This is a genomic window from Vibrio sp. PNB23_22_6 (assembly GCF_052877535.1).
On record NZ_JBNFXP010000003.1, the window covers coordinates 230006 to 287676 of the forward strand.

General features: G+C 44.9%; 53 protein-coding genes and 1 riboswitch (2 of these 54 running past the window's edge). Of the genes, 30 read left to right on the forward strand and 23 right to left on the reverse strand.

Features of this window, described 5'->3' with window-relative positions:
• The 4 genes in view from rsmS to dinG are tightly spaced (at most 14 nt apart) and all read right to left on the reverse strand, a layout consistent with a single transcriptional unit that may run on beyond the window.
• Positions 1-83: the 5' portion of a pleiotropic regulatory protein RsmS gene (gene rsmS, locus ACVA54_RS04185; protein ID WP_099078598.1), read on the reverse strand. Its footprint begins 85 nt before the window's first position; 83 of the gene's 168 nt are visible here — the first part of the coding sequence; the start codon lies at positions 81-83; its stop codon lies beyond the left edge, outside the window.
• Positions 83-628: a primosomal replication protein gene (locus ACVA54_RS04190; protein ID WP_446649419.1), complete on the reverse strand. Its 546-nt coding sequence runs from the start codon at positions 626-628 to the stop codon at positions 83-85. Before ACVA54_RS04190 ends, rsmS begins: the two co-directional genes overlap by 1 nt.
• On the reverse strand, positions 625-1410 hold the full coding sequence (locus tag ACVA54_RS04195) for a sulfite exporter TauE/SafE family protein (RefSeq protein WP_099078600.1): 786 nt from the start codon (positions 1408-1410) through the stop codon (positions 625-627). Before ACVA54_RS04195 ends, ACVA54_RS04190 begins: the two co-directional genes overlap by 4 nt.
• 14 nt (positions 1411-1424) lie before the next feature.
• On the reverse strand, positions 1425-3500 hold the full coding sequence (gene dinG, locus ACVA54_RS04200) for an ATP-dependent DNA helicase DinG (protein ID WP_446579796.1): 2076 nt from the start codon (positions 3498-3500) through the stop codon (positions 1425-1427).
• Positions 3501-4018: 518 nt separating this feature from the next.
• On the opposite strand from dinG, the gene ACVA54_RS04205 reads away from it, so the two are divergent.
• The gene (locus ACVA54_RS04205) at positions 4019-5023 is read left to right on the forward strand and encodes a porin (RefSeq protein ID WP_446579794.1); all 1005 of its coding nucleotides are present in this window, start codon (positions 4019-4021) and stop codon (positions 5021-5023) included.
• Positions 5024-5131: 108 nt separating this feature from the next.
• Here the strand turns inward: ACVA54_RS04205 and ACVA54_RS04210 are convergent, their stop codons facing one another.
• On the reverse strand, positions 5132-5842 hold the full coding sequence (locus ACVA54_RS04210) for a pseudouridine synthase (protein ID WP_119463401.1): 711 nt from the start codon (positions 5840-5842) through the stop codon (positions 5132-5134).
• A 359-nt stretch (positions 5843-6201) separates the two neighbouring features.
• On the opposite strand from ACVA54_RS04210, the gene ACVA54_RS04215 reads away from it, so the two are divergent.
• On the forward strand, positions 6202-8424 hold the full coding sequence (locus tag ACVA54_RS04215) for an NADP-dependent isocitrate dehydrogenase (RefSeq protein ID WP_446649420.1): 2223 nt from the start codon (positions 6202-6204) through the stop codon (positions 8422-8424).
• 316 nt (positions 8425-8740) lie between these two features.
• On the opposite strand, the gene cspD is transcribed toward ACVA54_RS04215, so the two are convergent.
• Entirely contained in the window at positions 8741-8959 is a 219-nt protein-coding gene (gene cspD, locus ACVA54_RS04220; protein ID WP_172438071.1) for a cold shock domain-containing protein CspD, read from the reverse strand.
• A 693-nt stretch (positions 8960-9652) separates the two neighbouring features.
• Here cspD and clpS point away from each other — a divergent pair.
• A complete protein-coding gene (gene clpS, locus ACVA54_RS04225; protein ID WP_099078606.1) occupies positions 9653-9973 on the forward strand; it encodes an ATP-dependent Clp protease adapter ClpS in 321 nt (106 codons plus the stop codon).
• 47 nt (positions 9974-10020) lie between these two features.
• Positions 10021-12291, forward strand: coding sequence for an ATP-dependent Clp protease ATP-binding subunit ClpA (clpA, locus tag ACVA54_RS04230; RefSeq protein ID WP_099078607.1), 2271 nt, complete (start codon positions 10021-10023; stop codon positions 12289-12291).
• 416 nt (positions 12292-12707) lie between these two features.
• On the opposite strand, the gene infA is transcribed toward clpA, so the two are convergent.
• From infA to aat, 3 genes are all read right to left on the reverse strand, one after another.
• Positions 12708-12926 (reverse strand): translation initiation factor IF-1, encoded by a 219-nt coding sequence (gene infA, locus ACVA54_RS04235; protein ID WP_001040192.1) that lies wholly within the window; start codon positions 12924-12926, stop codon positions 12708-12710.
• A gap of 80 nt (positions 12927-13006) precedes the next feature.
• Positions 13007-13708 carry an arginyltransferase gene (locus tag ACVA54_RS04240; RefSeq protein WP_446596188.1) on the reverse strand — a complete coding sequence of 234 codons (702 nt, stop codon included), beginning with the start codon at positions 13706-13708 and terminating at the stop codon, positions 13007-13009.
• The gene (gene aat, locus ACVA54_RS04245; RefSeq protein ID WP_446644117.1) at positions 13705-14415 is read right to left on the reverse strand and encodes a leucyl/phenylalanyl-tRNA--protein transferase; all 711 of its coding nucleotides are present in this window, start codon (positions 14413-14415) and stop codon (positions 13705-13707) included. Before aat ends, ACVA54_RS04240 begins: the two co-directional genes overlap by 4 nt.
• Positions 14416-14455: 40 nt before the next feature.
• Here aat and ACVA54_RS04250 point away from each other — a divergent pair, with 40 nt between their 5' ends.
• Complete coding sequence (locus ACVA54_RS04250) at positions 14456-14932, forward strand: glycine zipper 2TM domain-containing protein (protein WP_099078610.1); 477 nt, start codon at positions 14456-14458, stop codon at positions 14930-14932.
• Positions 14933-15092: 160 nt separating this feature from the next.
• The gene (gene aroA, locus ACVA54_RS04255; protein WP_099078611.1) at positions 15093-16373 is read left to right on the forward strand and encodes a 3-phosphoshikimate 1-carboxyvinyltransferase; all 1281 of its coding nucleotides are present in this window, start codon (positions 15093-15095) and stop codon (positions 16371-16373) included.
• A 65-nt stretch (positions 16374-16438) separates the two neighbouring features.
• Here the strand turns inward: aroA and ACVA54_RS04260 are convergent, their stop codons facing one another.
• Entirely contained in the window at positions 16439-16687 is a 249-nt protein-coding gene (locus ACVA54_RS04260; RefSeq protein ID WP_099078612.1) for a YciN family protein, read from the reverse strand.
• Between the two features lie 552 nt (positions 16688-17239).
• On the opposite strand from ACVA54_RS04260, the gene topA reads away from it, so the two are divergent.
• From topA to ACVA54_RS04280, 4 genes are all read left to right on the forward strand, one after another.
• On the forward strand, positions 17240-19870 hold the full coding sequence (gene topA / locus ACVA54_RS04265) for a type I DNA topoisomerase (RefSeq protein WP_446649421.1): 2631 nt from the start codon (positions 17240-17242) through the stop codon (positions 19868-19870).
• A gap of 520 nt (positions 19871-20390) precedes the next feature.
• Positions 20391-21608 carry a glucose-1-phosphate adenylyltransferase gene (glgC, locus tag ACVA54_RS04270; RefSeq protein WP_099078614.1) on the forward strand — a complete coding sequence of 406 codons (1218 nt, stop codon included), beginning with the start codon at positions 20391-20393 and terminating at the stop codon, positions 21606-21608.
• On the forward strand, positions 21598-23055 hold the full coding sequence (gene glgA, locus ACVA54_RS04275; protein WP_446649422.1) for a glycogen synthase GlgA: 1458 nt from the start codon (positions 21598-21600) through the stop codon (positions 23053-23055). The genes glgC and glgA overlap by 11 nt, the downstream gene beginning before the upstream one ends.
• 119 nt (positions 23056-23174) lie before the next feature.
• Positions 23175-23978 carry an alpha/beta fold hydrolase gene (locus ACVA54_RS04280; RefSeq protein ID WP_099078616.1) on the forward strand — a complete coding sequence of 268 codons (804 nt, stop codon included), beginning with the start codon at positions 23175-23177 and terminating at the stop codon, positions 23976-23978.
• A 34-nt stretch (positions 23979-24012) separates the two neighbouring features.
• Here the strand turns inward: ACVA54_RS04280 and ACVA54_RS04285 are convergent, their stop codons facing one another.
• The 5 genes from ACVA54_RS04285 to torD all read right to left on the reverse strand — a co-directional run bounded on the left by ACVA54_RS04285 (position 24013) and on the right by torD (position 28303).
• The gene (locus ACVA54_RS04285) at positions 24013-24330 is read right to left on the reverse strand and encodes a DUF2007 domain-containing protein (RefSeq protein ID WP_099078617.1); all 318 of its coding nucleotides are present in this window, start codon (positions 24328-24330) and stop codon (positions 24013-24015) included.
• The gene (locus tag ACVA54_RS04290) at positions 24330-25022 is read right to left on the reverse strand and encodes a TVP38/TMEM64 family protein (protein WP_099078618.1); all 693 of its coding nucleotides are present in this window, start codon (positions 25020-25022) and stop codon (positions 24330-24332) included. The genes ACVA54_RS04285 and ACVA54_RS04290 overlap by 1 nt, the downstream gene beginning before the upstream one ends.
• Positions 25023-25140: 118 nt before the next feature.
• A complete protein-coding gene (locus tag ACVA54_RS04295; RefSeq protein ID WP_099078619.1) occupies positions 25141-25731 on the reverse strand; it encodes a TfoX/Sxy family DNA transformation protein in 591 nt (196 codons plus the stop codon).
• Between the two features lie 116 nt (positions 25732-25847).
• Positions 25848-25937, reverse strand: a riboswitch (cyclic di-GMP riboswitch).
• A 279-nt stretch (positions 25938-26216) separates the two neighbouring features.
• A complete protein-coding gene (purR, locus tag ACVA54_RS04300; RefSeq protein WP_099078620.1) occupies positions 26217-27221 on the reverse strand; it encodes an HTH-type transcriptional repressor PurR in 1005 nt (334 codons plus the stop codon).
• 434 nt (positions 27222-27655) lie between these two features.
• On the reverse strand, positions 27656-28303 hold the full coding sequence (torD, locus tag ACVA54_RS04305) for a molecular chaperone TorD (protein ID WP_099078621.1): 648 nt from the start codon (positions 28301-28303) through the stop codon (positions 27656-27658).
• A 267-nt stretch (positions 28304-28570) separates the two neighbouring features.
• On the opposite strand from torD, the gene torR reads away from it, so the two are divergent.
• Positions 28571-29284, forward strand: coding sequence for a two-component system response regulator TorR (gene torR / locus ACVA54_RS04310; protein WP_099078622.1), 714 nt, complete (start codon positions 28571-28573; stop codon positions 29282-29284).
• Between the two features lie 70 nt (positions 29285-29354).
• On the opposite strand, the gene elyC is transcribed toward torR, so the two are convergent.
• Entirely contained in the window at positions 29355-30140 is a 786-nt protein-coding gene (elyC, locus tag ACVA54_RS04315; protein ID WP_099078623.1) for an envelope biogenesis factor ElyC, read from the reverse strand.
• A gap of 114 nt (positions 30141-30254) precedes the next feature.
• Between elyC and cmoM the strand changes: the two genes are divergently transcribed.
• From cmoM to mukB, 4 genes are read left to right on the forward strand one after another with little or no spacing between them, the layout of a single operon-like run.
• Positions 30255-31046: a tRNA uridine 5-oxyacetic acid(34) methyltransferase CmoM gene (cmoM, locus tag ACVA54_RS04320; RefSeq protein WP_099078674.1), complete on the forward strand. Its 792-nt coding sequence runs from the start codon at positions 30255-30257 to the stop codon at positions 31044-31046.
• Between the two features lie 2 nt (positions 31047-31048).
• On the forward strand, positions 31049-32386 hold the full coding sequence (gene mukF / locus ACVA54_RS04325; protein ID WP_446596191.1) for a chromosome partition protein MukF: 1338 nt from the start codon (positions 31049-31051) through the stop codon (positions 32384-32386).
• Complete coding sequence (gene mukE / locus ACVA54_RS04330; RefSeq protein WP_172438072.1) at positions 32367-33092, forward strand: chromosome partition protein MukE; 726 nt, start codon at positions 32367-32369, stop codon at positions 33090-33092. Before mukF ends, mukE begins: the two co-directional genes overlap by 20 nt.
• Before the next feature lie 2 nt (positions 33093-33094).
• Positions 33095-37558, forward strand: a complete 4464-nt coding sequence (mukB, locus tag ACVA54_RS04335; protein ID WP_446649423.1) for a chromosome partition protein MukB — start codon at positions 33095-33097, stop codon at positions 37556-37558.
• A gap of 121 nt (positions 37559-37679) precedes the next feature.
• On the opposite strand, the gene ACVA54_RS04340 is transcribed toward mukB, so the two are convergent.
• The 7 genes from ACVA54_RS04340 to ACVA54_RS04370 all read right to left on the reverse strand — a co-directional run bounded on the left by ACVA54_RS04340 (position 37680) and on the right by ACVA54_RS04370 (position 44232).
• Entirely contained in the window at positions 37680-37832 is a 153-nt protein-coding gene (locus tag ACVA54_RS04340) for a hypothetical protein (protein ID WP_099078626.1), read from the reverse strand.
• 196 nt (positions 37833-38028) lie between these two features.
• On the reverse strand, positions 38029-38997 hold the full coding sequence (locus tag ACVA54_RS04345) for an alpha-L-glutamate ligase-like protein (RefSeq protein ID WP_099078627.1): 969 nt from the start codon (positions 38995-38997) through the stop codon (positions 38029-38031).
• Positions 38998-39000: 3 nt separating this feature from the next.
• The gene (locus ACVA54_RS04350; protein WP_099078628.1) at positions 39001-40506 is read right to left on the reverse strand and encodes an inactive transglutaminase family protein; all 1506 of its coding nucleotides are present in this window, start codon (positions 40504-40506) and stop codon (positions 39001-39003) included.
• 11 nt (positions 40507-40517) lie between these two features.
• Complete coding sequence (locus ACVA54_RS04355) at positions 40518-41264, reverse strand: ATP-dependent zinc protease family protein (protein ID WP_119463396.1); 747 nt, start codon at positions 41262-41264, stop codon at positions 40518-40520.
• A gap of 220 nt (positions 41265-41484) precedes the next feature.
• Positions 41485-42456, reverse strand: a complete 972-nt coding sequence (gene cmoB, locus ACVA54_RS04360) for a tRNA 5-methoxyuridine(34)/uridine 5-oxyacetic acid(34) synthase CmoB (RefSeq protein WP_099078630.1) — start codon at positions 42454-42456, stop codon at positions 41485-41487.
• Positions 42457-42523: 67 nt separating this feature from the next.
• A complete protein-coding gene (cmoA, locus tag ACVA54_RS04365) occupies positions 42524-43261 on the reverse strand; it encodes a carboxy-S-adenosyl-L-methionine synthase CmoA (RefSeq protein WP_099078631.1) in 738 nt (245 codons plus the stop codon).
• 104 nt (positions 43262-43365) lie between these two features.
• Positions 43366-44232, reverse strand: coding sequence for a DUF72 domain-containing protein (locus tag ACVA54_RS04370; protein ID WP_446596194.1), 867 nt, complete (start codon positions 44230-44232; stop codon positions 43366-43368).
• Between the two features lie 273 nt (positions 44233-44505).
• Between ACVA54_RS04370 and aspS the strand changes: the two genes are divergently transcribed.
• The 15 genes from aspS to ybgF form a co-directional block, all read left to right on the forward strand.
• A complete protein-coding gene (gene aspS / locus ACVA54_RS04375) occupies positions 44506-46281 on the forward strand; it encodes an aspartate--tRNA ligase (protein ID WP_099078633.1) in 1776 nt (591 codons plus the stop codon).
• Between the two features lie 174 nt (positions 46282-46455).
• Entirely contained in the window at positions 46456-46977 is a 522-nt protein-coding gene (gene ruvC, locus ACVA54_RS04380) for a crossover junction endodeoxyribonuclease RuvC (protein ID WP_099078634.1), read from the forward strand.
• 142 nt (positions 46978-47119) lie between these two features.
• Positions 47120-47731, forward strand: coding sequence for a Holliday junction branch migration protein RuvA (ruvA, locus tag ACVA54_RS04385; protein ID WP_099078635.1), 612 nt, complete (start codon positions 47120-47122; stop codon positions 47729-47731).
• A gap of 21 nt (positions 47732-47752) precedes the next feature.
• Positions 47753-48757, forward strand: coding sequence for a Holliday junction branch migration DNA helicase RuvB (gene ruvB, locus ACVA54_RS04390; RefSeq protein WP_099078636.1), 1005 nt, complete (start codon positions 47753-47755; stop codon positions 48755-48757).
• A 460-nt stretch (positions 48758-49217) separates the two neighbouring features.
• A complete protein-coding gene (gene cydA, locus ACVA54_RS04395; RefSeq protein ID WP_099078637.1) occupies positions 49218-50804 on the forward strand; it encodes a cytochrome ubiquinol oxidase subunit I in 1587 nt (528 codons plus the stop codon).
• A 17-nt stretch (positions 50805-50821) separates the two neighbouring features.
• Positions 50822-51958 (forward strand): cytochrome d ubiquinol oxidase subunit II, encoded by a 1137-nt coding sequence (gene cydB, locus ACVA54_RS04400; RefSeq protein ID WP_099078638.1) that lies wholly within the window; start codon positions 50822-50824, stop codon positions 51956-51958.
• Between the two features lie 12 nt (positions 51959-51970).
• Positions 51971-52078, forward strand: coding sequence for a cytochrome bd-I oxidase subunit CydX (gene cydX, locus ACVA54_RS04405; RefSeq protein WP_099078639.1), 108 nt, complete (start codon positions 51971-51973; stop codon positions 52076-52078).
• Positions 52071-52373 carry a cyd operon protein YbgE gene (gene ybgE / locus ACVA54_RS04410; RefSeq protein WP_099078640.1) on the forward strand — a complete coding sequence of 101 codons (303 nt, stop codon included), beginning with the start codon at positions 52071-52073 and terminating at the stop codon, positions 52371-52373. The genes cydX and ybgE overlap by 8 nt, the downstream gene beginning before the upstream one ends.
• Before the next feature lie 171 nt (positions 52374-52544).
• A complete protein-coding gene (gene ybgC, locus ACVA54_RS04415; RefSeq protein ID WP_099078641.1) occupies positions 52545-52964 on the forward strand; it encodes a tol-pal system-associated acyl-CoA thioesterase in 420 nt (139 codons plus the stop codon).
• Positions 52954-53652 (forward strand): protein TolQ, encoded by a 699-nt coding sequence (tolQ, locus tag ACVA54_RS04420; RefSeq protein ID WP_099078642.1) that lies wholly within the window; start codon positions 52954-52956, stop codon positions 53650-53652. The genes ybgC and tolQ overlap by 11 nt, the downstream gene beginning before the upstream one ends.
• Positions 53653-53655: 3 nt before the next feature.
• Positions 53656-54099, forward strand: a complete 444-nt coding sequence (gene tolR / locus ACVA54_RS04425; RefSeq protein WP_099078643.1) for a protein TolR — start codon at positions 53656-53658, stop codon at positions 54097-54099.
• Between the two features lie 13 nt (positions 54100-54112).
• Positions 54113-55180, forward strand: a complete 1068-nt coding sequence (gene tolA / locus ACVA54_RS04430) for a cell envelope integrity protein TolA (protein ID WP_446617040.1) — start codon at positions 54113-54115, stop codon at positions 55178-55180.
• A gap of 13 nt (positions 55181-55193) precedes the next feature.
• Complete coding sequence (gene tolB, locus ACVA54_RS04435; protein ID WP_099078645.1) at positions 55194-56546, forward strand: Tol-Pal system beta propeller repeat protein TolB; 1353 nt, start codon at positions 55194-55196, stop codon at positions 56544-56546.
• A 33-nt stretch (positions 56547-56579) separates the two neighbouring features.
• Positions 56580-57101 (forward strand): peptidoglycan-associated lipoprotein Pal, encoded by a 522-nt coding sequence (gene pal / locus ACVA54_RS04440; RefSeq protein WP_099078646.1) that lies wholly within the window; start codon positions 56580-56582, stop codon positions 57099-57101.
• Between the two features lie 15 nt (positions 57102-57116).
• Positions 57117-57671: the 5' portion of a tol-pal system protein YbgF gene (gene ybgF, locus ACVA54_RS04445; RefSeq protein WP_099078647.1), read on the forward strand. Its footprint extends 201 nt past the window's final position; 555 of the gene's 756 nt are visible here — the first part of the coding sequence; it begins with the start codon at positions 57117-57119; the stop codon falls past the right edge of the window.

Sequence of the window (57671 nt, forward strand, 5' to 3'; positions counted from 1 at the left end):
GTTTCCAATAAATAGATAAGATCAACGGCCAGTTTGACTTCTTCAGGCGCACTATCAAGTGGTGATATTGGTTGGTCAGACATTACTGATGTTTTTCCCTATGAGTAATTTGATTTTCGAGTTTCAGCAGCGCTGCTTGACAGCGCTCTAATCGCTGTTCTGTGGCAATGAGGGCCTTCTGCGCCTCTGAACGCATAAAGCTTGGTGCTATTTCTACCGCACGTTCCTTTTCCAACACCATTTCTCTTAAGCGGCGAGCCCATTCTTGGTGTTGAGCGAGCTCTTGATAAAGCACATTGATAGGCTTGCGGAAGTGACTACTATGCTTAATTTCGTTCTTACGAATTTTAGTGGTGGATATTTCACGTTGGATAGCACTAATTTGCGCAACTAATCGCTCAGTAAGGTACTCGGCACGCAACGTTGTCAATTTGCCTTCGCTCTGCTCCCGGATGATCGCATCCAGTGTCGAGTTTGCTTCTTTTACGCAAGGCACGAGTAAGCGAGAGCGGCAGTGGAACAAGCGCTCGTCAAAAAGTGGAACATGATGTTCACCTCGCTGGCGGTCAAGCGTTGCGGCTTGTTTGGACATCTGTTCTAGTTTTTCTGAAAGTTGATTAATGTTCATGTCAGACCTACAAACCATGCGTCATATGCCAATTTTATAGCAAGTGCGCTAACCACAGTAACAAATACTGGGCGAATAAACTTAGAGCCGAATCGAATCGCAGAGTGCGCACCAACAAAGGCCCCTGCCATTAAACACACGCCCATGGTTAAGCCTAGCACCCAGTTAATATGACCTAAAACCGCAAAAGTGATAAGAGAAGTGAAGTTACTGGTGAAGTTCATCGCTTTAGCCAAGCCTGACGCAAGCAAAATATTCAACCGATATAACGCCATAGAACTGACTGTCCAGAATGCACCGGTGCCCGGCCCAGCAAGACCATCATAAAACCCAATGGTTAGACCTTGCATGTACTGCTTTTTGTTTAGCAATGGACACGGTTCTGGTGTAGGGCTTTGGTGTGTGGAGTTGGGGGCTTTGTGGAATACGGTATACATAGCGGCACCCAGTATAATGAGCGGTAATACTTTTTCTAACCACTCTGTGCTAATCGCATCCACAAAAAGTGTACCGAGTGTTGCACCAATTAATGTGGCAATAAATGCACGGCCCCAGCATTGTGGCTTAAAGAGGCGCTTTTTGTAATAAGTAAAAGCAGCAGTAGAAGAAGCAAATGAAGCGGCCAACTTATTTGTCCCTAAAGCAACATGTGGAGGAAGCCCCAAAGAAAGTAGGGCAGGCACAGTAAGCATCCCCCCTCCACCTGCCACAGCATCGATAAACCCTGCAACAAAAGCGACAAGCGCCAACACCAACAGCATGGTTGGCTCAATCATTTCCATAAATGGTTTTTCTTCTAATATTCTATTTTGCGTTTAAACGGTGGCAGCGAGTCAATGAGTGCTTGTCCGTAGCGTTTGGTTACTAAGCGTCTGTCAAGAATGGTCACTCTACCAGAATCACGCTCTTTACGCAGTAAACGACCAACACTCTGAATCAGCTTTTTACTTGCATCGGGGACGGTGATCTGCATAAATGGGTTACCGCCTTTTTTCTCGATATATTCAGAATGCGCCTGCTCTACCGGTGAAGTAGGCACACCGAAAGGAATTTTGGTGATGATCAAGTTCTCTAACAACTCCCCAGGTAAATCGAGCCCTTCAGAGAAGCTTCCAGTACCAAATAGGATGCTGGTCTTTTGTTTATCAATGAGCTTTTTATGTTTTTTTAGAATCTCTGCACGAGAACTCTCTCCCTGAACTTGTAGCGCCCACCCGCGTTTGATGAAGTCCGCATTTAATGCGTCTGCAACTTGGTTCATCTGCCAATATGAGGAGAATAATACTAAGTTTGCTTTGTTGTCTTCTAAATACTTAGGCAAAATCTCAATAAGATATTCAGTAAACTGAGGTGCTTGCGGTTCGTACTGCATTGCTGGGATAAGCAACTCTGCTTGGTTTTGGTAATCAAACGGAGAGGCCAGCGCCAAAAATTGTGTGCCAGACTCCGGTTTCGCATCCACCCCAACTTGGTGACAGAAATACTGAAAAGAGTTTAGTGCGCGCATTGTGGCAGAAACCAAAACGGCACCAATACAGCGACTCCAAATTTGTTGATCCAACTGCCACCCAATCTCAAGTGGAGACACACTCACTATATAATCGCCTTCACGATCGGGGTGTTTCTCTAACCAACGAGCCAAAGGTGCGCCTTTGTCGCGAGTGGGCTCAGCCATTAAGCGCCAAACTTGAGCGAGGTTCTCTAAACGCTGAATATAGAAGCCCAATTCAGCCAAAGCAGGCTCTGCTAATTTTGATGACAGTTCGCCATCTTTTACGCGTTCGGCAATTAAGTCGGCAATTTTGGCTACGCTTTGGTTCGCTTTCTTACTGAGTTGTTTCAACTCTTTGGATTGGTTTTCCAACCAGGTCGGCAGTTCACCATGCTCAAAGCGATAGATACCTTCTTCAAAATGTGCGGGGTCAAACTGCTTGGTTAATTGGCTTAACGCGGGGATCAGTTCCTGTACGGACTCTTGTAAATCATTTCGAAATCGACCCACGCGCTTTTCATCCGCCAGTGAAGAAAACTTACTGGTGGATTGATTCAGTTTCTCTAACCACGCTGCCGCGCCTTTTAAGCTAGCGGATGCAGACGCATGATCGCGAGCAACGTGAGGCAAGTGATGCGCCTCATCGAACACATAAATGGTGTTTTCCGGTTCAGGCAAGATCACGCCACCACCGAGATCCGCATCTGCCATTACAAGAGAATGGTTGGCGATGATCACGTCGTTTTTGTCTAGTTCCGCACGTGCTTTTTGGAAAGGGCACCCACGGTGAGTCGGCAAGCTATTATTGCAGCTGTGCTTATCACTCACGATCAGCTGCCAGAGTTGGTCATCAATGGATTTTGGCCAGGAATCACGGTCGCCATCCCACTTACCTTGCGCAAGGGACCGATACATGGTTTCCAACAGCTCGATGTCTTTCTTCTTCGGTTTAGTTTCAAACATGGCAAGTTGGCCACCATCGACGCCACATGCTGCAGCCAGTTTCTCAGCGCAGCAGTAACGTTGGCGACCTTTAGCGAGAATAAATGAGAACTCTCGATCAGTGATGCGACGAAATAGCGGCAAATCTTTGTTTACTAATTGTTCTTGCAACGCCACTGTCGCCGTTGAAATAACCACTTTTCGGTTGTTATAAACCGCAACAGGGATGGCGGCCATCAAGTATGACAGTGATTTGCCGATCCCGGTTCCGGCTTCAGCCACCAGAAGACGATTGGACTTATGGTATTGCCCGCATAGCGTTTTCGCTATTTCCGCAACTAAGTAGTTTTGAGCTCTTCTCGGGACAAAGTTGTCGAGTTGTGCTTGCAGATTCTGGTAGCTAGTTCGAATCGATTTCTGAATGTTACTGGTTAGCATACGGGCCTCAAATGCGTTGGAGCCGCATAGTAGCACACATCACTAGTTGTACAGTAGTTCGCGAAATGGAATGCTTTTGTAAGGAATAGAGATCTTGTTCACAAAAAAAAACTAAACCTAAACTAAAGAAGGATGCTCGCCCTCGTTTATTGACATAATAATCTGATATTTACATGTTTATAGGTGTATTTATCTATTTGCTGTCTGTTAAATAATCACAAATAGAGATTTTGAGCTGCTTGGTAATGGTTGTTTAGTTGGTTATGAGACAAGGTTGTTGTTTAGATATTCATCAAAAAATGACAATGCAAGTGTGTAAATATCTGTTTTTATTTAATTTTTACTTTTTTTGATGATAAGGTTTAGAAAGTTTGACAGACAGAATAATCTTTTGCACTCTAACGCCCAGATTTTGCAGACCAAGCATTGTTACGTTTCGATAATAAGCGGTTTCAAAAATATAAAAGAAGGGAATCGGACAAGGATATCCCAAACTAAGAAAAGGCAGTGGAATTATTATGAAAAAGACTCTATTAGCGCTTGCTGTAGCGAGCATCTCTACGTCTGCATTCGCAGTAGAAACAACATCTCAAAACAGCAAGCCTGTATTTGAGTTTGACCCAATGCAAAAAGAGCAGTTTGTGGTAGAAGGTGCGCTAGGTGTTGGTGGTTACTACGATACTGAAACAAAAGCGCTTTACGATGATTGGGCAACTGCTGTAACAGTTGCAGTAAACTACCGAAACAACCGTCTACTAGGTTACCTTGAAGTTGACCTAGAGATGAACTACAGCACTAAGTCAGAAGATATTACTGGTATTGAATCTGGTCCAGCAACAGACGTAGATAAAGCATGGATCGGTTTCGACACTGGCTACGGTGTTGCGTCTTTCGGTTGGGAAAACGACACGGCACTAGATAAAGTTGACGGCGCTGGTGACTTCACTTATGAATTCGGTGCATCTGCAGGCGACGCTTCTGACGCATACAACGTAGTTAAGTTCCAAGGTGCGACTTCTGGTTTCGCTTACGGTGTGTCTTACTTTGAAACTAGTGCATCTCACCGTGCTGCAGACAAAGGTGTGAATGGTTACATCGGTCTTGAGCAAGACATGTTCAATATCTACGCTGGTTACGAAACTCGTGATGAACATGACTACGATGTTTACACAGTAACTGGTAACGTTGACCTAGGCGCAGTGATGCTAGGTGCAAACTTCTGGATTGAAGAAGGTGGTGCTAACCTAGTATCAAATACAACTGATAAGAAAAACACTGGTTACTACCTATCTGCTGGCTACCCAGTAAATGACCTGATGACGTTGGCTGCTGGCTATGCAGCAAACACTGCTGAAGAAAACAACGAAGCAGACAAAGATCAGTCTTACATGAACATCGCGATGACTTACAAGCTAGGTCAAAATGCGGACATGGGTATCGACGTAAAACAAATCCTAGACACTGGTGATAAATCAGTTGATAAGGAAACTTACGTATTCGCAGCGGCTTTCTACTACTTCTAATAGTTAGTCACTCAAATATGAAAGAAGAGAGCGCATCCATGATGCGCTCTTTTTTTAGATAATTTTTGATGTATTCAACTCAGAGGAGCCGGTTTAATAGCGGTTCGTTTAGTGAGCTAAATGGATCTCTCTCCACTCACCAGGTTGTAGATCATCCAGCACAATCCCGCCCATGGAGTAGCGTACTAAGCGTAGGGTAGGGAAGCCGATATGAGCGGTCATGCGCCTCACTTGACGGTTTCGTCCCTCGATAATGGTAATGGCTAACCACGTGGTTGGGATGTTAGCGCGAAAACGTACGGGTGGATTTCTGTCCCAGATGTCCGGCGTTGACATAACCTCTACTTTGGCGGGCAGCGTCATACCATCTTTAAGCTCCACGCCTTTACGTAATTTCTCTAAGTCTTCTTCTTGAGGAGCTCCATCCACTTGCACCCAATAGGTCTTTGGTGATTTTGATGTCGGTTGCGTCAGTTTGGCTTGTAAGATGCCATCATTAGTGAGCACCATTAGCCCCTCACTGTCTCGATCGAGCCGACCAGCAGCGTAAACATCTTTCACTGGTATGTAATCGGCAAGCGTTTTACGGCCTTCACCATCGGTAAACTGGCTCAATGTGTCATAAGGTTTATTGAAAATGATCACTTTACGATCTTCTGGGGCAATTCTAGGTTTTGCTATTGATGACGAGCGGCTTAGGCGATTTTGTCTTTTTTGACCTTGTCCTGTGGCGTTGCTTGGCTTTGCCGAGCGTTTAAAATGCCCCGGTTTAGATGGGTGACTACGACGACCTTTTTCATGGCCCGTGCGAGATGACATGTTAACTACCTTGCAAAATTGTAAATGAACTGTGTTTGAAAGTTTTATGTTTTCCTGATATCCGCTATCATTTTCGCGCCTAAAACTAACAAAAGCGCACAGAATAATAGACTATTTCGTGTTATTTGTTTAATGATATAGCTAAGTCGCTTTCAGTGATGGATTTCTGTTAGAAATACAGCTGAAAGTGCGCTTGGCACAAAGTGCACTCATGGATATAGAGTCAAATATAAGAAAGAGTGCGAACCGCATTTTGCGTTGGTGAGGAGAAATGCACTACTAACGTTAAGCAATGCGTCAATTCAACAAACTCAGTGGCTGAGTTATCAGCTTAGTTGAGTGAAAAATAGGGAAATTTCATGCCTACAGAAAAACCTACCATTATCTACACAATCACTGATGAAGCCCCAGCGCTAGCAACCTATTCATTACTGCCAATCATTCAATCGTTTACCGCTTCGTCTGGCATCAACGTAGATACTCGTGATATTTCATTAGCGGGTCGTATTATTGCGAACTTCCCAGAGCATTTAAAACAAGAGCAACGTATTGGTGATGCACTAGCAGAGCTTGGTGAGATGGCTAAGACTCCTGAAGCAAATATTATCAAGCTTCCTAACATCTCTGCTTCTATTCCTCAGCTAAAAGCGGCGATTAAAGAACTCCAGGCAAAAGGTTACGATTTACCGAACTATCCAGAAGAGCCAAATACTTACGAAGAAGAAGCCATCAAAGCGACTTACGACAAAATTAAAGGCAGTGCGGTAAACCCAGTACTCCGTGAAGGTAACTCAGATCGTCGTGCGCCACTTTCCGTGAAGAATTACGCGAAGAAAAATCCACACTCAATGGGTGCATGGTCAGCAGATTCTCAATCTCACGTATCAAGCATGACTGACCAAGACTTCTTTGGCAGTGAAAAGTCGACAACCGTTTCTGGTGCGACTGACGTTAAAATTGAATTCGTCGCTGCAGACGGTTCAGTAAAACAACTAAAAGCTGCGTTCCCTCTACAAGATAAAGAAGTGATTGATTGTTCAGTGATGAACAAGGAAGCACTGGTTGCATTCTTTGAAAAAGAAATCGAAGAAGCGAAACAGCAAGACGTTCTGCTTTCTCTACACATGAAAGCGACCATGATGAAGGTTTCTGATCCAGTGATCTTCGGTCATGCTGTTAAGGTTTACTATAAAGATGTTTTTGCTAAGTACGGCAAACTATTTGAAGAACTCGGTGTGGATGTAAACAACGGTATCGGCGATGTTTACGCAAAAATTGAATCACTACCGACAGAGCAAAAATCTGAAATCGAAGCCGCTATTTTAGCGGTATACGAGACGCAGCCAGAGCTAGCGATGGTGGATTCAGATCGCGGGATTACCAACCTTCATGTACCAAGTGACATCATCGTTGACGCATCGATGCCAGCCATGCTTCGCTCATCTGGCCAAATGTGGGGGCCGGATGGTAAGCAGAAAGACACCAAAGCGATGATTCCGGATCGTAGCTACGCTGGTATTTACCAAGCGGTAATCGACTTCTGTAAAGAGCACGGTGCATTTGACCCAACAACAATGGGAAGCGTACCAAACGTTGGTCTAATGGCTCAAAAAGCAGAAGAGTACGGTTCACATGACAAGACATTCATTCTAGATGCCGCAGGCACCGTACGTGTGGTTGATGCTTCTGGTACCGTACTACTTGAGCAGGCGGTAGAAGAGGGTGACATCTTCCGTATGTGCCAGGTGAAAGATGCGCCAATTCAAGACTGGGTGAAACTAGCGGTAACGCGTGCACGCGCAACAGGTGCTCCGGCCGTATTCTGGCTCGATGAAAATCGTGCGCACGATGCGGAGCTTATCAAGAAAGTTCATGCATACCTACCTGAGCATGATACGGCGGGTTTAGAGATCAAAATCCTTGCACCAGTTGATGCATGTAAGTTCTCATTAGAGCGTATTAAAGAAGGTCTAGATACTATTTCGGTAACGGGTAACGTATTGCGTGACTATCTAACTGACTTGTTCCCAATCCTAGAGTTAGGTACATCTGCGAAGATGCTGTCTATCGTTCCGCTAATGAACGGCGGTGGTTTGTTTGAAACGGGCGCAGGTGGTTCTGCACCTAAACACGTCCAACAAGTTGAGAAAGAAAATCACCTTCGTTGGGATTCTTTAGGTGAGTTTTTAGCGTTAGCGGCTTCGTTAGAACACCTAAGCGCTGTGACGGGGAATGTAAAGGCGCAGGTTCTCGCTGATGCACTGGATAAAGCAACGGGTGAATTCTTGGATAATAACAAATCGCCTTCACGCAAGGTAGGTGAGTTAGATAACCGTGGTAGTCACTATTACCTTGCTTCTTATTGGGCTAAAGCACTTGCAGAGCAATCTGTTGATTCAGAACTTGCTGCTGAGTTTGCACCAGTTGCAAAAGCGCTTGAAGAGCAAGAAGACGCAATCATTTCTGAGTTGAACTCTGCTCAAGGGGTGAAAGGTGAACTAGGTGGTTACTACTCACTCGATGATGAAGTGACAGCGGCACTAATGCGCCCAAGTGCAACTCTGAACGCTATCATCAAATAATCTAAGTTTACGCCACTTCGGTGGCGTGTTTTAGTGCTGATAAACTATAAACCCGCTCTTTAGCGGGTTTATTTTCCTCTTCATAAAGTCAGTGCTATAACTAGCCTAAATTAATGAGAGCGAAGGGTTTGTCTGATTGAGCGCTCTAATACCAATCTAGATCAATAACAGGTCACTTTATTGCGCCGGAAAAATAGCTTAGAGCAAGACATAGATTGCAGTAACTCGTTATTCTAATTACTTACAAAATCTATACCGAAACTATCAGCGATTTTAACTAGCAAGAATGATCAATTACTTATTTAGATTGATATAGTTATTTGGCTTGGCTCTCTATTGGCACAACGCTACTCGCGTGTGAACCTTTTGGGCCTTTTTCAATCTCGTATGAGACTTGTTGGCCTGCTTTCAGTGTACGATAACCGTCCATTTGGATAGTCGAGTAGTGGGCAAAGATATCTCCTTCCTCTTCATCTGAACAGATAAACCCAAATCCTTTGGCATTGTTAAACCACTTTACTGTACCTGTAGCCATGCTTTTACATCCCTCATGCATTTTACTGATGTTTTTACTACTCCAAGCCATACCTTTAGCTTGGTATCATTATTAGTTCTCACTAATACACGTCGAGTTGAGCGTTCCATCTAAGACTTTGTCCCAAAGAAAGGCAGTCTTAAATGACGATTTATGCATCAACACTTTCCACTTTAGTCAATGAATCTCAGCAGTCAATAGTGAAATGCAACAATCAAAGTCATATTTTAAAACAAATCTCACTTAAGATTAACAACTTTGCAAGCGGTTTGTCGGTCAGAGGCGTGGGGTTAGTTAAAAAGACTGTATGATTTGAATATGCTGAAGGCGCATACTGATCAAGCTGCACAACTTAGTGGAATCTACTAAATGAATAAAAAGTGAAATTTCGGTGATAGAAAGCATAAATTTAATTGATAACTGTGATCTCTTACTTTGCATTAACGTAGTGATAGGGTAAATGCATTGCATGCAACAATACCATTATTAGGGGATGCCTCTGACGGTTTGAAGACCAAAATCTTTATTTGCACCAGTGTAAGAGGTGCATTAGTCTCTATATGAGGGCGCAACTTTTTATCTATCAAAGTCCATTTAGGTGCCTTATCTCACTACACCACTCGGCATGCTTATGGTAGATTGTTTTTATAGGTCGAAAACATCAACCCTTTGATAAGATATCTTTGAATTGCCATGAGTAAAAATTTTGAATGGGTGACTCCAGACTCTGATCTTCTGGAGCGAGAAAGTACAAAAGTTCAGCCGCCGAAGCTATACAACGTTGTACTCAATAATGATGACTACACACCTATGGATTTCGTCATAGAGGTACTTGAGCGATTCTTTTCTCATGATCTTGATAAAGCAACGCAAATCATGCTTAAGGTTCACTATGAAGGAAAGGCAATTTGTGGGACATACAGCGCAGAAATTGCTGAAACTAAAGTAGCGCAAGTGACGATGTACTCAAGGGAAAATGAACATCCGCTACTATGTACGATGGAGCAAGCGTAACAAGAAGACTTGCTCGAGCAACCAAGTTGTTCTTTCGGGAGGTACTTATGCTAAATAAAGAACTAGAGTCAAGCCTTAACGGTGCATTCGCTCGTGCACGAGATAAACGTCACGAGTTCATGACTGTCGAACACCTCCTACTCGCATTGTTGGAAAATGATGCAGCCAAGGAAGCCTTATTAGCCTGCAAAGCGGACCTTGATGCTTTGCGTAACGAACTCGATATTTTCATTGATCAAACAACGCCGTTGATCCCGCAAAGTGATGAGACACGAGAAACCCAACCTACCTTGAGTTTTCAGCGTGTGCTTCAGCGTGCGGTATTCCATGTTCAGTCTTCTGGGCGCAATGAAGTGACTGGTGCAAACGTCTTAGTCGCGATATTTAGCGAACAAGAGTCTCATGCCGCCTACCTGCTTAAGAAGAATGACATTTCGCGCTTGGATATCGTGAATTTTATCTCCCATGGTATTACGAAAGCTTCTGGCTCAAGTGAAGATCCATCTTCATCGGACTCGTTCGGTTCTGACAGCCCGGAAGAGACGAATTCAGATGAGCGCTTAGAGAGCTTTGCTACCAACCTTAACCAAGTGGCGAAAGCCGGTAATATTGACCCTCTGATAGGCCGAGATAAAGAGCTTGAGCGTACCATTCAAGTACTTTGCCGTCGCCGTAAGAATAACCCGTTGCTCGTCGGTGAAGCGGGTGTGGGTAAAACGGCCATTGCGGAAGGTCTGGCTTGGCGAATCGTAGAAGGCCAAGTACCAGAAGTCATTCAAGATAGTGTGATTTACTCACTTGATATTGGTTCGTTATTGGCGGGCACCAAATATCGTGGTGACTTCGAGAAACGTTTCAAGACCATTTTGAAACAGTTAGAAAAAGAAGAGGATGCGATCCTATTCATCGATGAAATTCACACCATCATTGGTGCAGGTGCTGCTTCTGGTGGTCAGGTCGATGCCGCTAACCTAATTAAGCCACTACTAAGTAGCGGTAAGTTACGTTGCATCGGCTCAACAACATACCAAGAGTACAGCAACATTTTTGAAAAAGAGCGCGCATTGTCTCGCCGTTTCCAAAAAATTGACGTTGTTGAGCCTTCATTGGATGACACTACAAAGATTCTGATGGGTTTAAAGCCGAAGTACGAAGCCCACCATGAAGTGCGTTACACCAATAAAGCGCTACGTGCTGCGGTTGAACTGTCGGCGAAGTACATCAACGAGCGTCATTTACCAGATAAAGCGATTGATGTCATTGATGAGGCTGGAGCTCGCAGTCGTCTGGCTCCAGCGAGTCGTCGTAAGAAAACGGTTGGCGTAGCAGACATCGAAGCGATGGTTGCTAGGATGGCTCGTATCCCAGAGAAATCAGTGTCATCGTCGGATAAAGATATCTTGAGAAACTTAGATGACAAGATGAAGATGTTGGTGTTTGGCCAAGACAATGCTATCGATGCACTGTCAGAAGCCATCAAGCTGTCACGTGCAGGTCTGGGTGTTGATAATAAACCTGTCGGATCATTCTTATTTGCCGGCCCTACGGGGGTAGGTAAAACAGAAGTCACGGTTCAGTTGTCCAAACTACTTGGAATTGAGCTTCTTCGTTTTGACATGTCTGAGTATGGTGAGCGTCATTCTGTGAGTCGCTTGATTGGTGCGCCGCCAGGTTACGTTGGTTACGATCAAGGTGGTTTACTTACTGATGCGGTTCTCAAACACCCTCATTCGGTTGTTCTACTTGATGAGATTGAAAAAGCGCATCCAGATATTTTCAACTTACTACTGCAAGTGATGGATAATGGTACGCTAACGGACAATAATGGCCGTAAAGCGGATTTCCGTAACGTCATCCTTGTCATGACCACTAATGCGGGTGTCGCTGAAACAGAGAAGAAATCAATTGGTTTGATTCAGCAAGATAATAGTCACGATGCCATGGCGGAAATCAAAAAAGTATTTACGCCAGAGTTTCGTAATCGTCTCGACAATATCATTTGGTTTAATAGCCTAGATGAAAGCGTTATTCATCAAGTGGTTGATAAGTTCATTGTCGAGCTTCAGGTTCAACTTGATGCTCGAGGTGTGTCGATGGAAGTATCACAAGATGCACGCCATTGGTTAGCTCATAAAGGATACGATAAGGCAATGGGCGCTCGTCCTATGGGCCGCGTTATTCAAGAGCAGCTTAAGAAGCCACTTGCGAATGAACTGTTGTTCGGCTCGTTGGTTGATGGCGGCACTGTGAAAGTGACGTTGGTGAAAGATAAACTTGAGTTTGAGTACTTAAGTGAGAAAGAAGCGGCGCTTCACTGAAGCAACTGCTTTAAATAGCTGAAAAAGCGTGCGCTTAGTCGCACGCTTTTTTTGTTTATTTAATCTTCCTGCTGAACCCTTTAGTCGTCATTTATTCTTACTCCATAGGGAGTTTGCGAAAGTTCGATTCTTTCTTGGAGAGCGAATGCATGATCTTTTTATTGGCGCACTGAGTGTGCTTTTACTTGGATGTAAGCAAAATGCTCTCGAGTTAGTAAGGTAGGATGAAAAGTTCGAACCTATTATGAGTCTTATTGAACAGGGAAGAGCTTAGTTTGTTGATCTGGCAAGATAGCCGCTTCGAGTAAGACACGTGTTAGTGTTGATCCAACAAGCATCATGATTATTGTAGTGAATCAAAGACAATAAAAAACGGAGCGTAGGCTCCGTTTTTTATTGCATCCGAAAATCTAAGATTAACGAGCGCGGAAGACGATGCGACCTTTAGATAGGTCGTATGGAGTCATCTCTACAGTTACTTTATCACCAGTAAGAATACGGATGTAGTTCTTACGCATCTTACCAGAGATGTGTGCAGTCACAACGTGACCGTTTTCAAGTTCAACGCGGAACATAGTGTTTGGTAGAGTGTCAAGCACAGTGCCTTGCATCTCAATTACGTCTTCTTTAGCCATTTAATCCTCTTTAGAAATTAGGCAATATTAGCGCGCCTATTCTGCCGCTAAATAGTAATTATGTAAAGTTGGAGCGTATTCTACCCTTGCCAACGCTGATTTACTAGCCTTTGGTGACGCTGAAAGCGTGTTTTATAGTTCATCGCTGGACATTCATCGATCTGATATCCCAAATATAGCCAGTGTTTACTTGTCTGCAAGCAATATTTGATTTGGTAAAGTACTGCTAACGTACCGAGAGAGAGCGAAGAGTCGGGATCGAAAAACGTATAAAACGCACTAGCACACTTATTCATAATGTCAGTGACAGCGACAGCGAGCAATCGGTTTGATTCATCGTATATATGAAGAAAGCCTGTCTCTAGCCAACTCGTTTTCGCAAAGCGTGTGAACTCATCTTCTCGTGGTGGATACATAGTGCCCTTTTGGTGTCGTTTAGTAATGTATCGGCTGTATAGCTTAAACCAGTTATCATCGAGATCTGGTTTCATTTCCCAACGTAAAAGTGAGGCATTATTTAACAAACGTCTCTGGCTTTTAGATGCGACAAAGTCAGCGATAGAAACTCTTATCGGTTGGCATGCGTTACAGTGTTCACAATGTGGTTTATAGATCGTATTCCCACTGCGGCGAAAGCCATTTGCCATCAATATTTGATAGTTTTGCTCGGTATGTAAATTGGAATCAAGAGCCACGGCAACGCGTTCTTGTCGTTCGGGTAAGTAACTACAAGAATGGTTTTGAGTTAATCCAATACGAATGTGCTGAAGATCCGTGCTCATGATACAGAGTCCTGCAAAGTCTGTGGTGTAAAAGTTCCCAAAGCGGTCTTTTTATTCCTTAAAGATAGTAGCTTATCTATGAAATCGTCACGTTCGATTTCATACGCTCCAAGCGATTTGAGGTGTGGGTTCATTACTTGGCAGTCAATCATTTGTCCTTGATGTGATGCCAAATGATCGCATAAGTACCACAACGCTATTTTGGAAGCGTTGCTTTTTAAGCTAAACATCGACTCACCGCAAAAAAGTTGGCCAACACTGATGCCATAGAGACCACCGACCAACTCATTGTCCTGCCATACTTCAACTGAGTGGCAGTGACCATTATTAGCCAGCGCTGTGTAAGCGGCTTGCATACTCTCATTGAGCCACGTTTCTTCGGGGGATCGTGTCGAAGAGCACCGTTGAATTATCTGCTTAGTTGCGTGGTTTAATGTTACTTTATACTGATGTTTACGTTGAAATTTAATCAAGCTTTTAGAAGGTTTAAATGTCATCGGGTCGAAAACGGCACGCGGTGATGGACTCCACCATAAAATGGGTTCTCCAGGGCCGTACCAAGGAAATATGCCTTGATGGTACCCCGCTAATATTCGTTCGGGGTTGAGATCACCACCGAATGCTAATAAACCATTTGGTTCACTTAATGCTTCATACGGTGAAGGGAAGTTGTACGTATCATCAAGTTCAGTTAAATAGATTGCCATAAGAAGAGCTTACCAACATTAGAGCCTTTAGGAGCTTATTATGAATGAAGCAAGACCTAGCGTAAAACAATGGGCATGGTTCATACTGTTTTTGCCCTTTTTCGCCAATGCGGCTTATGAAAGAAATGTAGCAAAGCCAGTCAATGAAGTGGTTTATGGTAAAGTTAAATCAGTGCGTTTCATTACCCAACAAGAAGTGATGCAATCAAAAAATAATGGTTGGAAGACGTTGCTAGGTGCCACCATTGGCGGCCTTGTGGGGAATCAGTTTGGTGGTGGTACGGGTAAAGAAGTGGCTACGGCAGTCGGCGCCATTGCAGGGGCCACCGTTGTACAGAATCGAAGTAATGATCTATACACGGTGGAATATAAACTGGTTGAACTATTGATTAAAGTCGAAGGCAACAAGCTCATTAATGTGATTCAAGACGTCGACAAAAACATGCTATTTAACCGGGGTGATGATGTTCGTATATTGTACTTTGATGATGGCGTTAGGGTCGACATCGCTTATTAGGCCAACGTTTGCATGATAAGAGTAAGGGTGACTAATTATTCAAAAATTAGCATGGATTTGCTCTGGTTTTGTGGTGGTTTTTTCGTTAGTCTGAATCCACGAAGAATTGTTTAGCTCTCAAAAAACGCGAAGTGAGAGTACAAAGGATTATCAACTTTTAATGGAAAGCCTAACGTTACAACCCATCAATAAAATTCAAGGGGAAGTGAATCTTCCTGGATCAAAAAGTGTTTCCAATCGAGCCCTATTGCTTGCCGCACTGGCAAAGGGCACGACTCGTTTGACCAACCTTCTCGATAGTGATGATATTCGCCATATGTTGAATGCTCTGACTAAGCTTGGTGTTCAATATCAATTGTCTGAAGACAAAACAGAGTGTGTTGTAGAAGGTCTTGGTCGTCCATTTTCTGTCGCTGAGCCAGCAGAGTTATTTCTTGGTAACGCAGGTACAGCAATGCGTCCATTGGCTGCTGCGCTTTGCCTAGGCGAAGGTGAATATGTACTGACAGGCGAGCCTCGCATGAAGGAGCGCCCGATCGGTCACCTTGTAACAGCGTTGCAGAAAGCGGGGGCCAGCATCGAGTATTTAGAAAACGAACATTACCCACCGCTAAAAATCATAGGTACTGGCCTTAAGTCTGGTTCGGTGTCGATTGATGGCTCTATCTCAAGCCAATTCTTAACCGCATTTTTGATGTCTGCTCCATTAGCCGATGGTGAAATCCGCATCGAAATCGAAGGTGACCTGGTATCCAAACCGTATATTGATATTACGCTGCACATTATGAAGCAGTTTGGCGTTGAGGTTATCAACAACGATTACCAAGAATTTGTGATTCCTTCTGGTCAACATTATATTGCCCCTGGTGATTTCTTAGTTGAAGGTGACGCCTCGTCTGCGTCTTACTTCTTGGCTGCCGCTGCAATCAAGGGCGGAGAAGTGAAAGTCACTGGTATTGGTAAAAACAGTATTCAGGGAGACATTCAATTTGCTGACGCACTAGAAAAAATGGGCGCAGAGATTGAGTGGGGCGATGATTATGTGATTGCTCGCGTTGGTCAGCTTAAAGGTATCGATATGGACTATAACCATATCCCTGATGCAGCGATGACGATAGCGACAACAGCGCTCTTTGCTGAAGGTACAACTGCGATTCGCAACGTGTATAACTGGCGCGTTAAAGAGACTGACCGCCTTGCTGCGATGGCAACAGAACTGCGTAAAGTGGGTGCGGAAGTAGAAGAGGGGCAGGACTATATTATTGTGAAGCCGGTACCTCAACTGACGCATGCTGCGATTGATACTTACGATGATCACCGTATGGCGATGTGTTTTTCGCTGGTGGCGCTTAGCGATACGCCCGTAACGATTAACGACCCTAAGTGCACATCAAAGACCTTCCCGGATTATTTCGACAAGTTTAAAGCATTAAGCTGTTAATTAGGTCTGAATTTACAAAAAAAGCCAGAGTTTAACTCTGGCTTTTTTCTTGGATTTTTATGTGTTTATTTATCTAGCGTGAATTCTTTTGAAAGGTGGTGCGCCAGGTATTTAAACATATTGAATACCGCCGTTGTTTTCGAGGTTGGCAGGCCTTTCTCGTCGAGGAAATACTCACCTTTAAATACCAAAACATCGTCTTTTTCTTCCACGCTTGTGGCACGCATTCCTTCGATGTAGTCGTCGTGTTCTTGGATGATTTGGTTAGCGATTAAAAGAAGTTCGAATTCTTCAATTCGTTTTTTGTCAGACATAACGTTCTCGTCGTTCAATGAAACTCAAGTGAGAGAATTATATACCCAAGTAACTTCAAGGTGCTAGGCTCAGTGGCAGTGCGCAGAATCCTCTATCTTGAAGTCACTTGTGTATACCCATAATTATCATGGGATGGCATGGTGAAATCTGTTATAAGGGGGCCCGTTATGAGCTAATCGTCATCGATGAAAGAATCGAACAAAGATTTATAAATTCATTCGTGGTCATTCTGCTCAGATAATCTTAGGCTAGGTTCTGGAGAGCGTATGAATTTATTTTGTGATGAGAGACTAAAATTATTGCATTCGACTGGCGGCGTTAAACTTTGCCTGCTTAGTATATGCTGCTCAAGACCTTTTGCAGAATCCCACCTCGTCTGAGTATAAAGACGATGAATTGTCAACCAATCGGATCTGAATTTCAAAAAAGCAGTTGATCTTCTTTTCATCTCGCACAATAGTAAAAAAAGAAGCAATGAAATAGAACATTATGCGGATGGCTTCCTTTGGAAGTTTTTGCCCGCATTATCACGAAGGACGTTAGAGTCAGTTATGGGTAAATCGCTCGTTATAGTGGAGTCACCAGCCAAGGCTAAGACGATAAATAAATACCTTGGTAAAGACTTTATTGTTAAGTCTAGTGTTGGTCACGTGCGTGATCTGCCAACGGCCGGTCAAAGCACTGGTGAGAAAAAAGCCGCTGCCATTTCTACCAAAGGAATGAGCCCGGAAGAGAAAGCGCGCGTCAAAAAAGAGAAAGACCGCAAATCCCTGATCAAAAAAATGGGGATTAATCCATACCATGACTGGGATGCGAATTACCAAATTCTTCCAGGCAAAGAAAAAGTCGTAAGCGAACTACAAAAATTAGCCAAAGACGCTGATTATGTTTACCTCGCAACCGATTTGGACCGCGAGGGGGAAGCAATCGCATGGCACCTTCGTGAGATCATCGGTGGCGATGAAGAGCGATACAAACGAGTCGTCTTTAACGAGATTACTAAGAACGCAATCCAGCAGGCTTTCCAGACTCCAGGAGAGTTGAACATGGATGGCGTTAACGCCCAGCAAGCACGTCGCTTCATGGACCGCGTAGTCGGTTTCATGGTCTCTCCATTGCTATGGAAGAAAGTCGCACGTGGTCTGTCTGCAGGACGTGTACAGTCGGTTGCGGTCAAGCTATTGGTTGAGCGTGAGCGTGAAATCAATGCTTTCATTCCAGAAGAGTTCTGGGATATCAATGCAAATACGCACACCACAGAAAAGACTGCATTCAAACTTCTTGTTGCACAAAAAGATGGCGTTGTGTTTAAGCCTGTTAACGAGATAGAGACCAAAGCAGCGCTTTCTGTTCTAGAAAAAGCGAGCTACGAAGTATGTAAGCGTGAAGACCGCCCAACGAAGAGTAAGCCGTCTGCACCATACATCACTTCAACACTTCAACAAGCGGCAAGTACTCGTCTTGGGTACGGCGTTAAGAAGACGATGATGCTGGCGCAGCGTTTGTATGAAGCGGGTTACATCACCTATATGCGTACCGACTCAACTAACTTGAGTGCGGAAGCGGTAGATGCCGTTCGTGGATTCATCGGCTCTGAGTTTGGTGACAAGTATCTTCCTGCTAAACCGCTTATATACGGCAGCAAAGAGGGTGCACAAGAAGCGCACGAAGCGATTCGTCCTTCCGATGTCGCTGTGAAAGCAGAAGATATACAAGGTGTTGATGCGGACGCCCACAAACTTTATGCGTTGATCTGGAATCAGTTCGTGGCGTGTCAGATGACGCCAGCAGAGTACGATTCAACAACGATCAGTGTAAAAGCAGCGGAATACACGCTAAAAGCGAAAGGTCGTATTCTAAAGTTTGATGGTTGGACTCGAGTTCAACGCCCAATGGGTAAAAACGAAGATACAATTCTTCCTGCTGTGCAACTCGGTGACAAGCTAGACCTAGATTCACTAGAGCCTAAGCAGCACTTTACTAAGCCACCAGCACGTTTCACAGAAGCGGCGTTGGTTAAAGAACTTGAGAAGCGCGGCATTGGCCGCCCATCAACTTATGCATCGATCATTTCTACGATCCAAGATCGTGGTTACGTAAAAGTAGAGCAGCGTCGCTTCTACGCTGAGAAAATGGGCGAAATCGTGACTGACCGCCTAGATGACAGTTTTAACGATCTTATGAACTACGACTTTACTGCTCGTATGGAGCAGAAACTTGACCAAATCGCAGAAGGCAAGGTGAAGTGGAAAGCCGTTCTGGATAACTTCTTCACAGACTTCACGGGTGATCTTGAGAAAGCAGAACAAGACGAGACGGAAGGTGGGATGAAGCTGAATCACATTGTGATGACAGACATTGAATGTCCGACATGTGGTCGCCCAATGGGTATTCGTACTGCGTCGACCGGTGTGTTCCTAGGTTGTTCAGGTTATGCATTACCACCGAAAGAGCGTTGTAAGACAACCATTAACCTTGGTGATGAAGAAGGCATTATCAACGTTCTAGAAGAAGACGTTGAAACGGCCGCACTGCGTGCTAAGAAGCGTTGTCCAATTTGTGAAACGGCGATGGATGCGTACCTCATTGATGATAAGCGTAAGATGCACGTTTGTGGTAACAACCCGAATTGTGAAGGCTACATTGTTGAGCATGGTGAGTTCAAAGTAAAAGGCTACGATGGTCCTGTTGTTGAATGTGACAAGTGTGGATCTGACATGGTGCTTAAGAATGGCCGTTTTGGTAAATACATGGATTGTACGAGTGAAACCTGTAAGAACACTCGTAAGATTTTGAAGAATGGTGAAGTTGCACCACCAAAAGAAGATCCAGTTCATTTCCCAGAACTGCCATGTGAAAACTCAGATGCATACTTTGTGCTTCGTGATGGTGCTTCGGGCTTATTCATGGCCGCAAGTAACTTCCCGAAATCTCGTGAAACACGAGCACCGTTAGTCTCTGAACTGGCGCGTTTTGAAGAGCGTCTGCCTGAGAAGTTTAAGTACCTAACGAAGGCGCCAGCTGCTGATCCAGATGGTCGACCTGCGGTGGTTCGCTTTAGTCGCAAGAGTAAAGAAAATTACGTTCGTACTGAAGATAACGGTAAGCCTAGTGGTTGGACGGCATTGTACATTGACGGTAATTGGGAAGTTACGGATAAGCGCAAAAAAGCAAAAGCGTAATTAAGATTACTCGAACAAAGGCAGCGAATTCGCTGCCTTTTTGTTTTTTGTGTTTTTTGTTAATGTTGTCAATTAGATTCTTTTCTAAACCTCCTTTCATGTTCATTGAATGGTCATCCTTTCAACGTATTCTGTCGTAAAACTGCGCTTGTGTGGTTATTAGGTTTGTAAATTGTTTACGGAATGTAGTTCGTTACAGGTGTTGTTGTGATCTACGTAGCGTCCTGAGTAAGTAAGCAATGTACGCGACACAGAATGGCGTATTTTAAATTGTAATTTTATTCCAGTTCGTTAATTTATGAGACAGATAATGCACCGGTATGCGGTTGTATCGCGTCAAAATAATGAATAACGACGGCGTGTGCGTACTAGGATGTGCAATAGCTTTATTTTGTTCGTGCTGCAAGAGTTCAAAGAAGCTCATCAGCGCGAATATGCTAGCGTGTTTGTTTGACTCCCCGAGTCTTGCTCATATCAAACAAACATTACTTCCAAGCTATAACTATATGGAGAACAACGAATGGCTGGTGTATTGGGAATGATTCTTGCTGGCGGTGAAGGCTCTCGTTTGAGACCTTTAACGGAGTCCCGTAGTAAACCGTCGGTCCCTTTTGGCGGAAGTTACCGATTGATCGATTTCGCACTGAATAACTTCGTGAATGCTGACTTGATGCGCATTTACGTATTGACTCAATTCAAATCTCAATCTTTGTTCCATCATATGAAGAAAGGTTGGAACATCAACGGCATTACCGATCGATTCATCGATCCAATTCCTGCTCAAATGCGTACGGGTAAGCGTTGGTATGAAGGTACGGCAGATGCTATTTATCAAAATCTACGTTTTATGGAGTTGGCGGAACCTGAGCAGGTATGTATCTTCGGTTCAGACCACATCTACAAAATGGACATCAAACAGATGTTGGCTTTCCATAAAGAAAAAGAAGCTTCTTTAACGGTTTCCGCATTGCGCATGCCACTTTCAGAAGCGTCCCAATTTGGTGTTATTGAAGTAGATAGTGAAGGGCGCATGATTGGCTTTGAAGAAAAGCCAGAAAATCCGAAGTCTATTCCTGGCGACCCTGAGCATGCACTCGTCTCTATGGGTAATTATATCTTTGAAGCACAGACGCTATTTGCAGAGTTGATTGAAGATGCCGACGATGAAGCGTCCTCGCACGATTTTGGCAAAGACATCATTCCTAAAATGTTCCCACGTGGTGATGTTTTCGTGTATGACTTCAGCACTAACCGCATTACTGGTGAAAAGGAAGAAGTTTACTGGCGTGATGTTGGTACGATTGATGCCTACTGGCAAGCTCATATGGATCTGCTTAAAAAAGACGCGCCATTCTCGCTATACAATCGCAAGTGGCCACTGCACACTTACTATCCACCATTGCCACCAGCCACGTTCACAGATTCTGATAATGGTCGTGTCCAGATTATCGATAGTTTAGTGTGCAACGGCAGCTACGTGCGCGGCTCTCGTATTGAGAAATCGGTGCTAGGTTTCCGTAGCAACATCGCTTCAGCTTGTGACATTAGCGAATCCATTTTGCTTGGTGACGTAAAAGTTGGTGAAGGTTGTGTGTTGCGTCGTGTGATTATTGATAAAAACGCTGACATCGCACCGGGTACTCAAATTGGAGTGAACCTACAAGAAGATAAAAAACACTTCCATGTATCAGATGATGGCATCGTTGTTATTCCTAAAGGAGCAAGTGTTGGCTACTAACAATTTGTCGGTACTGTTTGTAGCGTCTGAAGTCGAAGGGCTGATCAAAAGTGGTGGCTTGGCTGATGTAGCCAAGGCACTACCGGAAGCTTTGCTGAATCTTCAGCAAGATGTACGGATTACCATTCCTGCTTACCATGGTATTGAGCAATTATCAGAAGCGGAAACGCTTTTAGAAACCAAGTTAACAAGTTGGCCTCACACTGATTATCGAGTCCTTAAGCTCACGGTTGGGGATAATCCCGTTTACTTGATTGACTGCCAGCCGTATTTTAACCGCCCATCCATGTATGCGGAAAATAACCAAGCGTATACGGATAACGGTGAGCGGTTTGCTTTCTTTAGCGCTGCGTGTCTGGATATGTTGCCAAAACTTGGCTTTCAACCAGATATTGTACACGCGAATGATTGGCATACTGGACTCGTTCCGTTTTTGCTCAAACATCGATATGGATCGGACCCTTTTTTTGCACATACCCGTAGTGTTCTCTCAATTCATAACGCAGTATTTAAAGGCGTATTCAGCTATGACGACGTTCAATGTTTGCCGGAATTCCATAGCCGTAACGAGCCGGATGCCGCCGTAAGCACCACGCACATTACGATGCTAAAAGCGGGGGTAATGAGCGCAGATAAAATCAATGCAGTCAGTCCAACCTACGCTGAGGAATTGAAAACGGAACTTGGTAGCCATGGTATGGCATGGGAGTTCCAGCAACGTTCTGAGGACTTGGTTGGTATTCTCAATGGTTGTGATTATAGCGCTTGGAATCCAGAAACTGATCCTAATTTGCCACTACACTACAAATCCAATCGTCAGAGTATGGTTCGAGGTAAGAACGCTTGTAAAAAGGCACTGCAAGAGAAGCTAGGGCTTGAAACGTCGGATTGCGCTATGTTTGGTATGGTCTGTCGTTTGACGCAACAGAAAGGGGTACATTATCTTCTTCCTGCATTAGCTGACTTTCTCAAACACGATGTCCAATTGGTTGTGGTGGGAACAGGTGATCCTATATTTGCAGCACAATTACGTGACGTCGCGGCACTATTTGCCAACAAATTTGTGTTTGTCGAAGCCTACGATAATGAGTTAGCGCATTTGGTTGAAGCAGGTTCTGATTTCTTCTTGATGCCATCGGAGTTTGAACCTTGTGGCTTAAACCAAATCTACAGCATGGCTTACGGTACACTGCCAATTGTTCGTGGTGTCGGTGGTCTAAAAGATAGTGTTAACGATTACGATGCGGATCCATTAGACGCAACTGGTTTTGTGTTTGATGGGCCGACACCACAAGCATTATTGCTCACGATGTTAAGAGCTTTATTGCTCTATGCACAAAACATCAAAGAAGTGAGACGTGTTCAGCTCTATGCAATGCAAAAAGATTTTTGTTGGCGCAAAGCGGCAGAAGAATATCTGCAATTGTATCGCGCTGCGTTAAATTAATGCAAAATCTTAAATAACTGTAATCTAAGGCACCGATTATGGTGCCTTAATTTTCTCGTTAGTGATGGAATGTGGTAGGATTTACTCCTTTGTTTACTACGACTGTTGATCACTGACGCATGACTCAGCCAATCTTGTTCCACAAAACCTATCTGCACCCTACTAGCAACGAGTGGGTCGTTTTCGTACATGGTGCTGGTGGCAGTTCTTCAATATGGTTTAAACAAATCAAAGCGTATAAACAGCACTTTAATTTGCTGTTGATTGACCTTCGAGGACATGGAAAGTCAAACCAATTACTTAAAGAGCTGATCACAAGCCGTTATACCTTTACTGCCGTGACGCAAGATATTTTGAAAGTGTTGGATCATTTAAAAATCCAATCGGCACATTTTGTCGGCATGTCACTTGGGACCATCATTGTACGGAATTTAGCAGAGCTTGCTTCTGAGCGTGTGTGTTCGATGGTGTTAGGTGGGGCCGTGACGCGATTAAACACACGTTCACAAATTTTGGTGACGTTAGGTAATCTTGGTAAACATATTTTGCCCTACATGTGGTTGTACAAGTTGTTTGCTTATGTCGTGATGCCACAAAAGAACCAGCGTGAATCTCGCCACCTATTTATTCGTGAAGCGAAGAAGTTGTGTCAAAAAGAGTTTAAACGTTGGTTCATTTTAGCCACCGATGTGAACCCACTAATGAGATATTTCAAAGATAAAGAACTGCCGATTCCGACGCTTTATTTGATGGGAGATCGGGATTATATGTTTATCAAGCCCGTAAAAGAGATGGTAGCAGCCCACAAGCTGAGTTCGTTGCGGGAGATCCCAAACTGTGGTCATGTATGCAACGTAGAACGACCTGACGATTTTAACCAACACTCAATAGAGTTTATTAAGCAGCAGCGCCTAACGGCTTAATCTCAGCTGAAGGGACAAAAGAGTAGGGGAACCGTTATGGTTCCCCTATTTGATATCCGCAGTGCCAGCAAGCTCCAAACTGCCCTTCATTTTGCTCTAAGCACTGCGGGCACTGCCAATCTAGATAAGTTGGTTCTGCTTGTTTGCGATACTCTTCAAGTATCACTGAGGCTTTCAGCTTTTGCTCTGGATGTAAAAGCCAAATATACGGGTCAGTATCATCACCAAATGGCAGCTCACCTTTTAAACCAAACAGGTTTTCACCTCGCACTTCACAAACAATGTGTTCCGTTTTGAGTAGTTCACAGACGATGTGGGCTTCAGTGGGGTTTTGAGCGATATATATCTTCATTAAACGTTTCCATTCGGTTGCCCCTGAACTGGCCGGATTTTATTCATGACCCATTTTGCGATGATAGGGAATAACCCAAGCAATGCAAATGACGCCAATACTGCTGGAGACATAATGCCGGACAGACTATCTATGGTTGCGAGTTGAGTACCTGCATTGAGATAGACGGCCGTTCCTGGCAGCATACCAACTTGACTGGTTAAGTAGAATCGAACCACCGTCATTGGCGTTAAGCCCATCAGTAGATTGATTAAGAAAAAGGGGAACACGGGAATGAGGCGCAGTGAAAATAGGTAAAATGCCCCGTCTTTTTCAACACCATGGTTAATAGCACTTAGCTTATTGCCAAACTTACTTTGCACCCACTCACGCAATAGATAGCGGCTACTTAAGAAGGCGATGGTAGCACCTATGGTGCTGGCAAAAGAAACCAGTAATAAGCTAGCCCAGAAACCGAATAGAGCAGCACCAAGCAGAGTAACAACAGCGGCGCCAGGGATCGAGAACGCCGTAATTGCGATGTAGGCAAAGAAATACGTCGCTGCAGCGAAAGCGAAGTTCTGGTTAATAAACGTATTCAAAGCCTCTTGCTGTGCTTTTGCGTTTTCTAACGTTAAATATTGGCTGAAGCTCACCCCTAGAAAGATGACCGTCGCAAGTAGGAACAGACCTAAAATCAGTTTTTTATTCATTGTCGTTACTCCATTTCGCAGCTTAGATAATAAGACAGAATGGAAGAAGAAAAAATTTCAAAAAAAAACCGCAGTATCAAAACTGCGGTTTTTACTCAATGTCATGCTGAATCGCGCGTTATGAAAGCGCGAACATCAACTCTTCTCTACGAGACTGAGGCACAACGCTCCAATGCGTACCGTTGATTGCCCCTTCTAACGCCCACAGCAACTCAATACTTACCGTAGAGGTATGCGTATCTTGAATTGCTTTGTAAGCATTTAAGGCACCTTCATCTTCTAGCTCTTCGACGGAATCGATGCCTGCTTTCTTTAGCATGCGTTCAGTCGCTAAGCGTAGATTAGGAAGATCTTTCAAACGGTTTGGCTTAGTGCTCGCTTGTTGCTTTTTTTCTTGCTTAGCCGTCTCTAGAGATAGCTTAGCAACATCAATCAAGCGGTCAGTCGATTCCCACAAATCATCAGAAATAGCATAGTATTTCGTCACTACGGGGAATCCACGTTTCTTGTAGACGTACGGTTTTAATCCTTGAGTCTCGAAGTCAGATGAAGTTTTTTGGTCTCCTCGAATATGAAGTTGATTGTTCACAACGAGTGCAAACATCGTTTCATCAGCGAAAAGCCCGAAGCCACCAAACATTGAGCGCGACTTGATCGTACCAAGTGCCTCAAACAGCTTCATTGAGTCTTTGAGTATCGGTTTATCCATGGTGTGTTATCTCGGTGTAATTAATATTACGCCACCAAAAATCAGGTCCGAGAGATTAGCAAATGCATGCAGACACAATGTCATTAAAGGGTAAACTCACTTAATGCATATTTGCCATCGGTAACCCCGCTACCTTTCACTATATTTAGTGGTTAAGGCCGGAGGCTTTGCGTCCCATCCTTTCGAATGGTTTGCCCTGTGCGTGACAAGAGGAGAATACTTCGTATATTGCATTAACATCACGTTCCAAACACTAAAGTGTGATCTCTATTCAACTAATGGTGCCATCTTAATGTGTCTAATTTCATATTTTGAAATGTCTACTTGCCATACAAAAGCTTGATGTAGGAAATGGGCAACAAGTTAGTTAAAACAGCAATTTATCTTAGCTTTTGATTATATAAGTAATGTGAAATGCTTAAAAAATTTCATTTTACGAAATAAAAAAAGCACTCCGAAGAGCGCTTTATAAACTTGAGGGGGAGTTAGTTCAATTTCTTAACGGTGTTACGAACCACAATCTCAGGCTGCATTTCAAAAATGCGTTTTTCGTGTTCTTTGTCTTTGATTCGCTCTAGTAAAATCTCGAACGCATTCTTACCAACACGTCTTTTTGGTTGGTGAATAGTCGTTAGAGGAGGCGAGAAGAACTCCGCAAGCTCAATATTGTCATAGCCAATCACTGAGATATCATCAGGGATTTTTATGCCATTTTGTTGTAGACGGCTCATTAAGCCTAATGCCATGGTATCGTTAAAACAGAATACCGCAGTAGGGCGTTTATCCATTGCCGTAATGTTGTCTGCAGCAAGTACTGCCGTATCACACTCGAAGTTACCTTCGAGAATTAACTCTTCGTTTACTGGTAGCTTTGCTTCAGCCATTGCACGTCGAAAACCAGAAATACGCTCTTTACATGCTGCTTTATCAAAGTGACCGCTTAGGCATGCAATATCGGTGTGACCATTGTCAATCAGGAACTTCGTTGCTAGGTAACCACCTTCTTCAGAGTTGTCGATGATCTTATCCGCCTTTGAGCTTTCTGGGCCCCAGTCCATGACAACTTTTGGTATATCAGCATGGCGATCCAGCATTTCTTGTAGCTCTTCGGTTAAATCCGAGCACATCACTAAAATGCCATCAACACGCTTTTCTGCCAGCATTCGAATATAGTCACGTTGCTTCTCATAGATACCACCAGTATTACATAGGATCAGTGTGTATCCTTGGCGGTAACAGTAGCTTTCAACACCGTCAATAACTTCAGAGAAGAATAGGTTTGTTGATTGTGTTACCAACATGCCGATAGTACGGGTTGAGTTACACTTTAAGCTGCGGGCAACAGCACTTGGCGCGTAATTTAGTTCATCAACTGCTTTCATTACTTTTTCTTGGGTTGTTTCTGCAACAAAGCGCGTTTTATTAATTACGTGCGAAACTGTTGTGGTAGAAACGCCGGCTAAGCGAGCAACGTCTTTTATAGTGGCCATAAATGATGTCCTGTATCGAGCTACTTAATACCGTAGTGAATACAACCTTACGCTTAGTATCTGCGCAAACCGAGTGTTATGAGGAAAGTAGTACTCAATAGTTCAGGCAGTGGTTGTTCCGAAATCGGTATAATAAAGGTTTGTAGCAACATTCGTTGCTGAGAGTATTATTCCTTTTAGTTACAATAAGGAATGGATCAGCAATGATGTTAATAAAACACAAAAACCGCTATATTTCAGCGGTTTACATATAAATCATATTTAATCGTTTGCGTTCACATTTTAGACTGATGCGAGCACGCTGGCAATGTTTTCAGCTGTGGTTTTGTGTATTTCAAGTCACATTTTAACTGCGAAATGAAAAGGCTTTTCTACGCCAGACTAAAACTGAACGAACAAATAAGGAGCTCTGAACTCCCCAAAATAGACGGCAATTATTCACCAAGAAGGTAATTGCTGTCCAGTTTACAAAATGCAATTAATAGTTGTGCAACGCTAACATAGAAGCCAAATTCATCGAATTGTTTACACTTGGCAGCAAATGGCGGTAACCAAGTTAACAGCTGTTGCTGAATGAAATCGTTCTGTTTGGTGAATGCTTCTTCCATATGCTTTTCTTGCTCGAGTTCGTTAGAGCGGATGATCATGTTACCCAAAAAGTCTAACTCAACGGCTAAATGGTCTGCGGGCTCTTTGAGATTTACGTCCACTTGAACACCAAAATCGGCCATCAGTTTTTCCATTTCTTCTGCTGGCTTGTCGTTTAACAGTCCAGATTTACCAATATACATCGATGCGTATGGAAGGGCGCCATGTTTTTCTGTTTTAAGGAAAAGTTCACAAAAGTCTGCGGCAAGTTCTAATTGGGCATCTTCACGATCTTGTAAGCGGTTTAAAGCGTCCACAAGCGAGTCTACGGCTGGTTTAAGGGATTTATTTTCACCTAAACCAGCTAAAAAGCTTCGAATTTCAACACTATGATAAGTCTCTAGTTCTTTTTCGGTCAGTTCTTTGGCGAACAGGCTAGAAAACCACCAGTAAATTTCGGCACGTTTTTCATTAAAAGCTTTCACTTCTTGCATTTTTTGCTCCTGAATGATGCTCTTAAAACGGCATCTTGAAGTCACTTGAGAATATTTCCTTAAGTGTAAACAATTAAAATGAATAGCAGTAACTATAATTATGATGCCTTGTGGAAGAATATGCTCTTTTGTTAATGGCTACAAATAAGCTTGCTTTGAATCAATAAAATCGCAAAATCTTGCTTTTTTATGTATCTATGACTAGAAATGTTACTAGTTATGAATAGAATACGTCTTGGAATATAAAGAAGACAGAAAGTGGTGTAAATGAGCTATCACGTATTGGTCGTAGAAGATGATGTTGTAACTCGCAGTAAGCTTGCGGGCTATTTCCAAAATGAAGGTTACAAAGTCAGTGAAGCAGAAAGTGGCGCAGAAATGCGCGAGGTGCTTCAAGATGGTGACGTTGATCTTATCATGTTGGATATTAACTTGCCCGGTGAAGATGGTCTTATGCTTACGCGTGAATTACGCAGCCAGTCAGACATCGGCATCATATTAGTGACAGGACGCACGGATAGCATTGACAAAATCGTTGGCCTAGAAATGGGCGCAGACGATTATGTGACAAAGCCTTTTGAACTAAGGGAATTATTGGTTCGAGTTAAGAACTTATTGTGGCGCATCTCTGCTGCTCGCAATGGCTCTCAAAAAGCAGAAAAAGAAAGCAATGAAGAACACATTGTACGTTTTGGCGAGTGGACATTTGACATCCAGCGTCGTGCGCTAAGTCGCAACGGTGAGCCAGTGAAACTGACCAAAGCTGAATATGAGCTTTTGGTTGCCTTGTCTTCATATCCAAATCAGGTATTAAGCCGAGAACGTATTTTGAATATGATCAGCCACCGAGTGGATGCGCCAAATGATCGTACTATCGATGTATTAATTCGACGTATGCGCGCTAAGATGGAGTTTGATCCGAAGAACCCACAAATTTTTGTGACCGTCCATGGTGAAGGCTACATGTTTGCAGGTGACTAAGCTAAGTCGTAAAGAAAAAGGAGAGCATGGGCTCTCCTTTTTTCTATCTTGTGATTCTTACTTACTCGATTTATTGGCTTGCAACCATTGGGGTTTGCCCAACTGTGTCACGCAGTTTTTGCCATAAACCACCAAGGTATTCATGCCAATAAATTTCAGTTTGTTCCAAGTATTGTGCTTTTGGTGAGTATTTATGCCAAGGTTGATGAATTTCATCGATAGCAAGATAGTTCGTAGCGGCTGGGGTTGGCTTGATTCCTGCCGCATTGAACTCATACAGAGCCCGTTTCATGTGGCTAGCAGAGGTCACTAAAACCACTTCTTTCTGTTTCACAAACGCAGCCGCTTGTCGCGCTTCTTCCCAGGTGTCTTTTGCGTCCTCTAATAAAATGATATCAGGTTTAGCCACACCGAGTGCCAGAGCAACGTTGGCCATCATACGGGCGTGACTTATCTCAGACCCGCCAGCGTAACCAGACAGAATCAGCTTTGCTCCTGGGTACATACGCAAAATACGGATACCTTCAGTTAAACGCATCAGCGCGGTACGACTTAATTGAGAAGTGGGTGGGATCTCATCATCGACGACATGGTTATTACCTAATACCATAACGTAGTCTACGGTTTCAGATGACGGTAAAAACGCTTTATACTCTCGCTCTAATGGCATCAAGAGTTTCGTTGATAGTGGTTGGAAGGCCGCTAGGAAAATACCGACAAAAGAGAGGAGAACAACAAAACATCCTGTTTTGCGTTTGGTGGTAAAACTGATAAGCGCAAGACCTAATAACCCTATCAGTAGCAGTGCGGGCAAGGGCATGACCAGAGCGGTCACTACTTTTTTCAGCTCAAACATACATAAATAGTCCGAAAAAACATCAATTGATAATAAAAATGAGGTTGACCCTCTTTATTCCTGCTTTCCTTGTGCCAGAATAGCGGCACAATCCGTTATGATAACTCAGCAGAAGTGACAGAAGACCGCAATTTCGACGATATCGCCCACAAATTTGCAAAAAATATTTACGGCTCCGATAAAGGGGAGATCCGGCAAATCATTGTATGGGAAGATTTTCTACAGATTCTAAGTGAATTAGGCGCTGACCAGCAAGCTCTTGATGTACTTGATGCAGGCGGTGGGTTGGCACAAATGTCGCAAAAGCTTGCTAAGCTCGGACATCACGTTGCTTTATGTGATCTATCTTCGGAAATGCTGCAACTAGCGAAACAGGATATTGAAAAAAATGGTTTGCTTGAGCAGTATCGCCTGATTCATTCACCTGTCCAGTCCATTGGCGAGCATATGGAAGCGCAGGTGGATCTTGTTATGTTCCATGCAGTGATGGAGTGGTTGGTTGATCCTAAAGCCGCTCTCGAAACAGTATTGGAACAAGTAAAACCGGGAGGCATTGCTTCGGTAATGTTCTATAACCACCACGGCTTAGTCTATAAAAATGTGGTATGCGGTAATATTCCACATGTATTAGACGGCATGCCCCATCGGAAGAGATTTAAATTACAGCCACAGAAAGGTCTAAAGCCTGAGGATGTCTATCAATGGATAGAAGACTCTGGTTTTAGCATTTGTGGAAAGTCTGGTATTCGTTCATTCAGTGATTACATAGGCAATATGCAATACATGGGCGATTACGAGTTTGAAGATGTGTTGGCGCTAGAAAAACAACTTTGTCGACAAGAGCCATACCTCTCATTAGGCCGCTATATTCACGTGTGGGCTAAGAAGAACGATAAACAGGAATAACAATGAGTGAGATGACTCTCAATGCTGCAGAGCAACCAATCGATGAGTTGGTTGGCTGGGTAAAGCAGCACGATTTCTCGTTGAACCTGACCACTGAGCGATTGGCGTTTTTGATTGCCATCGCCGTATTGAGTAATGAAAGGTTCGATGAAGAATTGGGTGAAGGTGAATTGCACGACGCATTTGCCATCGTCACTCGACTTTTTGATGAAACCGGTGAAGCCTCGGCTTTCCGTGCAAATAATGCCATCAACGAGATGGTTAAGCAGCGCCTTATTAGCCGTTTCGTCAGTGAACTCACTGACGGAGCCAGTATTTACCGCTTGTCGCCATTAGCGATAGGCATCACTGACTACTATGTGCGTCATCGTGAGTTCTCGAAACTGCGTCTTTCCATTCAGCTGTCGATGGTAGCGGATGAAATGGCGAAAGCGATTGAAGCAGCACAGAAAGGCGGTACGCCAGGCCATTGGCAAAAAAATGTCTACGGCGTATTGAAATACTCTGTAGGCGAAATTTTCGATCAAATTGATCTTAACCAACGTGTGATGGATGAACAGCAGCAATCTGTGAAGCTACAGATAGCGGATCTGCTGAACAAAGACTGGCGTGAAGCAATCAACAACTGTGAAGCACTACTGTCTGAAACTTCCAGCACGCTGCGTGAACTTCAAGATACGCTGCAAGCCGCCAGTGATGAACTGCAAACTCAGATCCTCGACATCCAAGAAATTGTCTATGGTGATCCTGAGCTGGAGTTTATTGAAGAGGCCCTATTTAGCCTACAAATGAAGCTAGATCGAATCACCAGCTGGGGCCAACAGGCGATCGACCTTTGGATTGGTTACGACCGACACGTACACAAGTTCATCCGTACCGCGATTGATATGGATAAGAACCGTGCGTTCAGTTCGCGTCTGCGTCAATCAATAAAAGATTACTTTGATATGCCTTGGTATCTGACTTTTGCAGATGCAGAAAGGCTTTCCGATCTTCGTGATGAAGCTCTGGTGCTACGTGATGACGAGGTAACAGGCCAAGTTCCGATGGAAGTGGAATACGAAGAGTTTCAACAAGTCAATGATGAGTTGTCAGAGCGTATTGGTAACATGCTGAAAGCGCATAAAGACCAAGGCGCACCAATCGATTTGAGTGTGGTTTTGCGAGACTACCTCGCGCAACACCCAAGAACTCATCACTTTGATTTAGCCCGAATTGTTGTCGATCAGGCGGTTCGTCTGGGTTACTCGGAATCGGACTATCAAGCCGTTCAACCAGACTGGAAAGCAATCAACGAATTTGGGGCAAAGGTACAAGCGAATGTCATCGACCGATACTAATGAATACATGTCAGAGAATCTGGCAAAAGCAATTTCTAACCCTCTGTTCCCAGCGCTAGATAGCATGCTACGAGCAGGGCGTCATATCTCAAGTGAAGATCTAGACAATCACGCGTTGTTGTCGGATTTCGAACTTGAGCTTTCTTCTTTCTACCAGCGCTACAACACTGAGTTGGTAAAAGCGCCAGAAGGTTTCTTTTACCTTCGCCCTCGTTCAACGTCTCTGATTGGCCGTAGTGTCCTTTCTGAGCTGGATATGCTGGTGGGTAAGGTACTGTGTTTCCTTTACCTAAGCCCAGAGCGCCTAGCACATGAAGGTATCTTCACCAACCAAGAGCTGTACGACGAGCTGCTTGCACTGGCAGATGAGAACAAGCTGATGAAGTTGGTGACCAATCGTGCAACCGGTTCAGACCTTGATAAAGAAAAGCTGTTTGAAAAAGTACGCACGTCACTTCGTCGTCTGCGTCGTCTAGGCATGATCATAAACATCGGTGAAACCGGTAAGTTCAGCATCAGTGAAGCGGTGTTCCGTTTTGGTGCCGATGTACGTGTAGGCGATGATATGCGTGAAGCGCAGCTGCGTCTGATCCGTGACGGTGAAGCCGTGGTGCACACCAAAGAACCAAGTCAAGGCAGCCTACTGTCTGAAGAAGGCCAAGACGACCATGCCCAAGAAGAAACAGCAGAAGAGGGTGAAGCATGAGCATGATTGAACGCGGTAAATATCAATCGCTGACCATGGTCAACTGGAACGGCTTCTTTGCCCGTACGTTTGACATCGATGGTCTGGTAACCACCCTATCAGGTGGTAACGGTGCAGGTAAATCAACCACAATGGCGGCGTTCATCACCGCATTGATTCCTGACCAAACGCTACTGCACTTCCGTAATACCACAGAAGCAGGCAGCAGCCAATCGTCTCGCGACAAAGGCCTATACGGTAAGTTACAACCGGGCGCGTGTTACGCGGCGCTAGACGTAGTGAACTCACGCAACCAACGCCTATTGTTTGCAGTAAAACTGCAGCAAGTTGCGGGTCGTGACAAGAAAGTAGACATTAAACCGTTTGTTATCCAAGGTCTCCCAAGCCATGTAAAACCAACGGATATCTTGGTTGAAAGCGTATCTGCGACGCAAGCTCGTGTACGTCAAATCAACGAAGTAAAAGAGTCGATCGCGGAATTTGAAGGTGTTCAATTCAAAGCCTTCTCTTCTATTGTGGATTACCACTCGCAGATGTTCGAATTCGGTGTGATTCCGAAGAAACTGCGTAACTCTGGTGACCGATCTAAATTTTACCGCCTGATCGAAGCATCGCTTTACGGTGGTATTTCAAGTGCGATTACGCGTTCGCTACGTGACTACCTTCTGCCACAAAACGGCGGCGTGAAGAAAGCATTTCAAGATATGGAATCGGCACTGCGTGAAAACCGCATGACGCTAGAAGCGATCAAAACCACGCAAACAGACCGTGACTTGTTCAAACACTTGATCACAGAGTCGACCAACTACGTGGCAGCGGACTACATGCGCCATGCGAACGATCGTCGTAACAAGCTGGATAAAACGTTGTCATTGCGTTCAGAGCTGTTCGGTTCTCGTGAAACCTTAGTTGAGCAAAACAACCTGCTTAATCGCGTTCAAGAAGAGCTCGAACTGCTGATTGAGTCAGAATCTGCGTTAGAGCAAGACTACCAAGCGGCTTCGGATCACCTGCAGTTGGTGCAAAACGCACTGCGTCAGCAAGAGAAGATCGAACGCTACCAAGAAGATCTTGAAGAGCTGAGTGAGCGTCTTGAAGAGCAGATGATGGTGGTAGAAGAAGCGCAAGAACGCGTGATGATGGTCGAAGAGCAAGCAACCGTTGCGGAAGAAGAGGTGGATAGCCTTAAGACGCAACTGGCGGACTACCAACAAGCGCTCGACGTTCAGCAAACTCGCGCACTTCAATACCAACAAGCGGTCCAAGCGCTGGAAAAAGCGAAGCAACTACTTGGCGATGACAGCTTAACGGCAGAATCAGCGCAAGCACTTGTGTCTGAACTTAAGAGCAAAGAATCAGAAAGCACTAACGCGTTGCTATCGGTTAAGCACAAACTGGACATGTCTTCTGCAGCGGCAGAGCAGTTTGAAACAGCGCTTAAACTGGTACAAAGCATCGTTGGTCAAGTTGAGCGCAAAGACGCGTCTGAACATGCGAAAACTGCGATTGCGAAAACGCGTGAATCTCAGCAAGTTGCGCAAAACGAACAACAATGGCGTGCACAGCACCGTGACCTTGAGCGTAGCCTTAACCAGCAACGTCAAGCGCGCGAGCTAGTCAACGAATACCAAAAGCAGTTTCATATTGAACTGACTGACGAAATCACGTTTGAACAAGAACGTGAGCGTCACGCGATGCAAATCGACTCGCTAGAAATGGCGCAGGAAGACGTGCGTGAGCAACGTAGCGAACAGCGTCGTCTAGAGCAAGATGCCGCTGCGGAAATCAACAAGCTAGAAGCGATTGCACCAACGTGGATTGCGGCAAACGATGCGCTAGAAAAACTGCGTGAGCAAAGTGGCGCTGAGCTAGAAGATAGCCAATCGGTCATGAGCCAAATGCAAGTGGTGCTTGAGCAAGAGAAAACCCTTTCTCTGGCGAAAGACAAACTGGCAGAGCGTCGCAGTCAGCTTGAAGGTGAAATCGAGCGTCTTGCTTCTCCAGGTGGTTCAAACGACCCTCGCCTGAAGGGCTTGGCAGATACACTGGGCGGCGTGTTGCTGTCTGAGATCTACGATGACATCACAATTGATGACGCGCCTTACTTCAGTGCGATGTACGGTCCGGCTCGTCACGCTATCGTCGTTTCTGATCTCTCTGGTATCGAAGAGAAACTGGTAGAGCTAGACGATTGTCCAGAAGACTTGTACATCATTGAAGGTGACATCGATGCCTTTGATGACAGCTCATTCGACGCAGAAGAGCTAGAAGGCGCGGTTTGTGTTCGCATGAACGATCGCCAAATGCGTTACTCTCGCTTGCCAGAAATCCCATTGTTTGGTCGTGCAGCACGAGAGCAGCGTTTAGAGCTACTGCGTAACGAACGTGAAGAAGTGGTAGAGAAGCACGCGAAAGCGGCGTTCGATTCACAAAAAATGCAGCGCCTATACCAAGCGTTCAACCAGTTTGTGGCAAGCCATATTCAAGTGGCGTTCGAAGGAGATCCAGAGCAAGCACTGGCAACGATTCGCGACAAGCGCAACCAAATCGCTCGCGTACTGGCTGATCTGGATGCAAAAGAGCAGCAGCAACGTTCTCAACTTCAAACTACTAAGCAGGCGTTGTCTTCCCTAGATAAGCTAGCACCAAACATGGCGTTGATTGAAGATGAGTCGTTGCAAGCACGCTTTGACGAGTTGGAAGAGAAAATTGCTCAACTTTCAGAAGCAAAAGCTTTCCTAAATAACCACGCGAAAGCGGTGGCGGAACTGGAAAAAGTCGCGGTTGCCCTCGATACGGACCCAGAGCAATTTGATGCACTAGAAGCGGAATACAAAGCGGCAGACGAACAGCTGCAAGATCTTAAGAAGCAAATCTTTGCGCTGGCGGATCTGGTTGAACGTCGTCACTACTTCGCTTACTCAGATTCAGTCGACTTGCTGAACAAGAGCAGCGAACTGAGCGAGCAGCTAAAAGTGAAACTGGCTCAAGCGGAGCAGATGCGCGCACACGCTCGTGAAGAGTTGAAACAGTCGCAAGGTCAAATGAACCAATACAACCAAGTATTGGCGTCTCTGAAGAGTTCGCACCAAGCGAAACTGGAAACGGTTCAAGAGTTCAAACAAGAGCTGCAAGAGTTTGGCGTTAACGCCGATGAAGGTGCAGAAGAGCGTGCAATGCGTCGTCGTGACGAACTGCATGAGCGCCTACATACGTCTCGCAGCCGTAAGAGTGAACACGAACGCACGATCACAGCGACCGAGCTTGAGATGAAAGGCTTAGCGAAGCGTCTGAAGAAAGTTCAAAAAGAGTACGTTGAAATTCGTACCTTTGTCGTTGCGGCGAAAGCAGGCTGGTGTTCGGTACTTCGTCTTGCGCGTGAGAACGATGTTGAGCGCCGCCTACACAAGCGTGAACTGGCTTACATGTCAGCGAGCGAACTTCGTTCCATGTCGGATAAATCACTGGGTGCACTGCGTTTAGCGGTTGCGAACAATGATGATTTGCGTGACGCGCTGCGTCTATCAGAAGACAATGCTCGCCCAGAGCGTAAAGTTCTGTTCTACATTGCGGTTTACCAACACCTTCGTGAGCGTATTCGTCAGGACATCATCCGCACAGATGACCCAGTTGAAGCGATCGAAGAGATGGAAGTTGAGCTAGCGCGTCTAACGGAAGAACTCACACAACGTGAAAACCGTCTAGCGATCAGTTCTGAGTCAGTAGCAAGTATCATCAAGAAGACGATTCAGCGTGAGCAAAACCGTATTCGTATGCTAAACCAAGGCTTGTCAAATATCTCGTTTGGTCAGGTTAAGGGGGTACGTCTAAACGTGAAAATCCGCGAAACCCACGAAGTGCTACTTAACGGTCTAGCGACGCAACAAGAGCAGCATAAAGATCTGTTTGAGTCGACTCGCTTTACCTTCTCTGAAGCAATGGCGAAAATGTTCCAACGCGTGAATCCACATATCGATATGGGGCAACGTTCTCCTCAGGTTCTAGGTGAAGAGCTACTGGATTACCGTAACTACCTTGAGCTAAGTGTGGAAGTTAACCGTGGTTCTGAAGGCTGGTTACAGGCAGAATCTGGTGCTCTATCAACGGGTGAGGCGATCGGTACAGGTCAGTCAATCCTATTGATGGTCGTTCAGAGCTGGGAAGAAGAATCACGCCGTCTACGCAGCAAAGACATTGTGCCATGCCGTCTGTTGTTCCTTGATGAGGCAGCGCGTTTGGATGCGAAGTCTATCTCGACGCTGTTCGAACTTTGTGACCGTCTGGATATGCAGCTTCTTATCGCGGCACCGGAAAACATCAGCCCTGAGAAAGGGACGACCTACAAACTGGTACGTAAGGTGTTTAAAGACCACGAGCACGTGCACGTGGTTGGTCTGCGTGGTTTTGGCCAAACGGAAAAACCGAAGAGTGAAGTTCAACAAATGATTGAAGAGTTAGAAGTTTAGTCATGTTGACTTGAGTTAATGCGTTCGCTACCACGGACGTTTAATCGCGAATAAAATAAGCCGAGACTGTAGGACAACAGTCTCGGCTTTTTCGTTTGCACTTAACCGTAAAATGTAAGTGCTACTCTGCTGAAAGGCCGTTTTCTATTTCGATCATTTCAGTAAGCTTATCAAGTGCTTGAACTGAGATTTCTGACAAACGCTGTAAGTGTTGGTCAACGCTCTCTCGCTCTACAAGCGGAGTTTCATTGTTATTAGTTTGTTTTGTTAGCATCGCCCAACCTCGCGAGTGAGTAAGGGAGAATGGCATGAAATCAAACCACTGGGGAAAAAGAAACGCTCGATGTTTAATTTGTCAGCGAGATCATCGATTGCCGTGATAGAAGCAATGTGTTACTTAAGAACCGAGCAGTAGTGTTCAAATATGAAAAGTAAGCTAGCAACCATCGTAATAGCTGCTAGCTAAGAGATTAAAACTGAGATTTGACGCCGAATTGCTTTGCCGCGTATGCAACACGTTCTTTCGGCTTAGGGTACTCAGCAGGTGTGCCAAGTGCCTCGATGTGTCTTAGACGAGGGAGTAGACCTGCACCATTTGCAATCTGAATCGCCAAGCCAGGTCGTGCATTTAACTCCAGAACCATTGGACCTTCTTCTTTGTCCAATACCATGTCAGTGCCCATGTAACCTAGGCCAGTCATTTCCCAAGCACTTGAGGCAAGCTCTAACAAACGTTCCCAATGAGGGACTTGTAGTGTTGATAAGTCTTTCCCCGTATCTGGGTGGTGCGTGACGGGCAGATCGAATTGAACAGCTCGTATCGCTTTTCCTGTCGCGATATCAATGCCCACGCCAACTGCACCTTGGTGCAGGTTCGCTTTACCATCAGATGCCGAAGTGGAACAGCGCATCATTGCCATTACTGGGTAGCCCTTAAATACGATAATACGTACATCTGGCACACCTTCGTAACTGAAACCATCGAAGCAGTCGTCGAACTTAATTAAGTTTTCAACCACAGCGACATCATTCTTACCACCAAGAGAAAAGAGTCCCGCAAGTGCATTGCTGATGTGTCGCTCAACTTCTTCTTTATTACACGTTGCTCCAGATGGTTTGGTATAAACCCCATCTTTGTGTGAAGTAATCACTAAAATACCTTTACCGCCACTCCCTTGTGCTGGCTTGATTACGAAACCCGGCCAGTTCTCTACCATTTTGTGAATGGTCTTCACTTCAGCTTGACTGTTGATCACACCAATGAGGGCAGGGACTGTCGCCCCAGCGGCCTCTGCGATGATTTTGGTTTTTAGTTTGTCGTCCACCAGAGGGTATTTGGAACGATCATTGTAGCGTCCAATATAGCTATGGTTTCGCTTGTTCATTCCCATTATGCCTTTATGGCGAAGTTTCATTGGCGAAGTAAAACGTTCAAACATCGTTTAGTCCTCCGCTAATGGTTTGAAACGACGTAGCTCAGTTAGACGGTAACCTGTGTATGTTCCGAGTAGCAGAATACCCGCTAATACGATCAACTGAAGGCCAATAAAGTTAAATGTTAGGTGCTGGATGTATGGGTTTGTCATTGCTAAGTAAACCAGTACCGCCGTTAATAGTGAACCTCCACCTTGCATGGCGACTTCTTTGGCGCCTTCCTCTTCCCATAGAATCGACATACGTTCGATAGTCCATGACAAGATAATCATAGGGAAGAAGGTAATGGTTAGACCTTCTGTTAGGCCAATCTTAAATGCCACGACGGTAAACACCGAGATAATCATAATTACGGTGATGATGACTGCGGATATCCGTGCAACCAGAAGTAAGTTCAGCCTAGATAGGTAGCTTCGAATAATCAGACCTGTCCCGACAATCAGCAAGAAGCCGACAATACCAGTGATAAGCTGCGTTTGAACAAAGGCCACCGCAATCAATACTGGCATGAACGTACCCGATGTTTTAAGACCGATGATGACGCGTAGGAATACAACAATCAGTGCACCGATAGGGATGAGCATGATGGTCTTAAACATCGCTTGCTCTTCTAGCGGCAAGCTGTGTATTGAGAGGTTCAGTAGCCCATCAGCTTCAACTTTGTTGTTGGTCGCTTGCTGAGGTGTCACTTCTTGCTTAATCATCGAGAAATGGACTTGGCTATTCTTACCGCCGACTAAATCTAGTAAAGAGACGTTTGATTCATCCCAAACGAGCAAATTAGGCTGAGATGCGGCTTGTTCGGAGTTTGGAGAGAATAGTACCCACTCACTTCCGGACCACACTTGAACCATTGGTTGAATCGCTTGGCGTCGACGACCATCTTCAAGCTCAATAACACCGACAATCTTACTTTGAACACCAGCCGTTAAAAGGAGTTTACTGAGGGCATCGGTACGATTGAAATCGTTAAGAATCAATGCAGCATTTTGGCTATCTGGGTCATTGAGTATTTTGATAAGCTCACGGGCGAACGTTACGTTGTCGGCCGAGCGACTCATCGCGCGTTCAATCAATGCATTTGCAGCAGCCTGCTGAGGTGCTGATAGCGTTGGTGGAATAATGTCACCTGTTGGCGGCTGAGGCGTGACTTTTGCTTGTGGATCGACTAAGAACTGAGCTTTGTAATAGATGGTTTGTGGCCCAGAGGCTTGTCGAATAGACCATTCAGCGCGTCGACCAGAATCGGAATCGACGTATGAGACGCCATAGCCAGGTGAAGAGGCAGACTCACCGATCAGTGTGTAGCCTTTTTGGGTGTGTGGTGCCGCGAGAGAGGCTTTTACTTCTCCACCATTGGCGTTAAATTCGATGCGTGCTTCCACGTCCCAAACTTGACGAGTTTCGCCTGGCGTCCAAGGAACGCCGTAATTGTCATGTCTAAAAACACTCAAAGCAATGCCAGCAACCACCAAAAGGATGATTGACAGGTAAAACGGTATTCTCGAGGTCATAATCTGCCTTTTTATTTTTGGTCTTCTTCCGTCTGAATGTACTTACGGCTCACATCAACCACTGCGATGTCGCGCATAAATTCTCTTCCTAGCAAAACAGGATGGTTCATTTGAGAACGATCTGCCAACGTAAACTGTGCTTTTTCATGGATATTTCCGACTCGAACCCAAAGTTCTACGACGGCACGACGCTCAAGTTCATCCGTGGTCGCTTGTCGAATTTTCACATAGCGAATAATGGGTGCTTCAATCCAGGTATTTTTTTCTTCTTCTGACTTGGTGCTGTCTGCAAGGTGGAAACGAACCCAGTTTTTGCCGTTTCTCTCGAATTCCTCGATGTCGACAGCATTTAATGAAGAGGTTGCAGCACCAGTATCGACACGAGCATCAAAAGTTTGTTTGATTGAATCTATCGTGACTCGTTCAATCGAGCCAAGCACAACGCCATTCGTAGGGGTCGCTTGAATAGGAGCTGGTGCTTGAACGATGATGGGGTCTTTGGGTTTTTTAATCTCAGCCATTGCATCATCACGGAAGGTAATGAGTTTGCTTTCTAATTTGTTGACTTGCTCCTCAAGGCCATCGATGTAATCGGATTGGTTACTGATTTGAAGCTCTAAATTGGAAATGCGAGTATTGATATTCGTTTCTGAGGCTTGAATAGCGGCTAACGTTTCTTGGTGGTACTGTTCGCCCTTCGTAAGGGTACATCCTGAAAGTAGGGCGATGGCAACAACCGGAGTCAATCGTGTAAACATTGAAAACCTTGGATTGGATGAAGTCGTTTATTTTTAGTAGTTTAGCGTAGAACGACAGAAGCTCACAACAAAGAATCTCTTGAAGTCTCTCAAAGAGTGAGGATTAGTGACGAAAAGCTAAAAAAACAAAGGATGCTGTTCGCATCCTTTATATGATTCAAAAGAGGGTAATGTCTTAAAGGCGGGAGTGAGTTAAGACACTGTCAGAAATCTCAATTATTTATGGCTTAGTTGCCACAAGCACCGCACGGCGTGGTGCAGGGTAACCTTCAACGGTTTTAGTTGGATCGTTAGGATCTAAGTAATCTGGAAGTGAATTGTGTGTCATCCAATCCGTTGTGCGTTGTTCGTCAACCGACGTGACGTTCTCGTCCACGATGCGGACATCTTCAAAGCCAACCAGCTCTAGCCATACTTTCAAAGCTTTCGCTGAAGGGAAGAAGTACACGTTACGCATTTGCGCATAACGAGAGGTTGGAACAAGAACGGCGTTCTCGTCACCTTCAATGACAAGTGTTTCTAGCACGAGTTCACCACCAGATACCAACTGATCTTTTAGTTGGACTAAGTGATCCAGTGGAGAGCGGCGGTGGTAAAGCACGCCCATGCTAAACACCGTGTCGAAGGCTTCTAACTTCGGTAGCTGTTCAATGCCCAATGGCAGTAGGTGTGCACGTTGGTCATCGCCCATCAGTTTACGAATCGCTTCGAACTGGATTAGGAACAGGTGAGAAGGATCGATACCGACAGTAAGACGAGCACCTTCACCTAACATGCGCCACATGTGGTAGCCATTACCGCAACCGACATCAAGAACACTGCGATTCTTCAGTGGTGAAATATGCGGAAGCACGCGGTCCCATTTCCAGTCACTGCGCCATTCAGTATCAATATGAATACCGTGAACATGATATGGACCTTTACGCCAAGGGTGGAAGGTGCGCAGTAAGCTTTCGAGCTTTTTCAGTTCACCCGTGTGCATTGGCTCGTTGTTTGAAATGGTAACGGAGCTTGTGATATCCACATGCTCTGGCTGGCCCGCTGGGATTTTGTTCAGTGCTTTCAACCAGCGACCAAAGTCACCGTGCTCTGCATTTTGCCAGTCCGTCAGCTGCTGTGGTAACACATTCAACCAAGGTTGAAGACGTGTGTCTTGGGCAATGAATTGGTAGAAATTTGCAAAGTTAAACATAGTTAGTTAATCGCTGAGTTGATGATATAAAAGTAATGAATCGTATCTTTCTTACAGGCGAAATGGCCTATTTGATAGCGAACATTGAGCCAAAGTTAAAGCATTGGAACCAAACGTCATAGCTAGAGAAACCAATTTTCGCAAAACGCTCTTTGTGGTCTTTCTTTGAGTCTGGGCGCATCACATTTTCAATCGCGCTGCGCTTTTGACTGATTTCTAGCTCGCTGTAGCCATTTGCACGTTTGAAATCGTGGTGTAGGTCGATCAATAGTTCATTCGACACTTCATCTTCAAATACGTACTTTTCCGACAAAATTAAAATGCCGCCAGGACGCAGACCTGCGTAGATTTTTTCTAACAACGCATAGCGGTCTTCTGGTGAAAGAAACTGAAGTGTGAAGTTAAGTACCACAACGGAAGCATTTTCGATTTCGATATTACGAATATCGGCTTCTACGACGTTGACTGGTGTGTCACTGCGGTATGCGTTTACGTGAAGCTTACAGCGCTCAACCATTGCAGGCGAGTTGTCTACCGCGATGATTTGGCAACCTTCTTGTTTGATATGACGACGCATAGAAAGCGTAGCTGCGCCTAAAGAACAGCCTAAATCGTATATAGTTGAATGCGGTTTAACAAAACGTTCAGCCAACATACCGATTGCAGAAATAATATTGCTATAGCCCGGCACCGATCGCTGAATCATGTCAGGAAACACTTCCGCTACGCGTTCATCGAACGTGAAATCCCCAATTTTATCGATTGGAGCCGAAAAAATAGTATCTGGATTGCTCTTAGGGTTCATAACCAAATCTCTGCATACAAGCCGCCTGAAACGTCAGGCATCAAAAAAGGCGCGTATTTTATGGGAAATTCGCGCCTCTGTCATTTGCTTAATTATCAGCGTATCTAAAACATCTGTATTTGCGAGTTGCCATCATTCGCTGGGAATACAGTCAAATTCGGCAGCGAGAGCTTAAGTTGTAGCTGTTTATACAGTTTTTCGGCAAGTTCTGGTGCCAGTACGTTATCTGGCGTGTGGATCATTAAATAAGGCTGAATGCCTTGTTCAACCCACATGGGTAACTTCTTTAGCCAAGGTTCGAAAAAGCGCAAGTTATCATCGATATCTGGGTGCCCAATAAAGCGAATCATCGGATGCTTAGCCGTTGCGATGGCATGGACAGGAACACGAGGTTTGTTTTGGTGTGCATCAATGACGGCTTCAGAGGTAGGCTCTGCAGCAAAAACGGGGCGACTGTCCATGATGATACGGTCAATACCGTTTTCTACTAACCATTGGTTGAGTTCTCGTTCCTCTTCTCCCTTGGAGAAAAACGCCATGTTGCGAACTTCAACCCCGAGTGGAAAGTTTGGCGAGAAACGGGAACAGAACTTTTTTAGCCGCCCGAGATGCTCTGGTCCAAATGCAGCAGGCAGTTGAATCGTCCACTGACCAACACGCTCATGCAGCGGCTCCATCATCTTCATGAAGTCTCGCAATTGCTCGTCACAGCCAGTTAGCATTTGCTCGTGAGTAATGGCCTTTGGAAGCTTGAATGTGAACTTAAAATTGTCATGAGTAGCGGCTTTCCAGTTCAGCACCGTATTGCTCGTTGGTGTGGCGTAAAAGGTGGTGTTGCCTTCCACCGTATGAAATACCTGTGCGTATTTTTCTAAACGTTCAGCAGGTTTCGTTCCACGGCCATAAAAGCTTTGTTGCCACTGGTTGTGCGACCACATGGTCAGCCCAAGTCGAAGGGGTAAAATGTCCATGGCTCATCTTCTCTTTTTCTGATGAAAGATACTTTACGAGAGTTTTGCTGAAATAGGTATTTTCACGCTATAATCATCAGCAATTTTTTCGTTTTGGTGTGGTTTTGAACATTTGTTGTACTAAAAAGCACCAGTGAATGATAAAACACAATTAATTGTATGTTGAGTGGTCGATTTTCATAGGCTTTCAGCGTATAAATAAATCTTTACTCTGCTTGGCAATGAGGCTGACAGAGCGTAGTTAACAATATTTGAGAGATTGGGAATTTCATTATGCGTACCCATTACTGTGGTCACCTGAACAAGTCCCTTGCAGGACAAACTGTAGAACTTTGCGGCTGGGTTAACCGTCGTCGTGATTTAGGCGGTCTTATTTTTATCGATATGCGAGATCGCGAAGGTATCGTTCAGGTAGTTGTTGATCCAGATATGGCAGATGCGTATGAGGTGGCTAACACACTTCGTAATGAATTCTGTATCAAATTAACTGGTGAAGTTCGCGTTCGTCCAGAAAGCCAAGTAAACAAAGACATGACAACGGGTGAAGTTGAGATCCTTGCGAAAGGTCTTGAAATCATTAACCGCTCTGACGTTCTGCCTCTGGACTTCAACCAAAAGAACTCTGAAGAGCAACGTCTGAAGTACCGTTACTTAGACCTACGTCGCCCAGAAATGAGCGACCGCATCAAGCTACGTGCTAAAGCGTCTAGCTTTGTTCGTCGTTTCCTAGATGACAACGGCTTCCTAGATATCGAAACTCCTGTACTAACGAAAGCGACACCAGAAGGGGCTCGTGACTACCTAGTACCAAGCCGTGTTCACAAAGGCAGCTTCTACGCGCTTCCTCAGTCACCACAGCTATTCAAACAGCTGCTAATGATGTCTGGTTTTGATCGTTACTACCAAATCGTTAAGTGTTTCCGTGATGAAGACCTGCGTGCTGACCGCCAACCTGAATTCACTCAGATCGATATCGAAACGTCATTCATGACGGCTGATCAAGTACGTGAAAAAACGGAGCAGATGATCCGTGAAATGTGGCAAGAGCTATTAAATGTTGATCTGGGCGAATTTCCAGTGATGTCATTTGAAGAAGCGGCACGTCGTTTCGGCAGTGACAAGCCAGACCTACGCAACCCACTTGAGCTGGTTGACGTGGCAGACATCCTAAAAGATGTTGATTTTAAAGTATTCTCAGGTCCTGCAAACGATGAAAAAGGTCGCGTAGCCGTGATCCGCGTACCAGGCGGGGCTGCGCTGTCTCGTAAGCAAATCGATGAGTACACGAACTTCGTTGGTATCTACGGCGCGAAAGGCCTAGCATGGATGAAAGTAAACGACCGTGCAGCCGGCTTTGAAGGTGTCCAGTCTCCAGTGGCTAAATTTCTAAACGAAGAAGTAGTGGCGCAGCTACTTGAGCGTACACAGGCTGAAACTGGCGATATCATCCTATTCGGTGCTGATAGCAAACGCGTTGTGACTGAAGCGATGGGCGCACTGCGTCTTAAGTTAGGTACTGACCTTGAGCTAACTGACAAGTCTGCTTGGAAACCGCTATGGGTTGTTGACTTCCCAATGTTTGAAGAAGACGACGAAGGTAACCTACATGCGATGCACCACCCGTTTACTTCTCCTCTTGGCCTAACCGCAGAAGAGTTGAAAGCGAACCCTGCATCAGCAAATTCAAATGCGTACGATATGGTTATCAACGGCTACGAAGTGGGCGGTGGTTCAGTACGTATTCATAACGCAGAAATGCAAGCTGCAGTATTTGATATTCTAGGTATCGATGCAGACGAGCAAAAACTGAAGTTTGGCTTCCTATTAGACGCACTGAAATTTGGTACGCCTCCACACGCAGGTCTTGCATTCGGTCTAGACCGCCTAGTGATGCTGCTATGTGGTACTGATAATATCCGTGATGTTATCGCTTTCCCTAAAACAACAGCAGCGGCGTGTTTACTTACTGATGCTCCAAGCCTTGCAAATCCAGCCGCTCTTGAAGAGCTGGCGATAGCAGTAACGGCGGCAAAGAAAGACGCTGAATAAGCACTGATTTAGGTCATGCGATCGAATAAATAAAGAAAACTCCCGCACCCGCGGGAGTTTTTGTTTAAGTGAAAGAGATCCCCCGAAGTAACCTCGAGATCCCAGACTCAGTGACAAAGCTAAGTATCCTGCCTCTTGAAGTCCTTTGGGAATAGTTTCTAAATAGGAATTTACATGTCAATCATTCTTGGAATTGACCCGGGCTCCCGTATCACAGGTTATGGTGTTATTCGCCAAAATGGCCGACACCTTCAATATTTGGGCAGCGGTTGTATTCGTATGTCTGAAAAAGAATTACCTGGCCGTCTGAAACAAATCTACGCAGGTGTCACAGAGATCATTACTCAATTTCAGCCAGATGTGTTTGCCATTGAACAGGTGTTTATGTCTAAGAATGCGGATTCTGCACTTAAGCTTGGGCAAGCGCGTGGTAGTGCCATCGTGGCGGCGGTTAACGCTGATCTTCCGGTGTATGAATACGCCGCGAGACTGATTAAACAGGCCGTGGTGGGCACTGGTGGAGCAGATAAAACACAAGTTCAGCATATGGTTCAGCACATGTTAAAACTGCCTGCTAAACCACAAGCCGATGCCGCAGATGCATTGGGTGTGGCGATTTGTCATGCCAATACCAATAAAACCTTAGTTGCCCTTGCTGGTAAAGCCTCCAGTGCGAGAAGAGGGCGCTATCGATAAATTAGCATCTTTCGCAGCCTCACACGCAACGGTTTTACAACCTTCCCTTCTCTCAAAAACACCCATTCACCGCACAAAGAACTGGATGTCTATCCAGTTCTTTATTATCCTGTCGCAAATTCATTTCTAAAGAGTATTTATAGTGATTGGACGTCTTCGCGGCACTCTGCTTGAAAAGCAACCACCTGAAGTTTTAATTGAAGTTAATGGCATTGGTTATGAAGTTCAGATGCCAATGAGCTGTTTCTACGAACTGCCAAATGTCGGCGAAGAAGCCATTATTTATACTCACTTTGTTGTGCGTGAAGACGCACAATTGCTTTACGGTTTCAACACAGTGAAAGAGCGTGCACTTTTCCGTGAAGTAATCAAAGCGAACGGCGTAGGTCCTAAACTAGGTCTAGGTATCCTTTCTGGCATGACGGCAACTCAGTTTGTATCGTGTGTTGAGCGTGAAGATATTTCTACACTGGTGAAATTACCTGGTGTCGGTAAGAAAACTGCAGAACGCCTTGTGGTTGAAATGAAAGATCGCCTGAAAGGCTGGGGTGCCGGTGACTTGTTTACGCCATTTACGGATGCAGCGCCTGCAGACTCTGGTGCGATGTCGAATAATGCAGAAGAGGAGGCGATCAGTGCGCTTCTTGCTCTAGGCTACAAGCCGACTCAAGCATCGAAAGTGGTTTCTCAGATCGCGAAACCGGATATGACCAGTGAGCAACTGATCCGTGACGCACTAAAGTCAATGGTGTAACGGAAAGTCCAAGGGAACAATATGATTGAAGCCGATCGTTTAATTGCGCCAGAAAATCCTTCGTTTCGTGATGAAGATGTCATTGACCGTGCGATTCGTCCTAAAAAGCTGGCGGATTACCAAGGTCAGGACCACGTGCGCGCTCAGATGGAAATTTTCATCAAAGCCGCTCAACTGCGAAATGAAGCGCTCGACCACCTTTTGATTTTTGGTCCTCCAGGTTTGGGTAAAACCACGCTTGCGAACATCGTTGCCAATGAGATGGAAGTGAACATTCGAACCACTTCTGGTCCTGTATTAGAAAAAGCCGGGGACTTAGCTGCGCTGCTAACGAACCTTGAAGAAAACGATGTGTTGTTCATTGATGAGATCCACCGTCTTAGCCCAATGGTTGAAGAGGTATTGTATCCAGCAATGGAGGACTATCAGTTAGACATCATGATTGGGGAGGGGCCAGCCGCTCGTTCAATTAAAATTGATTTGCCACCTTTTACTTTAATCGGTGCGACAACTCGTGCAGGCTCACTAACGTCCCCATTGCGTGATCGTTTTGGTATTACACAGCGCCTTGAATATTACAAAGTGAACGATCTACAAGATATCGTTCAACGCAGTGCAAACTGCCTTGGTCTTTCTATGGAATCGGAGGGCGCTCTGGAAGTGGCTCGCCGTGCTCGTGGTACGCCTCGTATTGCAAACCGCCTATTACGTCGTGTACGAGACTATGCAGAGGTAAAAGGCAACGGTCATATTTGTGCTGATACCGCCGATAAAGCGCTAAACATGTTGGATGTCGACGCAAAAGGGTTTGATTATATGGACCGCAAACTGCTGTTAGCCATCATGGAGAAGTTTGGCGGTGGGCCTGTTGGCCTAGATAACATGGCCGCGGCAATTGGTGAAGAGAAAGACACTATTGAAGATGTACTTGAGCCATATCTTATCCAACAGGGCTATTTGCAACGAACCCCTCGCGGACGAATAGCGACGGATCGAGCTTATCTTCATTTCGGAATTGAAAAATAAATTTCACAACTGAGCGTTACGCGCTCAGTCTTTGATAAATTTTGATCTATATCTCATTTGTTGTATTTTATTTCATGCGTTATAGGTAAGAAAAGTTCGCAGCTTGTTAATGCCCTGTGCCTCAAAGCCTGGTTATTTCTACTCTTTATTACTCATCCGTAACATGTCCTCTAAATATCGTTTGATCTGCATCATTGTGATGGTTTTTTGTTCAAATTCGACACATAAATATTGATGCACATCAAAGCGGTTTCTCGCCATAAACCTTTTGAAACAATCTGTTTTTACAAGTAATATTAGCCTTAGCTATATTAGCTGATGCTTAACAATTAACTAACCAATGAAGCACATTTTTGCAACAACTTGCTGTGATATTTCAACACTTTTCAAGTGTGGATAACACCTGGAAATAGATTGCAATATGTAGAGAGTGTCATTCAGCCGACACATAGGAGTTACCATGATTGACGTAGTTGATCTATCGCGGTTGCAGTTTGCACTGACAGCGATGTATCACTTCCTATTCGTACCATTGACCCTTGGTATGGCCTTCCTTTTGGCCATTATGGAATCGATGTACGTAATGACGAACAAGCAAATCTACAAGGACATGACCAAGTTCTGGGGTAAGCTTTTTGGTATTAACTTTGCCCTTGGTGTGGCTACTGGCCTTACCATGGAATTCCAGTTTGGTACGAACTGGTCTTACTACTCCCACTATGTAGGGGACATCTTCGGTGCGCCACTGGCGATCGAAGCTTTGGTCGCTTTCTTCCTGGAGTCCACTTTTGTTGGTCTATTCTTCTTCGGGTGGGATCGTCTATCTAAACGTCAGCACTTGGCGGTAACCTGGCTGGTTGCATTGGGCTCTAACTTCTCTGCACTTTGGATTCTTATCGCTAACGGTTGGATGCAAAACCCAGTGGGTGCGGAGTTCAATTTTGAAACCATGCGTATGGAAATGGTGAGCTTTGCTGACGTGGTGCTAAACCCAGTGGCACAGGTGAAATTTGTTCACACTGTGGCATCAGGTTATACCTGTGGTGCAATGTTTATCCTTGGTATTAGCTCATACTACCTAATTAAAGGTCGTGATATCGCATTCGCGCGTCGTTCATTTGCTATTGCTGCATCTTTTGGTATGGCAGCAATCTTGTCTACCATCGTCCTTGGTGATGAATCAGGCTACGAGCTTGGTGAAGTTCAAAAAGTGAAACTGGCGGCAGTAGAAGCTGAATGGCACACAGAGCCAGCACCGGCGGCGTTTACTCTGTTTGGTTTACCAAACCAAGAGACAATGGAAACGGACTACGCTATCAAGATCCCTTACGTAATGGGCATTATCGCGACACGTTCATTCGATGAGCAAGTAACAGGCCTGCGTGAGCTACGTGATGACCACGTAGATCGTATCCGTACTGGTATGTATGCGTATGAGCTATTAGAGAAACTGCGTGCGGGCGACAAGTCTGAAGCGAACATGACAGCGTTTGATGAAGTGAAAGGTGATCTAGGTTACGGTCTACTTCTAAAACGTTACACTGACAATGTTGTTGATGCGACTGAAGATCAAATCCAAGCTGCGGCGGATGATTCTATTCCGACAGTATGGCCTCTATTCTGGTCGTTCCGCATCATGGTGGCGTGTGGCTTCATCATGCTATTCGTATTTGGTGCGGCATTCGTTCAAACATGTCGTCAGAAAATCGAACAAAAACAATGGGTTCTTAAAGCCGCACTATTCAGTATTCCACTACCTTGGATTGCTATTGAAGCAGGTTGGTTTGTTGCAGAATACGGTCGTCAGCCGTGGGCTGTAGGTGAAATCCTGCCAGTTTACGTCGCGGCGTCAGCACTGACCGCGGCTCAAATCTGGACGTCACTATTTGCAATTCTAGCGCTTTACACGGTATTCCTGATTGCAGAAGTATACCTAATGGTGAAATTCGCACGTAAAGGTCCAAGTAGCCTAAAAACAGGCCGCTACCACTTCGAGCAAAATGCTGACTCTGTTGAAGACAAAGTTAGCCGCCAAGTAGAAGCGTAAAGCAAGGAGATAACAAGATGTTTGATTACGAAATCTTGCGACTCATCTGGTGGGTACTGATCGGTGTTCTACTAGTTGGTTTTGCAATTACAGATGGTTTCGATATGGGTGTGGGCGCGCTTGTACCTATTATCGGCAAAAACGACACGCAACGTCGTGTCATGATTAACTCAATTGCTCCGCACTGGGATGGTAACCAAGTTTGGCTTATCACCGCTGGTGGTGCATTGTTCGCCGCTTGGCCTTTGGTTTACGCGACATCGTTCTCAGGTTTCTACCTAGCGATGATCCTCACTCTGGCTGCACTTTGGCTACGTCCAATTGGTTTGGACTACCGTTCAAAAATTGAAGACAAAAAATGGCGTAATACTTGGGATATTTGTATCTCAATCAGTGGCTTCGTTCCACCAATCATCTTTGGTGTGGCGTTTGGTAATCTTCTACAAGGTGTACCATTCCAGTTGAACGATTTCCTGATGCCAACGTACCACGGTTCATTCTTTGGCCTACTAAACCCATTTGCACTGCTATGTGGTCTAGTTAGCTTGTTCATGATCCTGATGCAAGGTGCGACTTGGCTACAAATGAAGACCACTGGCGAAGTACACACACGTGCTCGTAACGTAGCTCAGCTTACTGGTCTACTAACAGTGGTTGCTTTTGTTGTGGCTGGTTTCTGGATCCAAAATATCGACGGTTACGTAATTGTGGGTGGCATCGATACAGCGGCACCATCAAACCCTCTGAATAAAGAAGTGATTCGTGAGGCAGGTGCGTGGATGAAGAACTTTGAAAATTACCCTCTACTGTGGGCTGCGCCGGTATTAGGCATGGCAATGCCGCTGCTGGCTGTGTTGGCATCACGTCTAGAAAAGTGTGGTTTGGCGTTCTTGACTTCAAGCCTTGGTAACGCCGGTGTCATCTTTACTGCTGGTTTTGCTATGTTCCCATTCATCATGCCGTCGGATCTTGTACCAAGCCACAGCTTAACGATGTGGGATGCAACATCATCGGAATTGACGTTAAACCTAATGACAGGTGTTGCGTTTGTCATGGTTCCAATCATCCTTGCTTACACGTCTTGGACTTACTACAAGATGTTTGGTCGCCTTGATGACAAGTTCATTGAAGAAAACAAAAACTCACTTTACTAAGGGGCATTGACTATGTGGTATTTCGCGTGGATTCTAGGTGTACTACTTGCTTGTGCATTCGGTATCATCAATGCTCTTTGGTTAGAGCACACAGAAATGATGGATGAAGACAGTGAGTAATCTCGCTGACAAGGTAGCAAAGTTACACGCCCCAATGGATAAGACTCCCTTGAGAGTCTTATCTCTAATCCTCGGTTTGATGCACGTAGGATTGGTGATGTGGGATCCTGATGCTTACCATCGAGCAATTGGTGGCTTTAACGCAGTGATCGTTCCGGCAATGATTTGGGCAATGTGCTCAAGCATGGTGTATGGGGTGGGCTTCAAGCCGAAAAAATGGTACTGGCAAGTGTTGTTTAGCCCATATTTTTCACTCGCTATCTTAATTTATCTGACTGCACTGTATTTCATGTAGACGTTACACTCAACAATGCAGTTGGTTACTAAATCATCGAACAAAAGCCAAGCGCTTCGCTTGGCTTTTATTTTTTCTACAAAAATCAAAAATATTCTATTAGCTTAGTACCAATTATGGCCGCTTCAGTTATAGTGATTGCTTTAAAGAATTGAATGTATTGGAACTCCCTTGCTAGGCACAACAAATCCCTTCCGCTGGCCGATCACCGTGTATTATGAAGATACCGATGCGGGTGGCGTTGTATATCACTCAAATTATTTAAAATTCTTTGAACGTGCACGCACTGAAATGTTGCGTGCAAAAGGCATTTCTCAACATGTGTTATTGGAACAAAACATAGGCTTTGTTGTCCGACACATGGATATCGATTTCAACCAAGGGGCTAGATTAGACGAGCATTTGACCGTTCTAACCCGAGTGTCAGAAATAAAACGTGCGTCCCTGCAATTCTGTCAAGAGTTAGTCAATGATGAAGGCAAAACATTGTGCAAGGCAATTGTTAAGGTAGCATGTATCGATAATAAGAAAATGAAGCCAATAGCTATTCCATCATTGATAAATTCGGAGCTAACAAATAGTGACTGCTGATATTTCCATTTTAGACCTCTTTCTTCAGGCCAGTCTGTTGGTAAAGCTTGTGATGCTAACCCTACTAGGTATGTCAATCGCATCATGGGCAATGATCATTAAGCGCAGCAAAGTACTGTCTCAGGCATCGAAAAGTGCGGAGTCGTTTGAAGATAAGTTTTGGTCGGGCACTGACCTTTCTCAGTTATATCAAAAAGTGAAAGGTCGTAAAGACGACATTGAAGGGACAGAAGAAATCTTCTACGCAGGATTCACTGAGTTTGCCCGCTTACGTAAGAGTAACGCAAACTCTCCTGCTTACATCATGGAAGGCACCGGTCGTGCAATGCGTGTTGCGGTTGCTCGTGAAGTTGATGAACTGGAGACCAGTTTACCTTTTCTGGCAACAGTGGGTTCTATCAGCCCATACATCGGCCTGTTTGGTACGGTGTGGGGGATCATGCACGCATTTATCGCGTTAGGTGAGGTAAAGCAAGCGACCCTTTCGATGGTTGCGCCAGGTATCGCAGAAGCACTTATCGCTACAGCAATGGGCCTGTTTGCCGCGATTCCTGCCGTGATGGCTTACAACCGATTAAGCAACAAAGTGAGCAAGCTTGAGCACACCTACGCCACTTTCTCTGAAGAATTCCACAGCATTTTGCACCGTCAAGCAATGGCGGGTCGAGACAGCGCAAGTAAGGAATAAGTCATGGCGGGTTACCAACCTAAAAAGCGCAAAATGACAGCAGAAATCAACGTTGTTCCATATATCGACGTTATGCTTGTATTGCTGATCATTTTCATGGCGACCGCACCATTTGTCACTCAAGGGGTGGATGTTGATCTTCCAAAAACATCCACCGCTGAATCCATGCAAGAACTCGCAGGTGATACAGACAGTAGCTTCATCATTATTGAAATTGATCGTGACGGTAATTTAGGCCTAAGCGTGAATGATGAAGAGATGCAACGTGGTCTGTCATTGCAAGATGTGATTGTGCATGTGAAAGCTGAACGTTCTATCAAACCTGATTCTCCCGTTGCAGTTGGTGGTGATGCGGCAACTCCGTATGCCGACGTGGTCATTCTACTAGATGAGTTAAGTCGTGCTGGCATTCCTAAAGTGGGTCTGATGACTGATATCAGAGAATAGACATCGAATATCTATGAAAGATAACAAGAAGAAATCCAAAGAATACGCCAAACCGATAGCAATATCGGTTGGTTTGCATGCGATTCTTGTTGTGGCTCTGCTTTGGGGGACAGACTTTACCATGTCTAAGCCTGAGCCTACAGGACAGATGGTTCAGGCCATCGTGATTGACCCAAAACTTGTTCAGCAACAAGCGAAGGAGATTCGTCAGCAACGCGAAAAGGCGGTCAAAAAGGAGCAAGACCGTCTTGATAAACTAAGACGCGAAGCTGAGCAGCTTGAAAAAAATCGTAAAGCAGAAGAAGAACAGATTCGTAAGCTTAAAGAGCAGCAAGCAAAAGATGCGCAAGCCGCTCGTGAAGCCGAAGTTGCTCGCAAGAAGAAAGAACAAGAACGCAAGGCAGAAGAAGAACGGACTCGTAAAGAGAAAGTGCGAGCTGAAAAAGCGGAAAACGAACGTAAAGCCAAAGAAGAGGCAGTGCGTAAAGCGGAGCAGGAGCGTTTAGCCAAAGAAGCGGCGATAGCGAAAGCCGAGCAGGAGCGTGTTACACGTGAAAAAGCCGCGAAAGAAGCGGAAGAGAAAGCGAAACGTGAACGTGAAGCTGCAGCAAAAGCCGAGCAAGAACGCATCGCGAAAGAAAAGGCAGCCAAAGAGGCTGCTGAGAAAGCACGCAAAGAAAAAGAGCGTCTTGAACGCTTAGAACGAGAACGCAAAGAGCAAGAAGCGGCGCTGAACGATATTTTTTCTGGCCTTGAAAGTGAGGCGAGTCAAAACAGTGCCGCACGTAACCGTTTTATTGACGATGAGCTCTCTCGCATGTCATCTATCTATACTCAAAATATTCAGCAAAGGTTGATTAAGGATGACTACCTGTTGGGAAAAGAGTGTAGGGTAAACATCAGACTGATCCCTACAGGAACAGACATGATGGTGGCGGGCATTACCGTGTTAGGTGGCGACTCTCGCGTATGTGCCGCGGCGAAAAGTGCGATTGCGCAGGTAGGGACTTTCCCTAAATCGTCAGAAGATGCGGTCAATGAAAGACTAAAAGATATCAACTTAACTGTTGCTTTGGACTAAAAGGAACTGAGACGTGATTAAACGCCTTTTACTAGGAATGTTTGTACTGCTTGGCAGTCTTACGAGTGTAGCTCACGCTGCATTAGAGCTGGTGATTACCGATGGTATTGATTCAGCACGCCCCATTGCTGTTGTTCCATTTAAATGGGAAGGCAGTGAACCACTTCCAACCGATATTTCTGCTGTAATTGCTTCCGATTTACAACGTAGCGGTAAATTCAGCCCAGTACCGACGAACAAAATGCCACAGACACCGTTTAATGAATCGGAGGTGAACTTTGATGCATGGACAAACTTAGGTGTTGACGCGCTACTGACGGGATCAATTGCGAAAAATGAGCAAGGTAACTACGTGGTGAATTACCAGCTTGTGGACGTTGTGCGTGGTCAGTTAACAGGCGGACAAAGCAAAGCGTTAGGCGGGGATGGTGAGTTAGTGCTGTCTAAAGATCACGTGTTGTTCAACAAGGTGGCCACCCTTGAAGGCCCGCGTATGCGAGAGTATGCTCATCGTATTTCCGACCTAGTGTATGAACAGCTAACCGGTGAGCGTGGTGCGTTTATGACACGTATCGCTTACGTGGTCGTGGACGATAAAGATCGCTTCCCTTACCAATTGCGTGTTGCTGATTATGACGGTTACAACGAGCGTTTGGTGCTGCGTTCTAAACAGCCACTGATGTCGCCAGCATGGTCGCCAGATGGTCAAAAACTTGCTTATGTGAGCTTCCAGAATGGGCAGGCGGAAATTTTCATCATGAACATTTACACTGGCGAACGTGAAAAAATAACGTCATACCCTCGCCATAATGGCGCACCAAGATTTTCGCCGGACGGCAGCCAATTAGCTTTGGTTCTGTCAAAGACGGGGTCATTACAGGTGTACACATTGGATCTAAAAACTCGCAAGTTGACGCAAATTACGAGTGGCAGATCAAATAATACCGAACCTTTCTGGTATCCTGATGGTAAATCGTTAATTTTCACATCGGATAGGGGTGGTAAACCACAGATTTATCAAGTAAATTTGGACAGCGGTTCGACTAGCCGTTTGACGTGGCAAGGCAGTCAAAACTTAGGTGGTCAAATTACACCAGATGGCCGATTCCTCGTCATGGTGAATCGCAGTGACTCAGGTTTCAATTTGGCAAAACAAGATTTGGAAACAGGCGCGCTTGAGGTATTAACAAAAACGTTGCTTGATGAGTCACCGAGTATTGCCCCAAATGGTGGCATGGTTATTTATAGCTCGATTTACAATAAGAAAAACGTACTATCGATGGTGTCAATTGATGGTCGATTTAAAGCGAGATTACCAGCAACAAATGGGCGCGTGAGAGCGCCAGCATGGTCACCGTTTTTGTAGTAACAAGTTTGATTTTTAATGAAGGAAAATAAGATGCAACTGAACAAAGTTCTCAAAGGACTACTAATCGCGATTCCTGTAATGGCTATGACTGCGTGTAGCTCAAGCGATGACGCAGCTTCAAGTACTGGTGCAGCAACTAACACTGGTAGTACAGAAACGACAGTAGTGACTCCAATCGATCCAAATGGTCAACTTACGGAGCAAGAACTTAAAGAGCAAGCGCTACGTGAAACTCAAACTATCTACTTCGCATTTGATAACTCTACCATTGCCGGCGATTATGAAGAGATGCTAGCGGCTCATGCTTCTTACCTAAGCAAGAACCCAGCACTTAAAGTAACTATCGAAGGTCATGCCGATGAGCGCGGTACCCCTGAGTACAACATCGCACTAGGCGAGCGTCGTGCACAAGCTGTTGCAAACTACCTACAAGCGCTAGGTGTTCAAGCTGATCAAATCGCTATCGTTAGCTACGGTGAAGAGAAGCCACTTCTTCTAGGTCAATCTGAAGATGTTTACGCTAAGAACCGTCGTGCGGTCCTAGTATACTAATTCGAGGTAAACCTCATGTTCAGTAACACTAAGCGCGCTGTTACGCTTACGTTGCTGGCAAGTGCAGCGAACTTCGCGTTCGCTGCACCGGCCCCAGTATCAGATCTCAACAGCACATCATCATTATCTACTCGATCTTCTTCTGAAACCGATATCGAGCGTTTAGAGCGCTTGCTGCAAAATCGCAACCGCGTTCAGCTTCAAATGCAAGAGCAAATTGACCAAATGTCACAAGAGATCAGTGATCTTCGTGGTCAGTTAGAGCGCAATAGCTACGAAATGCAGCAAATGTTGCAACGTCAACGTGAGTTGTTTGTGGAGCTTGATCGCCTGCGTGGTGAAATGAAAACTGCGCCAGTGGAACCGAGTAAACCAGCAGAAACCGTTGGTAAGTATACATCGAACGCCGATGAACAAACGGCTTATCAAAACGCGGTCGATCTTATTCTTAAAAAGCGTGACTACGCGGGTGCGATTGCAGCGTTCACACAGTTCCAAAAGGACTACCCGGATTCCACTTACTCAGCAAACTCTCACTACTGGCTTGGCCAGTTGTACTTTGCTAAGAAG

Excerpts from the sequence above, each read along its gene's own strand:
- ACVA54_RS04370 (WP_446596194.1), bottom strand. The coding sequence starts at position 44,232 with ATGGACATTTTACCCCTTCGACTTGGGCTGACCATGTGGTCGCACAAC.
- ACVA54_RS04355 (WP_119463396.1), bottom strand. The coding sequence starts at position 41,264 with ATGTTTACACGATTGACTCCGGTTGTTGCCATCGCCCTACTTTCAGGA.
- ACVA54_RS04295 (WP_099078619.1), bottom strand. The coding sequence starts at position 25,731 with ATGGATAAACCGATACTCAAAGACTCAATGAAGCTGTTTGAGGCACTT.
- cydA (WP_099078637.1), top strand. The coding sequence starts at position 49,218 with ATGATTGACGTAGTTGATCTATCGCGGTTGCAGTTTGCACTGACAGCG.
- tolA (WP_446617040.1), top strand. The coding sequence starts at position 54,113 with ATGAAAGATAACAAGAAGAAATCCAAAGAATACGCCAAACCGATAGCA.
- ACVA54_RS04340 (WP_099078626.1), bottom strand. The coding sequence starts at position 37,832 with ATGCTAACAAAACAAACTAATAACAATGAAACTCCGCTTGTAGAGCGA.
- purR (WP_099078620.1), bottom strand. The coding sequence starts at position 27,221 with ATGGCCACTATAAAAGACGTTGCTCGCTTAGCCGGCGTTTCTACCACA.
- ACVA54_RS04210 (WP_119463401.1), bottom strand. The coding sequence starts at position 5,842 with ATGTCATCTCGCACGGGCCATGAAAAAGGTCGTCGTAGTCACCCATCT.
- dinG (WP_446579796.1), bottom strand. The coding sequence starts at position 3,500 with ATGCTAACCAGTAACATTCAGAAATCGATTCGAACTAGCTACCAGAAT.
- mukE (WP_172438072.1), top strand. The coding sequence starts at position 32,367 with ATGTCATCGACCGATACTAATGAATACATGTCAGAGAATCTGGCAAAA.
- torR (WP_099078622.1), top strand. The coding sequence starts at position 28,571 with ATGAGCTATCACGTATTGGTCGTAGAAGATGATGTTGTAACTCGCAGT.
- clpS (WP_099078606.1), top strand. The coding sequence starts at position 9,653 with ATGAGTAAAAATTTTGAATGGGTGACTCCAGACTCTGATCTTCTGGAG.
- infA (WP_001040192.1), bottom strand. The coding sequence starts at position 12,926 with ATGGCTAAAGAAGACGTAATTGAGATGCAAGGCACTGTGCTTGACACT.
- pal (WP_099078646.1), top strand. The coding sequence starts at position 56,580 with ATGCAACTGAACAAAGTTCTCAAAGGACTACTAATCGCGATTCCTGTA.
- ACVA54_RS04280 (WP_099078616.1), top strand. The coding sequence starts at position 23,175 with ATGACTCAGCCAATCTTGTTCCACAAAACCTATCTGCACCCTACTAGC.
- ACVA54_RS04260 (WP_099078612.1), bottom strand. The coding sequence starts at position 16,687 with ATGTCTGACAAAAAACGAATTGAAGAATTCGAACTTCTTTTAATCGCT.
- torD (WP_099078621.1), bottom strand. The coding sequence starts at position 28,303 with ATGCAAGAAGTGAAAGCTTTTAATGAAAAACGTGCCGAAATTTACTGG.
- topA (WP_446649421.1), top strand. The coding sequence starts at position 17,240 with ATGGGTAAATCGCTCGTTATAGTGGAGTCACCAGCCAAGGCTAAGACG.
- ACVA54_RS04250 (WP_099078610.1), top strand. The coding sequence starts at position 14,456 with ATGAATGAAGCAAGACCTAGCGTAAAACAATGGGCATGGTTCATACTG.
- ACVA54_RS04190 (WP_446649419.1), bottom strand. The coding sequence starts at position 628 with ATGAACATTAATCAACTTTCAGAAAAACTAGAACAGATGTCCAAACAA.
- ACVA54_RS04215 (WP_446649420.1), top strand. The coding sequence starts at position 6,202 with ATGCCTACAGAAAAACCTACCATTATCTACACAATCACTGATGAAGCC.
- ACVA54_RS04195 (WP_099078600.1), bottom strand. The coding sequence starts at position 1,410 with ATGGAAATGATTGAGCCAACCATGCTGTTGGTGTTGGCGCTTGTCGCT.
- cmoB (WP_099078630.1), bottom strand. The coding sequence starts at position 42,456 with ATGTTTAACTTTGCAAATTTCTACCAATTCATTGCCCAAGACACACGT.
- ACVA54_RS04285 (WP_099078617.1), bottom strand. The coding sequence starts at position 24,330 with ATGAAGATATATATCGCTCAAAACCCCACTGAAGCCCACATCGTCTGT.
- cmoA (WP_099078631.1), bottom strand. The coding sequence starts at position 43,261 with ATGAACCCTAAGAGCAATCCAGATACTATTTTTTCGGCTCCAATCGAT.
- mukF (WP_446596191.1), top strand. The coding sequence starts at position 31,049 with ATGAGTGAGATGACTCTCAATGCTGCAGAGCAACCAATCGATGAGTTG.
- mukB (WP_446649423.1), top strand. The coding sequence starts at position 33,095 with ATGATTGAACGCGGTAAATATCAATCGCTGACCATGGTCAACTGGAAC.
- aspS (WP_099078633.1), top strand. The coding sequence starts at position 44,506 with ATGCGTACCCATTACTGTGGTCACCTGAACAAGTCCCTTGCAGGACAA.
- elyC (WP_099078623.1), bottom strand. The coding sequence starts at position 30,140 with ATGTTTGAGCTGAAAAAAGTAGTGACCGCTCTGGTCATGCCCTTGCCC.
- ACVA54_RS04350 (WP_099078628.1), bottom strand. The coding sequence starts at position 40,506 with ATGACCTCGAGAATACCGTTTTACCTGTCAATCATCCTTTTGGTGGTT.
- clpA (WP_099078607.1), top strand. The coding sequence starts at position 10,021 with ATGCTAAATAAAGAACTAGAGTCAAGCCTTAACGGTGCATTCGCTCGT.
- cspD (WP_172438071.1), bottom strand. The coding sequence starts at position 8,959 with ATGGCTACAGGTACAGTAAAGTGGTTTAACAATGCCAAAGGATTTGGG.
- glgC (WP_099078614.1), top strand. The coding sequence starts at position 20,391 with ATGGCTGGTGTATTGGGAATGATTCTTGCTGGCGGTGAAGGCTCTCGT.
- aroA (WP_099078611.1), top strand. The coding sequence starts at position 15,093 with ATGGAAAGCCTAACGTTACAACCCATCAATAAAATTCAAGGGGAAGTG.
- ruvC (WP_099078634.1), top strand. The coding sequence starts at position 46,456 with ATGTCAATCATTCTTGGAATTGACCCGGGCTCCCGTATCACAGGTTAT.
- ACVA54_RS04290 (WP_099078618.1), bottom strand. The coding sequence starts at position 25,022 with ATGAATAAAAAACTGATTTTAGGTCTGTTCCTACTTGCGACGGTCATC.
- ACVA54_RS04345 (WP_099078627.1), bottom strand. The coding sequence starts at position 38,997 with ATGTTTGAACGTTTTACTTCGCCAATGAAACTTCGCCATAAAGGCATA.
- cydX (WP_099078639.1), top strand. The coding sequence starts at position 51,971 with ATGTGGTATTTCGCGTGGATTCTAGGTGTACTACTTGCTTGTGCATTC.
- ACVA54_RS04240 (WP_446596188.1), bottom strand. The coding sequence starts at position 13,708 with ATGAGCACGGATCTTCAGCACATTCGTATTGGATTAACTCAAAACCAT.
- ACVA54_RS04205 (WP_446579794.1), top strand. The coding sequence starts at position 4,019 with ATGAAAAAGACTCTATTAGCGCTTGCTGTAGCGAGCATCTCTACGTCT.
- aat (WP_446644117.1), bottom strand. The coding sequence starts at position 14,415 with ATGGCAATCTATTTAACTGAACTTGATGATACGTACAACTTCCCTTCA.
- tolR (WP_099078643.1), top strand. The coding sequence starts at position 53,656 with ATGGCGGGTTACCAACCTAAAAAGCGCAAAATGACAGCAGAAATCAAC.
- cydB (WP_099078638.1), top strand. The coding sequence starts at position 50,822 with ATGTTTGATTACGAAATCTTGCGACTCATCTGGTGGGTACTGATCGGT.
- ruvB (WP_099078636.1), top strand. The coding sequence starts at position 47,753 with ATGATTGAAGCCGATCGTTTAATTGCGCCAGAAAATCCTTCGTTTCGT.